Source organism: Ensifer sp. Root423 (genome assembly GCF_001426275.1).
GTDB lineage: Bacteria > Pseudomonadota > Alphaproteobacteria > Rhizobiales > Rhizobiaceae > Ensifer > Ensifer adhaerens.
Genome location: NZ_LMEG01000010.1, coordinates 1 through 55,089 on the forward strand (window position 1 = coordinate 1; position 55,089 = coordinate 55,089).

The 55,089-nt window shown below is 59.7% G+C and carries 53 protein-coding genes and 9 pseudogenes (1 of these 62 only partly in view); 27 read left to right on the forward strand and 35 right to left on the reverse strand.

Going from position 1 to position 55,089, the window contains the following annotated elements; genetic code table 11:
- Positions 1-36 precede the first annotated feature (36 nt).
- From ASD01_RS11395 to ASD01_RS11415, 5 genes and pseudogenes are all read right to left on the reverse strand, one after another.
- Positions 37-1,349: pseudogene (locus ASD01_RS11395) on the reverse strand (glucoamylase family protein).
- 2 nt (positions 1,350-1,351) lie between these two features.
- Complete coding sequence (locus ASD01_RS11400) at positions 1,352-5,200, reverse strand: GH36-type glycosyl hydrolase domain-containing protein (RefSeq protein ID WP_060644009.1); 3,849 nt, start codon at positions 5,198-5,200, stop codon at positions 1,352-1,354.
- On the reverse strand, positions 5,200-7,497 hold a 2,298-nt coding region (locus ASD01_RS11405), incomplete at its 5' end, for a phosphoketolase family protein (RefSeq protein ID WP_156623646.1). The genes ASD01_RS11405 and ASD01_RS11400, both read right to left, overlap by 1 nt.
- A 1-nt stretch (position 7,498) precedes the next feature.
- Positions 7,499-8,185 (reverse strand): annotated as a pseudogene (locus ASD01_RS35500) (phosphoketolase family protein); the annotation flags it as partial.
- A 166-nt stretch (positions 8,186-8,351) separates the two neighbouring features.
- The gene (locus ASD01_RS11415; protein WP_060644048.1) at positions 8,352-8,999 is read right to left on the reverse strand and encodes a CBS domain-containing protein; all 648 of its coding nucleotides are present in this window, start codon (positions 8,997-8,999) and stop codon (positions 8,352-8,354) included.
- Between the two features lie 550 nt (positions 9,000-9,549).
- Here ASD01_RS11415 and ASD01_RS11420 point away from each other — a divergent pair.
- The 4 genes from ASD01_RS11420 to ASD01_RS11435 all read left to right on the forward strand — a co-directional run bounded on the left by ASD01_RS11420 (position 9,550) and on the right by ASD01_RS11435 (position 10,862).
- Positions 9,550-9,759, forward strand: a complete 210-nt coding sequence (locus ASD01_RS11420; RefSeq protein WP_034806062.1) for a cold-shock protein — start codon at positions 9,550-9,552, stop codon at positions 9,757-9,759.
- 119 nt (positions 9,760-9,878) lie between these two features.
- The gene (locus ASD01_RS11425) at positions 9,879-10,103 is read left to right on the forward strand and encodes a hypothetical protein (RefSeq protein WP_034806064.1); all 225 of its coding nucleotides are present in this window, start codon (positions 9,879-9,881) and stop codon (positions 10,101-10,103) included.
- A gap of 29 nt (positions 10,104-10,132) precedes the next feature.
- On the forward strand, positions 10,133-10,513 hold the full coding sequence (locus ASD01_RS11430; protein ID WP_060528806.1) for a DUF6481 family protein: 381 nt from the start codon (positions 10,133-10,135) through the stop codon (positions 10,511-10,513).
- 73 nt (positions 10,514-10,586) lie between these two features.
- Entirely contained in the window at positions 10,587-10,862 is a 276-nt protein-coding gene (locus ASD01_RS11435) for a hypothetical protein (protein ID WP_034799791.1), read from the forward strand.
- 54 nt (positions 10,863-10,916) lie between these two features.
- Here the strand turns inward: ASD01_RS11435 and ASD01_RS36625 are convergent, their stop codons facing one another.
- From ASD01_RS36625 to ASD01_RS36635, 3 genes are read right to left on the reverse strand one after another with little or no spacing between them, the layout of a single operon-like run.
- Entirely contained in the window at positions 10,917-11,387 is a 471-nt protein-coding gene (locus ASD01_RS36625; protein ID WP_244495226.1) for a hypothetical protein, read from the reverse strand.
- Positions 11,372-11,794, reverse strand: coding sequence for a hypothetical protein (locus ASD01_RS36630; protein WP_244495227.1), 423 nt, complete (start codon positions 11,792-11,794; stop codon positions 11,372-11,374). The genes ASD01_RS36625 and ASD01_RS36630 overlap by 16 nt, the downstream gene beginning before the upstream one ends.
- Positions 11,791-12,066 (reverse strand): hypothetical protein, encoded by a 276-nt coding sequence (locus tag ASD01_RS36635; protein ID WP_244495228.1) that lies wholly within the window; start codon positions 12,064-12,066, stop codon positions 11,791-11,793. Before ASD01_RS36635 ends, ASD01_RS36630 begins: the two co-directional genes overlap by 4 nt.
- Before the next feature lie 683 nt (positions 12,067-12,749).
- On the opposite strand from ASD01_RS36635, the gene ASD01_RS11445 reads away from it, so the two are divergent.
- Entirely contained in the window at positions 12,750-13,004 is a 255-nt protein-coding gene (locus tag ASD01_RS11445; RefSeq protein ID WP_034799793.1) for a type II toxin-antitoxin system Phd/YefM family antitoxin, read from the forward strand.
- Positions 13,004-13,408 (forward strand): annotated as a pseudogene (locus ASD01_RS11450) (PIN domain-containing protein); the annotation flags it as partial. The gene ASD01_RS11445 and the pseudogene ASD01_RS11450, both read left to right, overlap by 1 nt.
- Positions 13,409-13,720: 312 nt before the next feature.
- On the opposite strand, the gene ASD01_RS11455 reads toward ASD01_RS11450, so the two are convergent.
- The gene (locus tag ASD01_RS11455) at positions 13,721-14,830 is read right to left on the reverse strand and encodes a flavin-containing monooxygenase (protein WP_034799795.1); all 1,110 of its coding nucleotides are present in this window, start codon (positions 14,828-14,830) and stop codon (positions 13,721-13,723) included.
- 439 nt (positions 14,831-15,269) lie between these two features.
- The gene (locus ASD01_RS11460; protein WP_335669425.1) at positions 15,270-16,211 is read right to left on the reverse strand and encodes a LysR substrate-binding domain-containing protein; all 942 of its coding nucleotides are present in this window, start codon (positions 16,209-16,211) and stop codon (positions 15,270-15,272) included.
- Positions 16,212-16,311: 100 nt separating this feature from the next.
- On the opposite strand from ASD01_RS11460, the gene ASD01_RS11465 reads away from it, so the two are divergent.
- From ASD01_RS11465 to ASD01_RS11475, 3 genes are read left to right on the forward strand one after another with little or no spacing between them, the layout of a single operon-like run.
- Positions 16,312-16,791, forward strand: coding sequence for a RidA family protein (locus tag ASD01_RS11465; RefSeq protein ID WP_060520498.1), 480 nt, complete (start codon positions 16,312-16,314; stop codon positions 16,789-16,791).
- Complete coding sequence (locus tag ASD01_RS11470; protein ID WP_244495229.1) at positions 16,785-17,981, forward strand: aminotransferase class V-fold PLP-dependent enzyme; 1,197 nt, start codon at positions 16,785-16,787, stop codon at positions 17,979-17,981. Before ASD01_RS11465 ends, ASD01_RS11470 begins: the two co-directional genes overlap by 7 nt.
- 15 nt (positions 17,982-17,996) lie before the next feature.
- The gene (locus tag ASD01_RS11475; RefSeq protein ID WP_034799800.1) at positions 17,997-18,779 is read left to right on the forward strand and encodes an SDR family oxidoreductase; all 783 of its coding nucleotides are present in this window, start codon (positions 17,997-17,999) and stop codon (positions 18,777-18,779) included.
- Positions 18,780-18,857: 78 nt separating this feature from the next.
- Here ASD01_RS11475 and ASD01_RS36640 read toward each other — a convergent pair.
- A pseudogene (locus tag ASD01_RS36640) lies at positions 18,858-19,376 on the reverse strand (NAD(P)H-dependent oxidoreductase); the annotation flags it as partial.
- Between the two features lie 112 nt (positions 19,377-19,488).
- Positions 19,489-19,983, reverse strand: a complete 495-nt coding sequence (locus ASD01_RS36645) for a DUF6438 domain-containing protein (RefSeq protein ID WP_244495230.1) — start codon at positions 19,981-19,983, stop codon at positions 19,489-19,491.
- A gap of 248 nt (positions 19,984-20,231) precedes the next feature.
- Between ASD01_RS36645 and ASD01_RS35510 the strand changes: the two genes are divergently transcribed.
- The 4 genes from ASD01_RS35510 to ASD01_RS11500 all read left to right on the forward strand — a co-directional run bounded on the left by ASD01_RS35510 (position 20,232) and on the right by ASD01_RS11500 (position 24,708).
- Positions 20,232-20,504, forward strand: coding sequence for a hypothetical protein (locus ASD01_RS35510; RefSeq protein ID WP_156623644.1), 273 nt, complete (start codon positions 20,232-20,234; stop codon positions 20,502-20,504).
- Positions 20,505-20,904: 400 nt separating this feature from the next.
- Positions 20,905-21,315 carry a hypothetical protein gene (locus ASD01_RS11490; protein ID WP_034799804.1) on the forward strand — a complete coding sequence of 137 codons (411 nt, stop codon included), beginning with the start codon at positions 20,905-20,907 and terminating at the stop codon, positions 21,313-21,315.
- A gap of 342 nt (positions 21,316-21,657) precedes the next feature.
- The gene (gene ligD / locus ASD01_RS11495; protein WP_034799806.1) at positions 21,658-24,300 is read left to right on the forward strand and encodes a DNA ligase D; all 2,643 of its coding nucleotides are present in this window, start codon (positions 21,658-21,660) and stop codon (positions 24,298-24,300) included.
- Between the two features lie 30 nt (positions 24,301-24,330).
- Positions 24,331-24,708 carry a DUF4112 domain-containing protein gene (locus tag ASD01_RS11500; protein ID WP_034799808.1) on the forward strand — a complete coding sequence of 126 codons (378 nt, stop codon included), beginning with the start codon at positions 24,331-24,333 and terminating at the stop codon, positions 24,706-24,708.
- A 6-nt stretch (positions 24,709-24,714) separates the two neighbouring features.
- On the opposite strand, the gene ligD (ASD01_RS11505) is transcribed toward ASD01_RS11500, so the two are convergent.
- The 3 genes from ligD (ASD01_RS11505) to ku (ASD01_RS11515) are packed head-to-tail and all read right to left on the reverse strand — an operon-like array spanning position 24,715 to position 27,558.
- Complete coding sequence (gene ligD, locus ASD01_RS11505) at positions 24,715-25,773, reverse strand: non-homologous end-joining DNA ligase (RefSeq protein ID WP_060644011.1); 1,059 nt, start codon at positions 25,771-25,773, stop codon at positions 24,715-24,717.
- A 55-nt stretch (positions 25,774-25,828) separates the two neighbouring features.
- Complete coding sequence (ku, locus tag ASD01_RS11510) at positions 25,829-26,641, reverse strand: non-homologous end joining protein Ku (RefSeq protein WP_034799812.1); 813 nt, start codon at positions 26,639-26,641, stop codon at positions 25,829-25,831.
- A gap of 11 nt (positions 26,642-26,652) precedes the next feature.
- Positions 26,653-27,558, reverse strand: a complete 906-nt coding sequence (gene ku / locus ASD01_RS11515) for a non-homologous end joining protein Ku (RefSeq protein WP_060644012.1) — start codon at positions 27,556-27,558, stop codon at positions 26,653-26,655.
- Between the two features lie 423 nt (positions 27,559-27,981).
- Between ku (ASD01_RS11515) and ASD01_RS11520 the strand changes: the two genes are divergently transcribed.
- Positions 27,982-28,857, forward strand: coding sequence for a hypothetical protein (locus tag ASD01_RS11520; RefSeq protein WP_034799908.1), 876 nt, complete (start codon positions 27,982-27,984; stop codon positions 28,855-28,857).
- 8 nt (positions 28,858-28,865) lie between these two features.
- Here ASD01_RS11520 and ASD01_RS34615 read toward each other — a convergent pair.
- The 4 genes and pseudogenes from ASD01_RS34615 to ASD01_RS11530 all read right to left on the reverse strand — a co-directional run.
- Positions 28,866-29,199 (reverse strand): annotated as a pseudogene (locus ASD01_RS34615) (exonuclease/endonuclease/phosphatase family protein); the annotation flags it as partial.
- Between the two features lie 18 nt (positions 29,200-29,217).
- Positions 29,218-29,396: pseudogene (locus ASD01_RS11525) on the reverse strand (transposase); the annotation flags it as partial.
- A gap of 372 nt (positions 29,397-29,768) precedes the next feature.
- Positions 29,769-29,858, reverse strand: a pseudogene (locus ASD01_RS37375) (helix-turn-helix domain-containing protein); the annotation flags it as partial.
- A gap of 96 nt (positions 29,859-29,954) precedes the next feature.
- Complete coding sequence (locus ASD01_RS11530) at positions 29,955-30,572, reverse strand: winged helix-turn-helix transcriptional regulator (RefSeq protein WP_234798859.1); 618 nt, start codon at positions 30,570-30,572, stop codon at positions 29,955-29,957.
- A 46-nt stretch (positions 30,573-30,618) separates the two neighbouring features.
- Here ASD01_RS11530 and ASD01_RS11535 point away from each other — a divergent pair, with 46 nt between their 5' ends.
- On the forward strand, positions 30,619-31,794 hold the full coding sequence (locus ASD01_RS11535) for an MFS transporter (protein ID WP_034799817.1): 1,176 nt from the start codon (positions 30,619-30,621) through the stop codon (positions 31,792-31,794).
- 380 nt (positions 31,795-32,174) lie between these two features.
- On the opposite strand, the gene ASD01_RS11540 is transcribed toward ASD01_RS11535, so the two are convergent.
- A complete protein-coding gene (locus ASD01_RS11540; protein WP_034799819.1) occupies positions 32,175-33,803 on the reverse strand; it encodes a GMC family oxidoreductase in 1,629 nt (542 codons plus the stop codon).
- A gap of 199 nt (positions 33,804-34,002) precedes the next feature.
- The gene (locus ASD01_RS11545) at positions 34,003-34,785 is read right to left on the reverse strand and encodes an alpha/beta fold hydrolase (protein WP_060528811.1); all 783 of its coding nucleotides are present in this window, start codon (positions 34,783-34,785) and stop codon (positions 34,003-34,005) included.
- Positions 34,786-34,927: 142 nt separating this feature from the next.
- Between ASD01_RS11545 and ASD01_RS11550 the strand changes: the two genes are divergently transcribed.
- A complete protein-coding gene (locus ASD01_RS11550) occupies positions 34,928-35,395 on the forward strand; it encodes a MarR family winged helix-turn-helix transcriptional regulator (protein ID WP_034799823.1) in 468 nt (155 codons plus the stop codon).
- Positions 35,396-35,414: 19 nt separating this feature from the next.
- Here the strand turns inward: ASD01_RS11550 and ASD01_RS11555 are convergent, their stop codons facing one another.
- Entirely contained in the window at positions 35,415-36,194 is a 780-nt protein-coding gene (locus ASD01_RS11555; RefSeq protein ID WP_034799824.1) for an SDR family oxidoreductase, read from the reverse strand.
- Entirely contained in the window at positions 36,194-36,514 is a 321-nt protein-coding gene (locus tag ASD01_RS11560) for a nuclear transport factor 2 family protein (RefSeq protein ID WP_034799826.1), read from the reverse strand. The genes ASD01_RS11555 and ASD01_RS11560 overlap by 1 nt, the downstream gene beginning before the upstream one ends.
- Before the next feature lie 95 nt (positions 36,515-36,609).
- Here ASD01_RS11560 and ASD01_RS11565 point away from each other — a divergent pair, with 95 nt between their 5' ends.
- Positions 36,610-37,509, forward strand: a complete 900-nt coding sequence (locus ASD01_RS11565) for a LysR family transcriptional regulator (protein WP_034799828.1) — start codon at positions 36,610-36,612, stop codon at positions 37,507-37,509.
- 245 nt (positions 37,510-37,754) lie between these two features.
- A pseudogene (locus ASD01_RS35515) lies at positions 37,755-37,901 on the forward strand (IS1595 family transposase); the annotation flags it as partial.
- 516 nt (positions 37,902-38,417) lie between these two features.
- Here the strand turns inward: ASD01_RS35515 and ASD01_RS11570 are convergent.
- Positions 38,418-39,395: a LysR family transcriptional regulator gene (locus ASD01_RS11570; RefSeq protein ID WP_034799910.1), complete on the reverse strand. Its 978-nt coding sequence runs from the start codon at positions 39,393-39,395 to the stop codon at positions 38,418-38,420.
- A 98-nt stretch (positions 39,396-39,493) separates the two neighbouring features.
- Here ASD01_RS11570 and ASD01_RS11575 point away from each other — a divergent pair, with 98 nt between their 5' ends.
- The 6 genes from ASD01_RS11575 (at position 39,494) to ASD01_RS37225 (ending at position 43,686) form a co-directional block, all read left to right on the forward strand.
- Complete coding sequence (locus tag ASD01_RS11575; protein ID WP_034799830.1) at positions 39,494-40,468, forward strand: MBL fold metallo-hydrolase; 975 nt, start codon at positions 39,494-39,496, stop codon at positions 40,466-40,468.
- 292 nt (positions 40,469-40,760) lie between these two features.
- On the forward strand, positions 40,761-41,690 hold the full coding sequence (locus ASD01_RS11580) for an AraC family transcriptional regulator (RefSeq protein ID WP_034799832.1): 930 nt from the start codon (positions 40,761-40,763) through the stop codon (positions 41,688-41,690).
- Between the two features lie 146 nt (positions 41,691-41,836).
- Entirely contained in the window at positions 41,837-42,586 is a 750-nt protein-coding gene (locus ASD01_RS11585) for an SDR family oxidoreductase (protein ID WP_034799834.1), read from the forward strand.
- Between the two features lie 56 nt (positions 42,587-42,642).
- Complete coding sequence (locus tag ASD01_RS11590; RefSeq protein WP_034799835.1) at positions 42,643-43,191, forward strand: flavin reductase family protein; 549 nt, start codon at positions 42,643-42,645, stop codon at positions 43,189-43,191.
- A 46-nt stretch (positions 43,192-43,237) separates the two neighbouring features.
- Positions 43,238-43,522 (forward strand): DUF1330 domain-containing protein, encoded by a 285-nt coding sequence (locus ASD01_RS11595; protein ID WP_034799837.1) that lies wholly within the window; start codon positions 43,238-43,240, stop codon positions 43,520-43,522.
- Positions 43,523-43,551: 29 nt separating this feature from the next.
- A complete protein-coding gene (locus ASD01_RS37225) occupies positions 43,552-43,686 on the forward strand; it encodes a hypothetical protein (protein WP_257785215.1) in 135 nt (44 codons plus the stop codon).
- A 57-nt stretch (positions 43,687-43,743) separates the two neighbouring features.
- Here the strand turns inward: ASD01_RS37225 and ASD01_RS11600 are convergent, their stop codons facing one another.
- Both ASD01_RS11600 and ASD01_RS11605 read right to left on the reverse strand, forming a co-directional pair.
- Positions 43,744-44,178, reverse strand: a complete 435-nt coding sequence (locus ASD01_RS11600; protein WP_034799839.1) for a DoxX family protein — start codon at positions 44,176-44,178, stop codon at positions 43,744-43,746.
- Between the two features lie 436 nt (positions 44,179-44,614).
- A complete protein-coding gene (locus ASD01_RS11605; RefSeq protein WP_034799841.1) occupies positions 44,615-45,433 on the reverse strand; it encodes an SDR family NAD(P)-dependent oxidoreductase in 819 nt (272 codons plus the stop codon).
- A gap of 41 nt (positions 45,434-45,474) precedes the next feature.
- Between ASD01_RS11605 and ASD01_RS11610 the strand changes: the two genes are divergently transcribed.
- Positions 45,475-46,098 (forward strand): TetR/AcrR family transcriptional regulator, encoded by a 624-nt coding sequence (locus ASD01_RS11610; RefSeq protein WP_244495231.1) that lies wholly within the window; start codon positions 45,475-45,477, stop codon positions 46,096-46,098.
- A gap of 70 nt (positions 46,099-46,168) precedes the next feature.
- Here the strand turns inward: ASD01_RS11610 and ASD01_RS11615 are convergent.
- From ASD01_RS11615 to ASD01_RS11625, 3 genes and pseudogenes are all read right to left on the reverse strand, one after another.
- Positions 46,169-47,205: pseudogene (locus tag ASD01_RS11615) on the reverse strand (LLM class flavin-dependent oxidoreductase).
- A gap of 222 nt (positions 47,206-47,427) precedes the next feature.
- Entirely contained in the window at positions 47,428-48,126 is a 699-nt protein-coding gene (locus tag ASD01_RS11620) for an NADPH-dependent F420 reductase (protein ID WP_156623645.1), read from the reverse strand.
- Entirely contained in the window at positions 48,054-48,950 is an 897-nt protein-coding gene (locus ASD01_RS11625; protein ID WP_060644014.1) for a pirin family protein, read from the reverse strand. Before ASD01_RS11625 ends, ASD01_RS11620 begins: the two co-directional genes overlap by 73 nt.
- 100 nt (positions 48,951-49,050) lie before the next feature.
- On the opposite strand from ASD01_RS11625, the gene ASD01_RS11630 reads away from it, so the two are divergent.
- A complete protein-coding gene (locus ASD01_RS11630) occupies positions 49,051-49,965 on the forward strand; it encodes a LysR family transcriptional regulator (protein ID WP_034799859.1) in 915 nt (304 codons plus the stop codon).
- Positions 49,966-50,366: 401 nt separating this feature from the next.
- Here ASD01_RS11630 and ASD01_RS11635 read toward each other — a convergent pair whose 3' ends face one another.
- The 6 genes from ASD01_RS11635 to wrbA all read right to left on the reverse strand — a co-directional run bounded on the left by ASD01_RS11635 (position 50,367) and on the right by wrbA (position 54,497).
- Complete coding sequence (locus tag ASD01_RS11635) at positions 50,367-50,615, reverse strand: hypothetical protein (RefSeq protein WP_034799861.1); 249 nt, start codon at positions 50,613-50,615, stop codon at positions 50,367-50,369.
- Between the two features lie 18 nt (positions 50,616-50,633).
- Positions 50,634-51,587 carry an alcohol dehydrogenase catalytic domain-containing protein gene (locus ASD01_RS11640; RefSeq protein ID WP_060608723.1) on the reverse strand — a complete coding sequence of 318 codons (954 nt, stop codon included), beginning with the start codon at positions 51,585-51,587 and terminating at the stop codon, positions 50,634-50,636.
- 188 nt (positions 51,588-51,775) lie between these two features.
- Entirely contained in the window at positions 51,776-52,546 is a 771-nt protein-coding gene (locus ASD01_RS11645) for an SDR family oxidoreductase (protein ID WP_034799866.1), read from the reverse strand.
- A 30-nt stretch (positions 52,547-52,576) separates the two neighbouring features.
- Positions 52,577-53,014 carry an ester cyclase gene (locus ASD01_RS11650; protein WP_034799869.1) on the reverse strand — a complete coding sequence of 146 codons (438 nt, stop codon included), beginning with the start codon at positions 53,012-53,014 and terminating at the stop codon, positions 52,577-52,579.
- A gap of 24 nt (positions 53,015-53,038) precedes the next feature.
- A complete protein-coding gene (locus ASD01_RS11655; protein WP_060644016.1) occupies positions 53,039-53,806 on the reverse strand; it encodes an SDR family NAD(P)-dependent oxidoreductase in 768 nt (255 codons plus the stop codon).
- A gap of 91 nt (positions 53,807-53,897) precedes the next feature.
- Positions 53,898-54,497, reverse strand: coding sequence for an NAD(P)H:quinone oxidoreductase (gene wrbA / locus ASD01_RS11660; protein WP_060644017.1), 600 nt, complete (start codon positions 54,495-54,497; stop codon positions 53,898-53,900).
- A 258-nt stretch (positions 54,498-54,755) separates the two neighbouring features.
- Between wrbA and ASD01_RS37230 the strand changes: the two genes are divergently transcribed.
- Positions 54,756-55,089, forward strand: partial view of a LysR family transcriptional regulator gene (locus tag ASD01_RS37230; RefSeq protein WP_210173930.1) — the 5' portion only. It continues 254 nt past the right edge of the window; the window shows 334 of its 588 coding nt (coding positions 1-334); the start codon lies at positions 54,756-54,758; its stop codon lies off the right edge, out of view.

Below are 55,089 nucleotides of genomic sequence, written 5' to 3' on the forward strand. Positions count from 1 at the left end.
ATGTCGATACCGGCATTTGGCAGCGATGCGGTACCCTCAGAGCCAGCCGCCGGAAAACCCCGCACGCCTCAGGCCGGTGACCACAGGGGCGCATCGGCGCATGATGTTCCACAGCAGGCCGGTCCTGTAGTTCTCGATCATCAGCACCACGGGGCCTTGGTCGATGCCGAAATGATAGGGGCTGACCCACCAGCCGGATTCGGTTCCTTCCGCCGGAAAGCTGCGGTTGAAGGAGGGCCTGAAGCCGTAAAGCCTGGTCATGCCGAGATTCATACGGGCACAATTCCAGACCGTCGGAATGACGATTTCCGGCGCGAAGGGCAGGGAGGCGACGACTGCCCAGGGCGACACGGTCCCATCGTCAGGACCGAAGGGGGCGCCGCGGGCGATGTAGTCGAAGAACTCCCGCTTGACACCGTTCACCGTGCGCTTGGTCCAGCCGGGACCGTCGCTTGCGGTGAAGCCCCAGCAATGCTCGCCGTAGCCGACGAAATTCAGCGGGTTGCGGATGGCATATTCCTGCTGGACGAAGGTCGCGTGGCGACTGTTCTGGAAATAGTCGCTGTTGTGCTCGCGCATGAATTCGTCGCGGATGCCGCGGAAATCGACCCACATATGCGAGAGTTGGTGGGTGAAGAGCGGTCCCGAATAGAGCAATTCGCGCCCGTAAAGGTTCCGCCAGTCGTAGCTTGCGGTGTAGGCCGCATAGGCTTCCGGCGGGAGTGGGTGGGTCGGTGAGCCGAGTCCGAGGATGTAGAGGAGCAGGCCCTCGTCGTAGCCGCGCCAGCGATAGGGGATGAAGCCGTTTTCCGGCCGCCAGCCGTGGGTGAGCGTCAGCCCGTGATCGCAGGCCCAGTTCCAGTCGGCCCGTTCATAGAGCGCGTTTGCCACCCTGCGGATTTCRACTTCTTCGGCGCCATCGCCGTCGAAATACGCGGCCACTGTCAGAGCRCCCGCGAAAAGAAAGGCGGAGTCGATCGTCGAAAGCTCGCACTCCCAAACGCGCCTKCCGGTYTCGATRTCGAGGAAGTGGTAGAAGAAGCCCTTGTAGCCGGAGGCGTCGGGTTCCGGTCCCTGCGGGCACTCCAGGAGAAACTGCAAGCGCCGACGCGCGATCTTTGCGGCAAACTTGCGGATGACGATGCCGCGCTCGACCAACACCGGGATCGTCGCGAGCGCCATGCCGACCGCGGCGATGCTTGCGGGCGCGTCTTCCTGCGTCTTGTCACGGACCAGGCCGTTGTCCGGGTTGGGAGATAGTAGAGCAGCGTCGTGAACTGCAACCGGGCAAGATCCTGCTCGGTCGGCATGCGGTTCAGTTCGGGATCTGTCGACAGCAATTCCGACATGGTTAGGCCACCACGAGAAGGACGTCGTGATCTCGTCCGTCATCCACGAGTGGAACACTTCGGTCAGCAACCTTCTTACCATCGAGGCTCAGTGCATAGTGGTCTTTTGCTCGTTTGGTATCTCGGCTCACCTTGATGCGGTAAGTCGACCTTCCATGGTGAAAATCCACGTCGAATGTTGACCACCCGACGGGAATGCATGGCTCGACAAAAAGCCGGCGGCCCTGACGTCGAATGCCGAGAATGGCCTCAAGGCCGACCCGGTACAGCCAGCCCGCAGATCCCGTATACCACGTCCAGCCACCGCGGCCGGTGTGAGGAGCGGCGCCATAAACGTCGGCACTGACAACGTAGGGCTCGACCATGTAGCGGTCGGTGTCTTCGGGTGACAGGGCATGGTTGATCGGATTGAGCATGCTCCAGAGTTGAAATGCCCGATCGCCATCCCCCAGCAATGCGGTCGCCAGCGCCACCCACGTGGCCGCGTGGGTGTACTGGCCGCCGTTCTCCCGAATTCCGGGCACATAGCCCTTTATGTAGCCGGGCTGCAGCGAGCCCTTGTCAAAGGGTGGGTCGAAAAGCTGTATCAAACCGTTATCGGTACGAACGAGCCGTTCCCAAACCGCGCGCATTGCCTGCGCGCTACGCTTGGCATCTGCAACACCCGAGATAACTGCCCAGGCCTGTGGGATCGCATCGATCTGGCACTCGTCATTCAACTGGGACCCGAGAGGCGTGCTATCGTCGAAGTAGGCGCGGCGATACCAGCCGCCATCCCAGGCGTGGGTCTCCAAGGACATGCGCAGGGTCTCGGCGCGCTCTTTGCACCATTTGGCTCGTTTCTCATCAGCCATCGCCGAAGCGATGGCTGCAAAAGATTGAAGGACCGTCAGAAAGAACCACCCGTTCCATACACTCTCGCCTTTGCCTTCCGCGCCGACTCGGTTCATGCCGTCGTTCCAGTCGCCCGTTCCCATAAGCGGAAGCCCGTGGCTGCCTAGCCTCAGACCTCGGTCCAGCGCTCGACAGCAGTGCTCATAGACGGTCCCGCTTTCCTGGCTGGCCGGAGGCACCTCGTAGCGCTCCTCCTCATCGTCCGTTAGAGGCGGCGAGACGAGGAAACGAACCTGCTCACTCAGGAGCCCATAGTCTCCGGAGACCGATACGTAGTGATGGACGACGTAGGGCAGAAAGTAGAGGTCGTCCGTCATGCGTGTGCGCACGCCGGCACCCGATGGCGGATGCCACCAGTGTTGAACGTCTCCCTCGGAAAACTGGCGCGAGGCGGCTCGAAGAATGTGCGCTCGCGCCTCATCGGGTGCGCAATGGACGAGGGTTGCCACGTCCTGGAGTTGGTCGCGAAATCCGTAGGCGCCACCGGACTGGTAAAACCCTGTTCGCGCCCAGATACGGCAAGCCAACACCTGATAGAGCAACCAGCGGTTCATCATCAGGTTGAAGGCTATGTCTGGCGTTCGAACCGTGACGGAGTTCAGCAGCTGATCCCAATATTGTGAAACGGCTGCCAGCGCCTTCCTGGCCGCCTTCGGTTCGGCATGTTCGCGCACGAGCCTGTGCGTTTCCGCGCGGTTTTCGGCCTGCCCGAGCACGAATACCAGCTCGACGGTCTCGGACGGTGGGACTGAAACGCTGACCATGAGGGCCGCGCAGGGGTCGAGCAGAGAGCCGGTTTGCCCCCCGAGATCGAAGCCTTCCAATCCCACCGGCTGAGCGATGGAACCGTTTCTGCCGAGGAACGCGCGCCGATTACATGTGAACGACCGGACAGGCGCGCTTGAAGCGGCGAATGCGAGCGTGCCGGAAAAATCGCCCTTCCAGATGTTCCGGGCAACGACGGCACCAATCTCGCTGTCAAATTCGCATTCGACCCGGGACTGCGCGCTTTCGCGCAGTGTGCCGAGGACCCATTCAACGAAATAGGTGGCGGTAAGGCGGCGAAGTCGTTTTCCGTCGTTGCGAATGGCAAGACGGATGACCTTGATCGCTCCCGCGGCCGGGACGTGCACGGTCATTTCATGGTGTAGTGGCCCGCGACTGCTTTCATAACACGTGTAACCTTGGCCATGCCTCGTTCTTGTGGTCGATGCCTGGCCGAGCGGCAAAGGTGTCGGCGTCCACAGCTCGGCGGTCTGTTCATCTCGCAGGTAGACAACTTCACTCGGCGGGTCCGAAACCGGGTCGTTTGACCAAGGCGTGAGCCTGTTCAATTGGCTGTTGCCCGCCCAGGTGTAGCCAAGGCCGCTATCGCTTGTCAGGCAGCCAAACGCGCTATTGGCAAGGACGTTGCACCACGGTGTTGGCGTCGCGTCGCCTGCGATCACATATTCGCGCCCGTCTTTGGTAAACCCGCCGCGGCCATTCCAAAAAAGCAGGTTAGCTCGTGGTGCCTCGTGACGCTTTTCGTGCGAGACAGAGACATTCGTCATGGTCTTGTTCGTGGAAAAAGTGGTGGTCGATCTCGCCGAAAGTTGATCCGCAAGGGATCCTTGGCTGCAACAAAGGACGAGGCGCGCGGCGGCCGTGATCGCATTTTCTGCATCGGACGAGACACTCGCCCTGGGTGGGAAATGAATCCCCCCGGCTTTGCCGAGGGTTTGCTCCACATGGACCGCCGCATCGGCGCTCAGCTTTAAGCTTCCACTGGCCTGCCTTTCATCAAGGACTGCGAGATCGAAAGGAAATCCGCGACTGGCAAGGAATGCGTGGGCATTGATGACATTGTCGACGAGGGATTCCTTGTCTGTTTTGTCGATACGCAGCAGAAGAATTGGGACGGCTCCCGACAGTCCCGCCGATCCCAAGTCGTCGCGGTTCAGTCGTCTTGTGTCGGGTGTGCTGCCTTCCCTTAAGCCGGCAACACCGAATGCCAGATATGCTAGGAGCCGGTCGTAGACGGCCAAGTCTTGAAGAGACGGGGACCAAGGCGGGTCTTCAGTGTGTTTCTCCCTCTCTTGTAACGCTTGACGCGCGGCGTCGATATGAGTGAAGCGGCTGGCTATTGCGGTAGCGCCTGCCTCACTGTCCGCTGCGCCTGTCACGAACGCGATCAGTTCCGTTCCGGAGGGTTCCAGATCGACTGTGCGGCGCATGCTGAAGATAGGGTCGAGCACGGGACCCGTCGTCCCAGATAAGCGGCTCCCCGGCCCCAGAGCGCCAGGATTTGAAGGCGTCCGCCGTCGGCCAAGAAATCTGTAGCGGTCCGTTTCATATTCCACCGCATGGACTTGGCGGCTTGACGCAGACACATGTACCGCCCAGATGGGGCGCTCCGATGCGCTGCGCGGCCTGCGCCGTGCGAACAATGCGCTTGTTTCGGTATCGAACCAGGTTTCGATGAAAAGCTTGGCAAATGCCGGATGTGCGCTATCGGCGCTTCGGCCATTCAGGCAGACTTCGCAATAGCTTGTCAGTTCAAGCTTTCGCGCTTTCTCACCTTTGTTGCTGAGTTTCAGCAAGCGCACTTCAGCATCGCAGTCCTGTGCAACCGACACCGCACATTGAATTTCGATGTCTCCGAGCAAACAGCGATACTCGGCACGATCTCCGTGAAACGTGTGTTCGTAGATCGCCTCCGGATGGCAAATCGGCTGCCGGCCAATCGTCCAGACCTCGCCGCTCTCAAGGTCGCGGACGTAGCAGAACTGGCCCCAGCAATCGCGCGTGACGTCCTCACGCCAACGCGTGATGTCGAGGCCGCGCCAGGTTTCATACCCGGCGCCGGCCTCTGTCAGAAGGACGTTGTAGTGCCCATTCGAAAGCAGGGTCGTGTCAGGAGGCACGCCTGCCAGACGTGCCGTACTGATGTCGATCGTGTCAACTGGCCGGACCATCAGTAGACATTGTCCCCTTCGGTCGATGTCCCAGCCTTGGCAGGCTGCGCCCCGTTAACGCCCCATTTCCAGCCGCTGATCGAGGGCATGTCGTCGCCATGCTTCTCGATATACTCCCGGTGCTCGATCAGCTTGGCCTGGATCGCCTGCTTGAAGTAGGCCGCCCGCGCGCCGAGCTGCGGCAGGCGATCGATGGCATCGCCGGCCAGGTGGAAGCGGTCGAGTTCGTTCAGCACCACCATGTCGAACGGTGTCGTGGTCGTGCCTTCTTCCTTGTAGCCGCGAACATGCAGGTTGCCGTGATTGGTGCGGCGATAGGTGAGGCGATGGATCAGCCACGGGTAGCCGTGGAACGCAAAGATGATCGGCTTGTCCCTKGTGAAGATGCCATCAAAGTCGCTGTCCGAAAGGCCATGCGGGTGTTCTTCCGCCGGTTGCAGTTTCATCAGGTTGACGACGTTGACGACCCGGACCTTCACTTCAGGCAGATGCTCGCGCAGCAGCTGGACGGCGGCGAGGGTTTCCAGCGTCGGAGTGTCGCCGCAGCAGGCCATGACGACGTCCGGCTCACTGTTGGCGTCGTTGCTGGCCCAGTCCCAGATGCTCACACCCATGCTGCAATGGCGCACGGCCTGTTCCATCGTCAGCCATTGTGGGCCCGGCTGCTTGCCGGCGACGACGACGTTGACGTAGTTGCGGCTGCGCAGGCAATGGTCGGTGACCGACAGCAGCGTATTGGCATCCGGCGGCAGGTAGACGCGGACGACCTCAGCCTTCTTGTTGACGACATGATCAATGAAGCCCGGATCCTGATGGCTGAAACCGTTGTGATCYTGCCGCCAGACATGGGAGCTCAGGAAATAATTGAGCGACGCGACCGGCCGGCGCCAGGGGATCTCATTGCAGACCTTCAGCCACTTGGCGTGCTGGTTGAACATGGAATCGATGATGTGGATGAAGGCTTCGTAGCAGGAGAAGAAGCCRTGGCGCCCGGTCAAGAGATAGCCTTCAAGCCAACCCTGGCATTGRTGCTCGCTCAAGACTTCCATGATGCGGCCATCCGGTGAGAGGTGATCGTCCTCGGGATAGATCTCGGCCATGTAGCAGCGGTCGGTGACCTCGAGCACATCCTGCCATCGGTTGGAGTTGTTTTCGTCCGGGCTGAACAGCCGGAAGTTCTTCGCGTCCATGTTGTTCTTCATCACGTCGCGCAGGAACTTGCCCATCACGCGCGCCGCTTCCACGGTCGTGGCACCCGGGCTCGGAACGTCGACGGCGTAGTCCCGGAAGCCCGGCATTTTCAGGTCGCGCAACAGCAGGCCGCCGTTTGCATGCGGATTGTCGCTCATGCGGCGATGTCCGGATGGGGCGAGCGCCGCGATCTCGGRCTTCAGCCGGCCCTCGTCACTGAAGAGTTCTTCCGGGCGATAGCTCTTCATCCATTGTTCGAGGATGCGGATGTGCTCGGGCTTGTCCATCTCGCCCATCGGCACCTGGTGCGCGCGCCAGTAGTCCTCGCATTTCTTGCCGTCGATTTCCGGCGGGCAGGTCCAGCCCTTTGGCGTGCGGAAGATGATCATCGGCCAGGCCGGGCGCTTCAGATTGCCCCTGATGCGGGCATCGTCCCAAATCTGCCGGATTTCGGCCGTCGCCGTATCGAGCACGTCTGCCAGTTGCTGGTGGACCTTTGCCGGATCATGCCCTTCGACGAAATAGGGTTTGTAGCCCATGCCCTCGAAGAACTTCTTCAGCTCGTCGTGCGGAATGCGGGCGAGGAAGCAGGGATTGGCGATCTTGTAGCCGTTCAGGTGCAGGATCGGCAGAACACAGCCGTCGCGGGCAGGGTTGAGGAACTTGTTGCTCTGCCAGCCSGTCGCAAGCGGCCCGGTCTCGGCCTCGCCATCGCCGACGATGCARGCAACGACCAGATTGGGATTGTCGAAGGCGGCRCCATAGGCGTGGCTGAGCGCATAACCAAGCTCGCCGCCCTCATGGATGCTGCCGGGCGTTTCCGGCGCCACATGGCTCGGGATGCCGCCGGGAAAGCTGAACTGCTTGAACAGCCGCTGCATGCCTTCGGCGTCTTCGGCGATGTTCGGATARAACTCCGTRTAGGTCCCTTCCAGATAGGCATGCGCCACCAGAGACGGCCCGCCATGGCCGGGACCGATGATRTAGATCATGTCGAGGTCGTCRCGTTTGATGACGCGATTGAGATGCACGTAGAGCATGTTGAGGCCCGGCGACGTGCCCCAATGGCCGAGCAGGCGCGGCTTGATGTGCTCGCGCTTCAGCGGNGAGGAAGCAGGGATTGGCGATCTTGTAGCCGTTCAGGTGCAGGATCGGCAGAACACAGCCGTCGCGGGCAGGGTTGAGGAACTTGTTGCTCTGCCAGCCSGTCGCAAGCGGCCCGGTCTCGGCCTCGCCATCGCCGACGATGCARGCAACGACCAGATTGGGATTGTCGAAGGCGGCRCCATAGGCGTGGCTGAGCGCATAACCAAGCTCGCCGCCCTCATGGATGCTGCCGGGCGTTTCCGGCGCCACATGGCTCGGGATGCCGCCGGGAAAGCTGAACTGCTTGAACAGCCGCTGCATGCCTTCGGCGTCTTCGGCGATGTTCGGATARAACTCCGTRTAGGTCCCTTCCARATAGGCATGCGCCACCAGAGACGGCCCGCCATGGCCGGGACCGATGATRTAGATCATGTCGAGGTCGTCRCGTTTGATGACGCGATTGAGATGCACGTAGAGCATGTTGAGGCCCGGCGACGTGCCCCAATGGCCGAGCAGGCGCGGCTTGATGTGCTCGCGCTTCAGCGGYTCGCGCAGAAGCGGATTGTCGAGCAGATAGATCTGCCCGACCGACAGATAGTTCGAAGCGCGCCAATAGGCGTCCATCAGGCGGAGTTCGTCGGCCGAYAACGGTGCTGCTGATTTTCCGGATGCCGTCTCTTTCATCGATGCTGTTTCAGGCGAAACCATCTGAGCCTCCCGATCGATAAGACATGTGCTTGAAACCTTTGCCGGTCTGCTGTCGCTCGCCGCAGTCATCCGTCCGTTGCAAGGCCGCCATTTCGGCAACGACACGGCCTATTTGTGCAGTTCACAGTCTGCGGGTGGAGGAGACGCGCCGCCGCAGAGTCTCGGATCAGGGCTGTTGCAGATCCGATTCAGCGTAATGCTCGACCACACCCCGGACGCCGCGAACGCTTTCGGCAAGAATCCGCGCGGCCCTTCTGCAATCCTTCGTATCGACATGGCCCCAGAGATGCACGATGCCATCGGACACCGCGACCTTTATGTCCAGGCCTTCAAGCCCGGTGTTTTCGTTAAGGCGGACGAGAATGCTGCGCTGGATGGCTTCGTCGCCAGCCGCTGTCTCGTCCTGACTGGCTGTGACGATTGCCTGCAAAAGGTCTGCGCGGCTGACGACCCCGACAAGGCGGCCATCCTTCAAGACAGGAATGCGCTTGATGCTGCGTTCCTGCATCAGCACTGCGACGCGCTCGACGGACGCGTTCTCGTCGATCGTGACAGGATCGGCGGTCATGGCGTCACCAACCCTCCAGGAGGACCGGCGCACATAGGCGCTGGCCCGTTCATCCTCGGCCTCGGTCGGATCGGCAACCGGCATGCCGCCGCCAAGTTCGGTCCGGCGAATGAGATCGCCTTCACTGATGACACCCACCAGGGCTCCATCATCGTCGACCACGGGAAGGCCGCTGATACGATTGTCGAGCATGATCCGGGCTGCCTGTTCTCGATTAGGGGCCGACACGCCCGATCCCGCGCGGATCCCTCTCTCGGGTTTATGTGAGCGTATGGTGGCAAACGGATCGCCACCCGCAGATCGGCCCAATGCGGCTATCGGGAGGGGGGCGAGCACGCCCGGCCGTACCGACAAGGGTGGCGAGCGGCGGGATGACCATCGAGGCCGAGGCGATCGCCGAGAGAGTGCCAGAACGACAGGCCGAGTTTCCGGTACGTTTTCATCAGCCCAGGCACGGTGTCGCGTGCTATAACACGCTTGATGCGTTGGCGTGCCATCAATTATTGTCCCACCGTGACCGCAGACGCTGTCGCACGGCCGGTGCAAGCGCGCCTTCGCTCGCGCCACGATGACATGAGTACAATCACAGGGTGAATACTGCATCTTAGAAAACTAATCGTTGACGCGCCAATCCAAGTCACTTATAGATGCGGCATCGATCTTTTGCTTGCCGAGCTTTGTCTACCGCGCGATTGGCACCGCGCTTTAAGCGAACTTCCCTTTCAAAAACAGTCGGTTTCCACCTGCTTAGCATAGGCTGAGCGGTCCCTCACTCTATGCTTTGAAAGGGTTCATCATGACCACAGGCACAGTAAAATGGTTCAACTCCACCAAGGGCTTCGGCTTCATCCAGCCTGATAACGGTGGCGCAGACGCGTTCGTGCACATCTCCGCCGTCGAGCGCGCTGGAATGCGCGAACTCGTCGAAGGGCAAAAGATCGGCTTCGAGCTCGAGCGCGACAATAAGTCGGGCAAGATGTCTGCTACCAATCTGCAGTCTGCCTAAAATTGAGATTTGCTTCCCTTTGACCACGGATGTACTGGCATTGCCGGAAGCAGTTTCAACAAGGCCGGGCGTTTCGCCTGGCCTTTTTTGTTCGCCACGCCGAACTAGTTGAGGTTCCAATGATAGAAGCACATAGCAAATCCCGTCAGCAGGCGGAGATCGCCTTCATGAAAGTCCAGACGCAGTTCTTCTCCAAAAACAACGCGATGGAAGAGGTGGAATCCGTTGCTCAGGCCCGGGATGCCAAGACTCTCCGGCTTCGAGAGGAACGCCTTGCAAAGGAGTTGGCCGACCGCTTGTCGGCGACACGCAACCTTATCGCCAAACGCGCCAACACACGCTGATCTCTGACGCACTTACTATTGGGATACGAATGAAGAACGCCGGAAAAAACGAAATCTCCGACCGCCGAGCCGCATCGGCAGACGCCAAAGCTGCTCTCTTGAACGCCTACCGAGCGGCAAGGACTGCAGCAGAACCAGGGAGGATGGCAAGGCAGGCCGAGCGCGAAGCCCTTTCCACCGCTCGTGAAGAGCGGCGCGTTGAACGCGAGCGTCTGAAGCTTGAGGAACAAAAGCGTATCGAGACCGAGGCGACAGAGCGGCAGGCAGCCGTTGAGGCGGCAGCAGCCGCCGAAACCGAAGCGCGGGCGATCGCCGAAAACGCGCGTATAGCGCGGGTGATCGAAGATGAGGCGGTGCGAAAGGCCAACCGCGACAGGCGCTATGCCAATCGCAAGGCAAGACAAGGATAATTTTTCCGTTGCGCCGTTACCCGACAGCATGGCGATGTCATGCTCGGGACACTCAATACGAAAGGGAACGCCGATGGCACCGGATGCGAATGAACTCCAGGCGATCAACACGTCGTGGCAAATCGCAATCCAAGAAATCCTGCGCATGGTTATACGGGACATGTACCATGCCGGCGGCGAGGCAAATTTCAAGGCGCACATCAAACGCATCGAAGAGGCCGCCGTCGACAGCATCTACACCGATCTAAGGCTTCGAGGAACCAATGAGTGGACCGAGGTGCTCGTCAAGGAACGGGCGAGCAATTTCGTAACCACCTTGCTGACATCCTTTACGTACGACCGAGCCTGACTGGATGCATACGCTCGCCGCGATCAGCGATGTCACGTTGCTTCATCAACCCGACTAGTCGCCAGGCTGGGCGGCCCTCACCGTCATCTCATCCCAAAGCAATGATGCTGTCCGTGCGAACGCGCTGTAACCGGCTTCAAACGGATGGCCGTCTCTTTCAGGATAAAGGCGCTGCCCAGCTAGGATCGCATCCTGCAGGGCATCGGCGGTTGCGGCAAGCGCGCTGCGATACGGCAAACCGAGCTCCTCTGCGGTCTCGCGGATCTTTTTCTCAAGCGCAACCTGACGTTCAACGCTGAGGACAAATTCCGGCGCAGCTGACGCCAGCCGGTCATGGCGACGCAGGCATTCGAAGATCACGCGCTCTTTCGATGGAATGAGCAGAATGCCCACCCGCCCCGGCCGCTGCTGTGCCCAATCGGCCGCAAACCGCTGGAAGTCGCTGAACATTGCTGCGGTTTCGGGTGACGCCAGATCCGCCATGCGGCCGTGGTCGTCGACATAGCGCTTCAGGACGGAAGGCATCCGTCCGGAAATGTGTAGTATTCGGATGTTTCATCATCGCCCGGTTTGAACAGTCGGGCGTAAAGAGTCTTTAGTCGTTCCCCGATCTCATGGTGATAGACACTCAGGATCGCGACATTCTCGACAAGCTTCGTCTTGAGGCTCGCGGATTGCTCGGCACACTGCCAATAACCTCCCGCGTCACCGAACAGGGCCTGCAGATGAAGCCGCCTCTGCTCTGAGAGCCAGAAGTCGGAACGGGCATTCTTGATATCACAGGCGGAAAAGACGACTGCGAAGTCGTTGGCAGGGAATACGGCGACAATGTTGCCTTTCGCGCCCGCGGCCAAAGCATCGTGCACGATGGCGTGATAGGTGTAGATACCGTAGCTCCCGACGCCGAGGTTGTACGTGCGTTCGCCCGTCATTGCCGCGAAAGCAGCGGCCAGGAATGCGCGCTATCAACGTTGTTGCCATAGGTCATCGAATCGCCGATCGCCGCGACCTGAAAGTCATGACCTGCTCCAGGTGGATCCCGGAAGCCGGCCTTGCCTACGTCGCCGAGTGCCGGATCGAGGCGATAGCCATATTTCTCGTCGATGCTCCGATGCGTCCGTGTGCCGATCGGAAACGGCGTAAACATGCGCAGTATTGCTTCCCCGGCACCGGGCGCCACGGTGAACGAGATCAACAGCAGCATCATATTCTTCAGCATGTCCCCTCCCTCATACCGGATGCGAAACCGACCCGGCCTAGGTGCCGGTCGCAGCCGCGCAGTCCCCCACATGCCTGCCGCGCGGCGGTCCGAGCGATCCCGTCAGGTTGCGGTGGCTTCCAGCGAATGTCGGAAAGGTCGACGAGAGGAAAGTCAGCCGGAAAAATTCCCCACCGACAGCGTAGGCAAGCCATAAACGTCCATTGAAGGAATGCGAGTTATGTCGCCTCCAACAAGTACAAATACAAGCACATGAATATGCGCAATAACTAATATTAATCTATCATGCGTGTGACCGTCCCGCCATTAGCCCGGATGGAGGATGAACCGTGCGAGCCGTGTTCGGTCAGGCAAGAGCAAGGCTCGGGCTCGCGTTGCCTGCCCCGACCGACGCCGGCGACCCAGGTGCGAAGGGCCTGGGTTGACAAACCCTAGTTGCTGCGCTGTTCCCGTTCCGGGCCAAAATGATTGCGTAACGTGCACCATTCATTTCCGACAAAAGGAAGATCTGGCCAAAATTGCTCAGCAAGTTCAGTGTCGCATGCAAGTCCTGCGAGTGAGCTCGCGTGGCGTTGCGGGCAGAGCTCTATCGATCGCGCTTTTCCCCGTTAAATCGCGAGCGACAGGAATTATATAGCTAGACAGTCCAGCCAACTTGGAGTGGAGCTATGGAATGGCAACTGCAGGACGCCAAGGACCAATTCTCGAAGGTGGTGCAGAAGGCCCGCCACGAGGGACCGCAGATTGTCACGCTGCGCGGGGAGCGCACCGCCGTTGTACTGTCCGCTCATGACTACGACGCCCTACGGGCTGGCCGGCCGGAGTTGGTCAATGACCTGCTTGGCGGTCCCGCTTGGGACGACCAACTCGCTGATGCGGTGAATGTACGCATCAAGACGCCAAGCCGCGATGTGGCATTCTGATGTACCTGGTTGACACAAACATTGTGTCAGAGGCGCGACGTGGCACGTCGCAGGCGGTGTCCTGGCTGCGCTCTGTCGATCCGCTCAGCATCCACCTGAGCGCGCTCACCCTCGGCCAAATCATGCGCGGCATTGCCCTGAAACAGATGTCGGATCCGAAGACTGCAGCGCACCTCACCGAATGGCTGCGCAAGCTGCGCCACGACCATGGCGACCGCATTTTGCCTATAACAGACCAAATCGCGGTCGAATGGGGCCGCATCGCGGCAATCCGCCCCCGCGGTGATATTGACGGGTTGATCGCCGCGACCGCGATCGTCCGCGATCTCATCCTTGTCACGCGCAACTTCAAGGATTTCGAAGACACAGATGCCTCCGTAATCAGTCCTTGGGAAACGTCGGCGTCGCCCGGCGCGACGGACACCCTTCTCGAGGATAGTTTTTCGGACCAACTGTTCGCCGGGGCTTGGATCTTGCGGTATGCAATTGATTGATCTTCCGCAGTGAGCGGAGGCTCAATCACGGTCGTTATTGCGAGGCGCTCGCGTTGCATGGCGATGCCGAGCCGAGCCTAGCCTTGGACTTTCCCATTGCGAGAACCTTATTGTAGGTCGGCGGCGATGACAAGCTGATCGGCGTCCGGGTAGCGACCACCCCTATGCTCCATGTTTGGGGCGCGCGCGGACGAAGCACCCATCGCTGAAACTTTGACGCAATCACTTTGTGCTGCTCCGCCGCTCGATATCCGCGCTCACCGCGGCCGCCTCTCGACCGATCTCCCTGAGCAAGCCGGTGACCGGATTGTGGAAACCGACGAGATAAAGGCCGGGCGCGGCGGCTTGGCGAGTGACGCCGCTCTTGCCGGGCCGCAATGCCGCCGGCAGGAACTTCTCGAAACTCGGCCGGTAGCCGGTCGCGAGGATGACGCTGTCGAACTCCGCATGCCTGCCGGAAACGAAAGTGGCACCGCGCTCGGTGAAACGCTTGATGTCTGATGCCACTTTGATGTCGCCGGATTTGATCGCTCTCACCGTGCCGACATCGATGACCGGGATGCGTCCGGCGTTGATCTGCTCAAGAATGCCCTGCTTCGGCCTGGCGATGCCGTATTTTTCGAGCTTACCTAGCGCGAGGTCGAGGATGGTGGGGAACAACCGGTCGTTCACAGCTCGCGGCAGCGGTTGGGTTGCCATGGCGATGATCTGGATCGGCACGCCGAACAGCTGGCGCGGCACGATGTGGATGCCATTTCGTACCGACAGCGTCGGGCGGGCGCCACACTCGGCAAGGTCGAGCGCAATCTCAGCGCCGGTGTTACCCATACCGACAACCAGAACCGACTGGCCGGCGAAGGGCGCGGCTTCAGTGTAGTCAGCGCTGTGCAGCCGCCTGCCCTTGAAGGCCTCGATTTCGGGCAGGCTGGGAACGAAGGGCTCAGCATTGTTGCCGCTCGCGATCACGACGTGGCCTGCGCAGAAGGTCTCCGTTCCGGTCTCGACCAGGTAGCCGCCGTCCTTGCGGCGGATGGACTTGACCGTCTCGCCGAAGCGCGGTCGTAGCTCGAAACGCTCGGCATAAGCGTCGAGATAGGCGACCATCTTCTCGCGCGGCACATAGCGCGGATAGTCCTTGGGGAATGGCATGTGCGGCAGCGCGGAGAACGCCTTCACCGTATGAAGGTGCAGCCGCCGGTAGTGGCGTCGCCAGGCAGGGGCGATCTCATACGCCATTTCAAGGATGACGAAATCCAGCCCCGCCCGTCTTAGGCAGGCGCCGACCGCAAGGCCGGCCGGCCCGGCTCCGACAATGACGACATGGGTATCCACTCGATGGTCGCTCCCAGAATGGAGCCTAATTCGACAGGGGTCGGCGGACAAGTGGGCGGGGCGCTGTCTCCCCTTGTACTCCGCCTGCATCGCCCGGGTTGCGCTTCCATGCCTTCGGCGAGAATGTTTTTTGGGGCGGAAGCGGCCTAGCGGTCGTTGCAGCCCCAATTAGACGGATTTCATTTTCCACGCCAAAGAAAAAGTGAGGAGAGACCGAAAGCCTCACGATCTGATCGCACAATGTATCGACTGGAAGGTGCCTCACTGGGGTAGAGCCGGGTCTGCCACTCTATGGGGAACAAGTGCTACTTCCTCGGTGTTGAGGTTCTAGTCAGCCTGCATGTCATCCAACATTCGGGTTTTGTGAAGAGATACTTGGTGGAGCGCGTCCAGAGGTATCCGCCGGTAAATCTTACCGTTGGGACGACGATTGCATCGATCAAAAAATGGGGCCGGACGTTCTCTGCGCCGATAGGGTCATCTCACTTTTCAACCAGGCGACAAACGCCTCTATCGCCTCGAGTTTCTTCGAGAGCGGGTCGAAGGCTGCCCAGTATGCAGCTTTCTGTGAGCTCAACGAAGCCGAAAAGGGCCTAACCAGGCGCCCCGCCCGAATATGCTCCCGAACAAGAAGGCCTCGCCCCATGGCGACACCCTGACCATCAAGAGCAGCTTGCAATACAATGTTGTAGTCAGTCAGCCGGGTCTGTTTGGCCCTCTCAAGCGGAAATCCGGCTGCCTCCGACCACAGCTGCCACTCGAGGCCGCTCTTGGCCTGTAATATCTCTTGGTTGAGTAGGTCTAGCGCGGATTGAAACTGGGATCCGTCTCCGTATAGCGCCGGGCTCAACACCGGAGACAAATCTTCGTTTGCGAGGTGCACGCAGGACTGTTTGCTCCCGCCAAAATCGCCAAATCGGATCGCGATATCCGCTTCGCCTCGCCCGACATCGACAATGCGCAGGGTCGGATCCAATTCGAGTTCGATCGCCGGGTAGCTCTTGAGGAAACTGCCAAGTCTGTTGACCAGCCAGTTGGCGGCGAAAGAGGGAAGCAGGCTCACACGCAAGCTGGTCTGCCCGGATCGCGAGCGCACCCTCGCGGTGCCCTCCGACAGCACAGTGAAGGCCTCGTCGACGGTGGCAAGAAACATTGTGCCCGCCTCGGTCAGCTCAATGCTTTTACTCTTGCGACGAAAGAGTGGAGTACCGAGAGCACTCTCGAGCTGCTTGATGTGGTGGCTCACCGCGCTTTGCGTAATGAGCAGTTCCTCGCCGGCCAATCGAAAGCTCCCTCGGTTTGCTACCACCTGGAAGACCCTGGCCGCGGAAAGGGGTGGGAGGAACGGGGAACTGCGCAATGCCGATGCCTCGCGGATCAATGACGGCTGATATTAACGAATTCGATCGCAGGGCGCAAAGCTTTGAATTGGCGGGCTCCTCGGATTTCTTTCATGAAGCAAGAAAGAAAAGGAGAAAACGATGACGATTTCCATCCGTGACCAACTGGTTACTCTTGGCCTGGAACTTCCCGCGCCGACGTCTCCGGCTGCGAATTACATTTCGGTGGTCCACACGAGCAACCTGTTGTTCATTTCCGGTCAGATCAGCAAGGCGCCGGCCGGTGAGATCATTGCAGGCACCCTGGGTGCGGACATATCTCACGAGCAGGGGGTGCAAGCGGCGCGCATCGCAGCCCTTAATCTTCTCGGACAGATCGCTTCCAATACAGACGGCTCGCTTTCGTCTGTCCGCCGCATCGTGAAGCTTGGCGTATTCGTCGCGGCAACGAGCGAGTTCAAGGATCACTCGAAGGTTGCAAACGGTGCCTCCGATCTGATGGTTGCGGTGTTCGGCGAAGCCGGGCAGCACACGAGGGCCGCCATTGGTGTCAGTTCGCTTCCCTCGGGGGCAGCCGTCGAGATCGATGCGGTTGTTGAACTGGAGGAGACCAGGTGCTGACCGACGCAATAATCGACGGCCTGCGCAACGACACACCCGGCTGCGCCCAGCGAAGTCACTTCAATCACGCCGGAGCTTCGCTCCCACCGAGGCGGGTCACCGAAGCGATTGTCGGACACTTGATGCTGGAATCGACGCGAGGTCCGATGGAAGCTGCCGCACTGGTTGCGGACGAGTTTGCGATACTTCGTACCAATGCTGCCAAGTTCATCGGCGCCGACGAAGGCGAGGTTGCCTTCGGTGGATCGGGGTCTGCCCTTTGGGGGAGCGTGTTTGCCGCGTTGCCACAGCTGAGGTCGGGCGAGCGCATTCTCATTGGGCGACAGGAATGGGGCGGTAATGTCGCATCGATGCAGCGTGCGGCAAGCCATGCCGGGGCAAGTATCGAGACCATTCCCTGCGCGGAAGACGGCAGTGTCGATCCGAACGCTCTTTCCGCAATGATCGACGACAAGGTGCGCATGATCTCGCTAACATGGCTTCCCGCCAACGGGGGATTGATAAACGACGCCGAAGCCATCGGGCGGGTCGCCAACGCGGCTCGCATCCCATACTTCGTGGATGCCGGGCAGGCACTTGGTCAGCTTCCTATCGATGTGTCGAGGATAGGTTGCGATGTGCTCAAGGCGGCCGGCAGGAAATACGTTAGAGGGCCGCGCGGAACGGCTCTCGTCTACGTTCGCTCCAATTTTCTTGAGAAGCTCGATCCCAGTTTCGTTGACGTGAGCTCCGGCCCTCTCGTGAATGGAAAAGTCGAGCTGAGGAAAGATGCTCGTCTATTCGAAACGTCCGAAGCGCCTATATCACTGCTCCTGGGGCTCGGCGAAGCACTCGCGCTGGCTTCGGAGTTGGGTGTCGAGGCGATCCAAGCCCGCATAGCCCGACTGGCAACCCGGCTTCGGGACGGGTTGAAACGTATTCCGGCGGTTGAGGTGCGCGATCTCGGGGAGAAACAGTCGGGCCTTGTTTCTTTCACGGTGGAGGGAATTTCGGCATCGGTTGTGAGACGCAGACTAGCAGAGAAGAGTATCTCAATCGGGGCGAACGGCGTACCCTACACGCCCTTCGACATGACGGCGCGCGGACTGCAGGAAATAGCTCGAGCCTCGGTCAGTTATTTCAATACGGCGGGAGAGGTGGATGGCCTGATCCATGCGGTTGAGCACATCGCAAAAGATGCGATCCAATAGAAGGACGGAACCACGATGGATTTGGGAATAAGTGGCAAGCGCGCGATCGTCTGCGCGAGCTCGAAAGGGCTGGGCAGAGGCGTGGCGCAGAAGCTCGCAGAGGCGGGCGTGATCGTTACCCTGAACGGTCGTAACCGGGACGCGCTGGAGGCCACCGCGAGGGAGCTTCGCGAGCTGACAAGTGCCGAAGTCTATGCCGTGGTAGCAGACGTGACGACCGTAGAAGGTCGGCAAGAGCTTCTCGAAGCGGAACCGAAAGCCGACATCCTCGTCACCAACGCAGGGGGACCGCCGCCTGGGTTATGGACTGATTGGGAGACGAATGAATGGTTGAACGCACTGAACGCTAACATGCTGACCCCGATCTTGCTGATGAAAGCGGTTCTGCCCGGTATGATCGATAGGAGCTGGGGGCGCGTCGTCAACATCACCTCCGCCTCGGTAAAGTCACCGATCCCGGAGTTGGGCCTGTCCAACGCATCCCGCAGCGGACTGACCGGTTTTGTGGCAGGGACGGCAAGGCAAGTCGCGAAACATGGCGTAACGATCAACAACCTCCTACCGGGGTCACATGAGACTGATCGTGTAGCCGTGCTTCTCCAGCGACGGGCAGAAGTGAAGGGCATCTCAATCGACCAGGCGCGGCAGGAGGCGCATGCGGAGAATCCGACCGGGCGCTTCGGCACGATTGAGGAGTTCGGCGCTGCCGCGGCATTTCTTTGCAGCCAGTACGCAGGCTATATTGTCGGCCAGAACATTCTGCTCGACGGTGGCGCTTTCAGGTCGACGCTTGCTTAAGTTCCAACGTCTCACGGCATCGCGGACCTCATTTCCGTGTCAGAGGGTATTCGAATATTATCGAATACCCTTTGATGATCAGATCGACTTGAGTTTGACGCGCTGTTCCGGCTTCTCCGCGTCTTCCTTGCGCTCGCTGTATCGGTCGACGAGATAGGCCGACGCGTCAGCAGCGTGAATTTCATCAGCTCCTCGCAGAGGTCGACAACGCGGTCGTAGTGGGACGATGGCTTCATACGCCCATTTCCGTCGTACTCCTGATAGGCCTTGGCGACTGACGTTTGGGGATCGTGATCATGCGCATCCAGCAGCCGGGCAGCCGGAGGGTATTGATGGCATCGAAGGACTGAGAACCACCCGACTTGCATGACCGCAAGGGACTTCCCCTGCGTCGCACAGATCGAGCCGACGGACAGCGGGATCCAGTCGATCTGCGCCTTCATGATCCTGGGGCGCTCCGGGCTGCCCCAGACCTGGCCCTCCGACCATGCCGAAAGTTCCCGGCGTTCCTGGACCTTCGGATGGCGCACGGGTGCATCATCCGGAAGCGGTAAGCCGGAGGGATCAGATGAAGCACACCTCAGCCCCGAAATGCTCCCAAGTACCCCCAGTGCGCTAAGGAGGCGGAAGGCGACGGCTCTTGCTTTTCAACCCACAAGCGTCCCAGCGATTAACTCTAAGGCCCTGGTCGTAAGTCGCCCTCAGAGCCTCACTTTGCTGGACGATCCCAGGCTCCATCCTCAAGACGGCGATCCTCGATCAGTTTCCCCACCTGAAGCAAATCGGGCGCATCCGCAAGCGTCCGCGCCAAAGCATCGTTCCGCGGATCCCTGCAGCCGAAATTGAAGACAAGCTGGTCAGAACGTCCGACCTCGATCCACGTCACCGAGACTGAAGCATGATCCGTGGCAAACTGTCTGCACCGCGCATGCCCCACGGTAATGGTCTCCGTTCCTTGTGGCCGATGCGGTGCGAGTGCCGACTGAAAGGTGGACCATTCCTTTGGCGTGATCGAGAAAGGCTGTTCGCCATGAACGCTTGTAAAGCGCCGGCCCTCGAACATACCCCCGCTGGCGCTCACCTGGAAACGGTAAACTGGGCACTCGCCGAGACATGGTTTGCGTTCGACAATGATGCTCGGCGTCTGGCTTTGCTCCACCAGCAGCGCTGCCGCAGCCATTATAATCTTCGCAACCAGAATCATATCGTGCACCCTTTCAGGACCCTGGGCCGGTCGTCAGGTCCGCTCAACACGTGTGTCACGGGTCAGCATCTTTTGCGTGTTAAGAAGTCAACCTCAACCAATACGCAGTCCCAGTCAACGCCCTTTTGTGGCTGACAATCTTGACCTGTATCCGGGCGGGTCACGCGTCTGCCCTTAGCGAGGGGCCGGTCGGTTGGAACAAAACTCCCAAGGTACTGTTTACCTACAAATATGCAGGAGGATCAAACATGGCCGATATCGGGCTGCCTATTCCGAAGGCGATCGTCGATCCCACTAAAGATTTCGTGGGCATTCCGGCACAGCAGAGAAACACTGCTAAGGAAATCAATCGACTTAGAAAGCAGGTGCGTCGCTTGCAGACGCGTGTTGAGAACATGGGCATAGTGGCAATTCGTCCGAGGCGAAGGACGTATCGACTGGTAGGCGCGGCTGTAACCATTGCCTTTGCGGGGCTTTCATGGGCCCTTTGGAGATCACGCGATACGGCGACTTTTCGTTAATATCGGTCGCGCTTCCGTTTCGCGATCCCGGCAACTTCTGACCTCTCGCTTCAAGGCCGGTTTTTCAAGCCAGGATCGCCCCCCGTCGGGAAGCGGCGACCGAGGACGCGCCAATCAGCTCCATTCCGGGGAATATCGATGGAACTCGGCCGGGGTCCGCGGGGATAATCGGGGCTCGCAGATCCCCAAGAGTCTCGCCGTCGCATGCGAAACGAATGTAGGCTGGCTTGGCGAAGGCGAACAGCTTTCCTCCCAATTCAGCGGTCGACAGCGGTGAGCAAGGTTACCGCGCGACGTTTGGAAGCCGACGGGTTGACGGCTCAGTGGATCGGTCGTCCAAACCCTCTGTTAAATCTCTGCCGCTAGTCTGTTTCAAAAGGGGATACGGAAAGGCATTTTGATGAGAGGCGCGGCGCCGGTGATGTATCAGCACTTCCTGAACAAGCAAGAGTCCTTCATGTACGATCGGGAAACCAACTTCCCAATGGAGGACACGCGGAACGATGCGCGCATCGAATACACTGAGAAGGGCATGACGCAACTGAGCTCTCGTCGCTGCGAAATCATCAAGCTTTCGAAAAGCGGCGCCCTGATCAGCATCCTCACGCAGTACACGCTGCCACAGAATTTCTACCTGGACATCCCGAGCGCCCGCATCCAGATGGTCGGCTGCCTGACAAAGCGGGTGCATGGTAACAACATTATCGAAGCGCGGTTCCTGCGCATGCTGACGGACCGCGACCTCAACCGCATCTTCGTCTACAGCACCCATCCGAACCACCGTAATCGCACGCTCGACATTTACCGCTAGAAAGAATCGTCGGCGCCGCCGCCAACGGAGCGCCTGCGGTAGCGACCACCAGGCCGATCCCAAAAGGGAGCGGCGATGTCCCTCAAGGCGCCGAGTGACTAGGCAGATCCCATCAAGCACCTTGACGGTCTGCGAGCCCATTGACGGACAAGGCAGCTCGGTAGGTTGCTTGGCAATGGCATCGGCTGTGCCTAACCACCGCGCCGCCGGCAGAGGATATTCTTCACACGAAACACCTGCCATCGGACAGGCGGGACCTGTCCTTGGAGGAACAACAATCCGGCGCGGGGGTTTTCGACTCCAGTGTAAGGAATTTCCTGATGGGATGGATTGAGGTCGATCATGGCGGCTGACAAGCTCTCAACCTACAAGAAGAAACGGGACTTCAAGCAGACAAAGGAACCGAGCGGCGCGGCCGCTGTCAAGCCGGCCAATCGGCTTCGCTTCATCATCCAGAAACACGACGCGACGCGCCTTCATTACGATCTTCGCCTCGAACTCGACGGCGTGTTCAAGTCCTGGGCTGTGACGAAGGGGCCGTCACTTGATCCGCATGACAAGCGGCTGGCGGTCGAGGTGGAGGATCATCCGCTCGGCTATGGGGATTTCGAGGGCACCATCCCGAAAGGCCAGTATGGCGGTGGCACGGTCATGCTGTGGGACCGGGGCTATTGGGAGCCGGAAGGAAACAAGTCGCCGGAGGAAGCCCTGAAGAAGGGCGATTTGAAATTCGTGCTGCAGGGTAAGCGCCTAAATGGCAGCTTCGTGCTCGTGCGGATGCGCAACGACCGCGACGGCGGTAAGCGCACCAATTGGCTGCTGATCAAGCATCATGACGATCATTCCGTTGAAGAGAACGGCGCTGCCATCCTAGATGAGAACATGACCTCGGTGGCTTCCGGACGAACCATGGAGCAGATCGCAAGCGGCAAGGGGCGCAAGCCCAAGCCGTTCATGATGGCGAGCGGTGAGGTCGAGGCCGACGCAGTCTGGGATAGCAAGCAAGGGCGCGCAGCCGGTAAACGCAAAGAGAGGGGTCGGACGGATGTGGCGGCGTCGACCGGGGTTGACTTGCCCGACTTCATTGCTCCGCAACTCTGCGAAACCGTGGAGCGCCCGCCGGTCGGGAAGAACTGGCTGCATGAGATCAAGTTCGATGGATACCGCATCCAAATGCGGGTCGCTGACGGTGAGGTCATGCTGAAGACCCGCAAAGGGCTGGACTGGACGGCCAAATATCCGGAGATAGCGAGAGCTTCCTCCCAACTGCCCGACTGCATTATCGACGGCGAGATCTGCGCGCTCGACGACAATGGCGCTCCGGATTTCGCGGCGCTTCAGGCCGCCTTGTCGGAAGGCACCACCGGCAACCTGGTCTATTTCGCGTTCGACCTCCTGTTCGACGGCGGCGAGGATTTGCGGCCGAGGCCGCTTACCGATCGAAAGGCGCGTTTGCAGGAGCTGCTAGCAGATGCGACCGACAATCCTCGTCTTCGCTTCGTCGAGCATTTCGAGACGGGCGGCGATGCGGTCCTGCGTTCTGCGTGCAAGCTTTCCCTCGAGGGCATTGTCTCGAAGCATGCCGATGCGCCCTACCAGTCCGGCCGTACCGACACCTGGGCGAAATCGAAATGCCGCGCCGGGCATGAAGTGGTTATCGGCGGATACGCCAAGACGAATGGCAAGTTCCGGTCGCTACTTGCCGGCGTCAATCGCGGTGAGCATTTCGTTTATGTCGGCCGCGTCGGCACAGGCTACAGCGCCAAGAAGGTCGAAACACTGCTGCCAAAGTTGAAGGCTGTGGAAACGACGAAGTCGCCGTTCACGGGGATCGGCGCGCCGAAGAACGAAAAGGAAGTCGTCTGGGTGAGACCCGAGTTGGTCGCCGAGATCGAATTCGCTGGCTGGACCGCAGACGGGCAAGTCCGCCAGGCCGCCTTCAAGGGCCTGCGGGAGGACAAGCCGGCCGATGAGGTGGAGGCGGAAAAGCCTGCATCCCCCGCGACGACCAAAACGCCCAAGCCCGCGCCGATGGTGAACAATGTCCCGCGCCGCAAGGGCGCGAAGGCCGAGGTCATGGGCGTGCTCATCTCCAATCCGGACAAACCGTTATGGCCGGACGCCGACGACGGCAAGGCCGTCACCAAAGAAGAGCTGGCCCGGTATCACGAAGCGGTCGGCTCTTGGCTGATCGAACATGTCAGGGGCCGGCCGTGTTCGATCATCCGCGCGCCTGACGGCATTGGCGGCGAACAGTTTTTCCAACGCCACGCCATGCCGGGTACGTCAAACCTGCTGGAGCTGGTCAAGGTGTTCGGCGACAAGAAGCCGTATTTGCAAGTCGACCGTGTCGAAGGCCTCGTCGCCGTCGCCCAGATCGGCGGCATCGAACTACATCCATGGAACTGCGAACCAGGAAATCCGGAGGTGCCGGGCCGGCTGGTCTTCGACCTCGACCCCGGTCCGGATGTGCCGTTCGCGGCTGTGGTTGCGGCCGCCCGTGAAATGCGGGACCGGCTTGATGATCTCGGACTTGTCAGCTTCTGCAAGACGACTGGCGGCAAGGGACTGCATGTGGTGACGCCGCTGGCCGTGAACGCGCGTACGCCGCTTTCATGGGCGCAGGCGAAGGGCTTCGCCCGTGACGTCTGCCAGGAGATGGCCCGCGATAATCCAGACCTTTATCTCATCAAGATGACGAAAAGCCTGCGGGAAGGCCGCATCTTCCTCGACTATCTGCGCAACGACCGCATGGCGACGGCGGTGGCCCCGCTGTCGCCACGGGCGCGTCCGGGCGCCACGGTGTCGATGCCGCTAACCTGGACGCAGGTCAAATCCGATCTCGATCCGAAGCGGTTCACCGTGCGGACCGTACCGGCGCTGCTAACGAAGACGATTGCGTGGGAGGACTATTGCGACGGACAGCGCGAGCTCGAACAGGCCATCAAGCGGCTCGGCAAGCAAAGGCTGCGGCATGAGCGTTGAACGGCAGGGCGCCAAGACCACATAGGACGCATGAAAAATCACACTGTCCCCATCGAGCACCTGACCCGCCTTCGGCGCATCCGCGGCCTGGTACGGTTGATGGACACGGCGCTCCGCATTCCCGGCACGCGCGTATCGGTGGGCGCGGACTCGGTTCTTGGTCTCATCCCAGGCGTGGGCGATTTCGCAGCGGCGGCTATCAGCCTCGTCATCGTAAACGAGGCGCGCCGTCTCGGCGTGCCGAATGACACGCTGGTGAAGATGCTTGTCAATGTCGGCTTCGACACGGTCGCAGGAAGCGTGCCGGTGCTCGGCGATGTCTTCGATATCTATTTCAAGTCCAACCGCCGCAATCTGCAACTCGTGCTGGACCACTTGGGCCTCGACCACGCTGACCTCGATCGGTAACGCCGGTCAGCTGCGGTCTCCAAGCGTGGCGATATCGAACACCGCGGCATTGTCCTGGATTTCGCGCAAGCCTTTATAGGAGGCGTGGCGCAGATTTCCCTCGACCGTCCAGCCGCGGAACTCGATCTCGGCGATCAGCGTCGGCAGCGCGAACACGTAATTCTTGCCCTTGACTGGCACGACCGGTTTCTTCGTCTTCAGCTTGTCCAATGTTTTGCGCAGGTATTCGGCATCCTTCGCCTTGAACCCGGTCCCGACAGAACCCACCGACACCCAGCTATCGCCCCGCCGGGCGGCAAGCAGAAGGCTGCCGATCCCGCTACGCGCTGCAGCGGACTGCTCATAGCCGACGATCATGAAGCTCTCACTTTGAACGCATTTGACCTTGATCCAGTCGCCTGTTCGTCCCGACCTGTATGGCCGCTCGCGGTGCTTGGCAACAATGCCTTCGAGCCCCATCGAACATGCATTTGCCAGCAGCTCGACGCCATCACCGTGCGCTTCTTCCGACAGCTGCACCGCGCCGCTTGCGCCGTCGAGGAAATCCGTAAGCAGATGCCGGCGAACCGAAAGCTCCGTCTTCGTCAGATCGTGGCCATCAAAATAGAGAAGATCGAATGCGGCAAAGACCGCCTCCGTCGAGGCGCGCTTGCCGCCGCGGCCCCCGAGCGAGCGTTGCAGCGCCCCGAAGTCCGCATGGCCCTCCTTGTTGAGGACCACGGCCTCGCCATCGAGGATGGCGGTCCCGACGTCGAGCCTCTTCGCGGCTTCCGCGATCCGTGGAAAGCGATCGGTCCAGTCGTGGCCGCCGCGCGTGATGATCCTAACACCCTTCGGTTCGATGTGGATGGCGAGGCGATACCCGTCCCATTTGATTTCGTAGAGCCATTCCGGTCCTTCCGGCGGCGTCGGCCGCAGAAGCGCCAGGCACGGCTCGATGCGGCCGGGCATCGGATCGAAGGGCAGAGTGGGCTGGTCGCGATTGCGTCGGCGGACCGGCCGCGACTGGAGCGCAGTACCGGAGTCATCGAGCAAGGGTATGGCCGATCGGCGCTTCGCTTTCATGGCGATCCATCATGCGCAAGAGAGAATACGAACATAAGTGCCTTCCGTGAAGTTTTCAGGATGAGCGCTTTCCTTTTCCGCTCGCCGCCAAACTCTGGCGAAGAGCGTCCATGATGTCGATGACGTTGCTGCCAGCCGCGCCGGTCTCTTCCTTGGCCTTGCCCTTCTTCAAGGGCCTCAGCCCCTTCTTCTTTTTCGCGATAATGTCGAGGAGAGCGTCCTGCACGGGGTCGGAAACCATGTCCGGGGACCAGGTCTTGGTGTGCTGCTTGATGAATTTCTCGACAAGGGGAATAAGATCAGGGTCCGACGCATCGTCGATATCCTCGAAATAGGACTCTTCCGGCCGGACCTCGTCGCCGAAGCGTAGTGTCCAGAGCACGATACCTTCGCCGCGTGGTTCGAGCACGACTGCCCGCTCGCGCCGGCCGATGACGAGTTTCGAAATGCCGAGCACCTTGTCGGACGCCATGGCGTCGCGAATGACCGCGAAGGCCTCATGGCCGACGGGATCGTCGGGCACAAGATAGTGCGGCTTTTCGAGATAGATCCACTCGATGCTGTCGCTCGGGACGAACTTGTCGATGTCAATGGTTTTGACGGTGTCGAGCGCGACGGCATCCAGTTCGTCGTCCGTGAGGAGCACAAAGTCGTTCTCGCCGCGGGGATAGCCCTTTATCTCGTCCTCATCCTTCAGCGGTTTGCGCGTGACCGCGTCGACAAATTGGGAGACGACGCGATTTCCGGTCTCTTTGTTGAGCGTGTGAAACCTGACTTTTTCGCTCTCCGACGTTGCTGGCGACATCGAGACCGGGCAGGTGACGAGCGAGAGCTTCAGATAGCCTTTCCAGTATGGGCGCGGCGCCATGATCGTGCTCCTCAGCCGGCTTTACGCTGTCCGGACGTCGAGCCGCGCGATTTCGAGGCCGCGGCGCGCGACGCCGGCTTGCGCCCGGCGCCCTTGTTGGCATTGGCGGCGGGTCGCGTCAGTTGATCGCCGCCGGCCTTCAGCATCTTCGCGCTTTCGCGTAGGGCGGCCAGGAGGTCGTCCGGTTTGGAGACCTTGACCTCCTTTCGCTTCGGCAAGGCCTTGCCTTCAATTTTCGCCTTCACCAGCTCAGCGACCGCCGTGTCGTAACGATCGTCGAACGCGGCCGGGTCGAAGGTTCCTTTCTTTGTAGCGATGATGTGCTTAGCAAGATCCAGCATCTCACCTTTGATCCGCAGCTTCGGCACCTCCTCAAACGCCTTCTGTGATGAGCGGACTTCGTAGTCATACTGCATCGTGGTGGCGATCAGGCCTTTGCCGTGGGTGCGGATCAAGAGTGTGCGTATGCGACGAAACAGGACCGTGCGCGCGATCGCAGCGACCTGCGACTTCTCCATTGCATCGCGCAGCGCGGTAAAGGCGTCTGACGAAACCCGGTCGGTCGGCACGAGATAGTAGGGTTTGTCGAAATAGACGTCGTCAACGTCGGAGCAGGGAATGAAGGCTTCGATCTGCAGGGTCTTGTCGCTGTCCGGAACGGTAGCGGCCACCTCCTCCGGATCGATCATGATGTAGTGGCCGTTTTCGATCTCGAAGCCCTTTGTCTGATCCTCCCGCTCGACCTCCTTGCCGGTGTCGCTATCGACGAAGACACGGTTAACGCGATTGCCGGTGCGGCGGTTGATGGTGTGAAACGCGATGCGTGCCGAGGTGCTGGCGGCCGTGTAGAGGCCGACTGCGCAACTGACCTCGCCGAATTTGATGAAGCCCTTCCACTGGGCACGATGACCGGCCATCTTTTAAACTCCCGACTCGACGCAACCAAAGCGAGTCAAGCGAATCACGAGCGAATTTGTTCCGACTCGAAAGGAATCGAAAATCAATAACTTAGGCATGCGTTGGCGCCCTTTTTAACCAGTCTCGACCATGCCGCTGATTCGCTGCATCTTTTCGGGGCGGCGTGCGTTCTTCCGAAGCCACAACTGGAAGGGAGATGTCATGACGAAACGTGAATTCGTCGATAGCAGAACCGATAGGCGCTATATTCGGCGCCGCGGGAAACGCCAGTTCAAGGAAAGTATCGATGTGAACCGGGTCCCCGTTCGCCGATCAGCGCACAAAGGCGAAGACTGAGGCAAAGCCCGGCAAGGCGGTCTCGGAGATTGGCATAGGAAGCATTGGCGCGCGGGCCGCCCTCTGTCGTAGCGACGGGTGATGCGATGGCCGACGATGTCGAGATTGATCATGAGGACAAAGGGGCTGGCGAGTGCGTGTCGGTCGCATTTCCGTTCGACCGTATGACCGTGCAGCGGTTTCGCGAGGCTTTTCCACGCGCCCGCTGGAGCGACCGGCGAAAGGCCTGGATCGTCCCCGGCACGACCGCGCGCCGGCGCATCGATCGCTGGCTGGCCAGGGAAGAATTCCGCGTCGATCCACACGCAGAGGGAAAGGGCAGGGATGCTTATGCGTTCGAGCCGATCCTCAGCCCCTACCTCAACGTCGACAAGGACGGGTTTCGCATCCGGACGCCTTTTTCACGCAAACTGGTCGACGAAATCCGCCAGGTTCCATTTGCCCGTTGGGATGGCGAGCATAAGGTGTGGCGGGTGCCATTCGCTTCCTATGATGATCTTGTCGATCGCTGGGGGGCTATCGAGGCGGAAGCGCAGCGAAATGAGCCTGAAGAAAAACGCAAGCGCGCCGAGGCGCGCAAGGGAACCTACGAGGAAAGACTGTCCCGCCGCCGGGCGGTCGAGCGCAAGCGCCGGCGCATCCCACTTGCCGTCGATGATTTGCCCCCGATAGGTCGGCCGCTTGCGACGCCGCTCTACGGGATCGTCGTAGTTGGAGACATAACCGGCGAGCTGGTCGATTGCCATGAGGTTGCCGACCTTTATCCACACATCGCCGGGGATCACGTTTGGGGCCTATGGCGGACGCCTTCGCTGGAGGAGCTGGTGCAGACCTGGCCCTCGAAAAGGGCGCCGGAAGAGCGTGAGCGCCGGCGCGGCTGGTGGCTGCCGACTCTTGAGGAACTGCGCGAGGCGCGGCTGACCGCCAAGGCGCGCGAACGCAGGGCCAGACAAAAGGCTTAGGCCTGACTTCAATCCGATGGTGGTTCGATCTCGATGATGACCGACCCATGGCCGGTGGTGTGCTCCAAGCCACGAGGGCTACGTGGGACACTCGCCTTGCTGAGCCAGGGCGCGAGCGCCGGGCTGAGGAGAATATGGTCGATACGCAGGCCCGCATCGCGCTCACAGGCGCTGCGCCAGTATTTCCAGAAGGTGTAGATGCGTTCCTTCGGATGAATATGGCGGATGGCGTCGGTCCAGCCTTGGGCGAGGAGATCGGCATAAGGCTTTCCGGACTTCCGGCCGGAACAGCGCGTCGTCGCGCCAGCGTGACGGTGCGTAGACGTCCAATACCGTCGGCATGGTCGGTTTGCCACGGACCTCCAGCGTCTTCAGCCGCTTGGCTTCGGACAGCTCCATGCCGCCGACTTGGCTTTCCACTTATAGATGCTGGCATCGCTGACGCCGTGCCTGCGGCAAAGCTCCGCGACCGGCGTGCCCGCCTCGTGCTCCTTCAGAATCCCGATGTTCTGTTCGTCTGTGAAACGATTGCGCTCCATTCCCTGGTCCTCTCAATGGGCCAGAGCTTACTTCAAAATGGATTATTTCAACGGGGCAAGGTCACCTCTCGTGCATCCACCGCGCGTCTTCGTTCGCCCGGATGCCGGGCGCCACCGACGGCGGGTTCAGTGATGCTGACATCATCGCGCTGGTGCTCGATCCGCGCTCCGTGAGCCTGATCGATCTCTCATATCAGACGATGTTCGTGCTCTTGACGATCATTCTTGCGATCGCTGTTTGGCGCTCGCGCCGGCTTTGTTCCCAAACATGCTCAGGTTCGAAGATGCGGGCGCGATCGATCGCATCAAGGAGGTCACCCGCCTGGAGGACAGGGCGCGGGACCGTTTCAACTGCGGAAGCTGTGGGATTCCTTAAGCAGCGACGTCGCCGATCAGCGAACCAGCCGGAATGTTCCATTCCTTGCTGAGCTTTCGAATCTGATCCAGATTGATTTCCCGCTGGCGGTCTTCGTTAAAGCACGCGCCACTAACGCACGCCATGTTATTATTGGCACATCAAAACATTGGCCACCAAAATCACGGGGAGGGGTTGCCCGCTCACGAGGTGCTTTTTGAGTCAAGTTCCACCGATTTGTCGGCGGTGGACGCTCCATCGGCCACTCCGAGAATAGCGAGATTTCGGTCCGCTATTCGTTTTGCGGTAGACGGCCCTCCGCCTGGACCCATCTCGAGGCGGACGTCACGAAAACTAATTATGCGCCCGGTTGACGAGATCGGGCCCACAGGTCCAAGCAAACTATCTGTCTCGTGTTCAACCATTCGGATCGGCGGCCCCTTTTCTCCAACGGCCCATTTGTCGCCCCACTGTTGCAACGAAACCAGCACCGGAAAAAGCTCCTCGCCCTTGGCGGTGAGGCGATACCCCTCCCGTCGCCCATGTTCTTCAAGTGAAACTCTTTCGACGACACCGTTCGCGATGAGCCGCCTCAAGCGCGTCGTCAGTATATTCCGGGCGATGCCCAGGCGTTCCTGAAATTGATCGAAACGCGTGGTTCCAAAGAAGCACTCCCGGATAATCAATAGGCTCCACCACTCGCCTACTTCATCGAGGGCGCGGGCAATCGAGCAGTTCATTTCACTGAAGGCTTTGCGTTGCATTCCAGCAATATAGCCAGAACAGTTGCGTCGTGCAACTTTTCTGGTAAGTTTTAACATGAAACTTTTGCGCAGCGGCTGATGCCGCGGATTAAGGACCACCACAATGGATCGTCGTTTGCTCGTGCTTGCCGTCGGCATGTTCGCCATTGGTACAGACAGTTTCGTAATCGCCGGAATTCTTCCTGAGGTGACGCAATCCCTCGGCGTCTCAATCGCAGTCGCTGGGCAAATGGTCACCGTCTATGCGTTGAGTTTCGCCGTGCTTTCGCCGGTCATCGCCGCGGCGGCGGCTCACTGGCCGCGAAAGCGACTTCTCCTCGCCGGCTTGGCGGTGTTCGTCATCGGTAATCTCGTCACAGCCATTGCACCGACCATCGAATGGGTGTTGGCGAGCCGTTTCGTGGCGGGGCTCGGCGCAGCGATGTTCAGCCCAACGGCGACGGCGACAGCCGCCTCACTTGTGCCGGCGGAGAAACGCGCGCGTGCACTAGCAATCGTGGTGGCCGGGTTGTCCGGTGCGACCGCCCTGGGATCTCCGCTTGGAACATTTATTGGCGGGCTGGGTGATTGGCGCGCCACCATGTGGTTTGTCACTGTCGTTGGGGCCGTCGCTACTATTGGCGTCTACGTGCTGTTGCCGGCTGTCCCCCCCTTGCCGGCAGTATCGTTGCGCGCGCGCCTTGGTCCACTCAAAGACATTCGCGTGGCGCTCACCCTTTTGACCACACTAGTGGCGTATTCAGGATTCTTTGCGGTTTACACGTATCTCGGAGTGACCTTCGATCGCGCGACCGGTGGAAGGCCCGAGGTCTTGGCCGCACTTCTGCTCCTTTGGGGTATCGCAGCCACCGCTGGCAACCTGGCAGCCGGATACTTTACCGATCGGTTCGGCAATCGGATGATTGTCAACGGCTCGCTTGCGATCGCCGTGGCGAACTTCGCATTGATGCCGTGGAGCAGTGCGGACCTTTGGAGTTCTGCCCTGGCTCTGGTTGTCTGGGGCATTTGCGGTTGGGGCTTGTTGGTTCCCCAACAGCACCGGTTGATCAGTTTGTCTCCCGCATCGGCGTCGCTCTTGCTGGGTCTGAATTCGGCTGCCCTTTATGTCGGCGTATCGGCTGCCGGTCTCATTGGGGCGGCTGGCATCACGGTGCTTGAACGCCATCAACTCGGCCTAATAGGCGGTCTCTTCGTCGGTGTGGCCTTTGTCATAGCGCAGGTGGCGAATTGGCAGATACGAAAAGGTTCTGAGATAGAGCTCGGTCTGGCGACACCGTGAACAGGCGCGCCACAGGCATGCGCGCGATAGAGGCGTGTGTGAGTGATGCGTGGCGAGATGATATGTCTGGGTGAATCCATCAGGCATCGCATGGTCTGATCGTGAGAAAGGTAAGGCGTTGCTTTCGCCGAGCTCCGGGCCCGGGGCTGCCTTGGTTGATTATGCAATGGTTGACTGGCTGTTTTCGGGGCGAAGCTCTATCGACCTCGACGACTGGCGTTGGCGCCCGACGCTGCCGATGCAGAGCACAACTCTGTAAGCGCTCGTCTATTGAGCTGCTCGTGGAAGGTCTTGAAATACGCCGAACGGTTGACCGAAGAGGGGCGCAAAGAGCTCGGCACGCCAGTGTGTGCGGACCGCCGAGCTCTTGTAAAGCATCTTCAGGCGAATGGAGCGACACCACTCAAGTCAGCAAGACCATGCGTCTTCCTGATCAAATCGCCTGCGCGCTCTCCGATGACGACACACGGTGCCATCGTGTTTCCCGTGGTGATACGCGGCATGATCGAGGCATCTGCGATACGAAGACTTTCAATACCGTAGACCTTGAGCTCGTTATTGACCACGGACATGCTGTCGCGTCCCATTTTGGCCGTGCAGGACTGGTGCCAGTAAGTGACAGCGGACTTTCGGATGAAATCGATCATCCCTGCCCGGTCGCGTGTGCCTGGAGCTGCCTCGCTCGTGACCAGCGGCGTGAAGGCGTCGCCATTTCCGAGTTCGCGACACAGCTCAACCGCCGCCAAGGCGGCAGCCATGTCTTCCGGCTGACTGAGAGAATTTGGTTCAATCAGGATAGGGTTGTTTGTATTGGGGCCGGAGAGCCTCAGCCGGCCACGGCTTTTCGGCTGCGCAAGCCCTGAAAACATCGTCCAGCCATGTGCCGGGGTTTCCAGACCTGTTTCTGTCGGCGAAGGAACGGCGAACTCCAACTGGCACTGCAGAATGTCCGGTTGAGAGAGGCGGGAGTCGCTTTTCCAATAGAGTTTTGCTTCGCAGCCTCCCCCGCCGACGCCTTCCGGCTTTCTATATGCCCAGGTGCAGCCGAACGCGAGATGATCTTGATGATTTCGACCCACACCCGGGAGATGCTGCACGACAGATATCCCGTGAGCTTTCAGTTCGTCCTTCGGGCCAATGCCTGACTGCATCAGCACCTTTGGCGTATTGATCGCACCCAGCGACAATACCGTTTCGCATCGCGCAGTGAACGCACGCCGCTGTCCGTTGACGAGAGCCTCAACGCCTGTCGCCCGTTTGCCATCGAAGATGAGGCGCGTGACCAACGCCTCGGTTACGACCGTAAGGTTCGGTAGCGACATGAGCGGACGAACATAAGATCCGAATACGGACTCCCGCTTGCCATCCCGGATGCGCAGTTCTGCGATCGATGCACCTCCGGGACTTTCCATCAGTTCGCCGTTCGGAGTGTCGAAAACCGGAATGCCCATCGCCGATGCAGCGTTCAACAGAGCCTCTGCGATTGGTTGTGGCGAACGTGGCTGGGCGACATACACCGGTCCTCCAGCCCCGCGGCGTAGCGCATCCGGTGTGCCGCGCCAGTCTTCAATCCGCCGATAGTAGCCGAGAACCGATTCATAACCCCAGGCTTCATCGCCCGCTTCAGCCGCGAAATGATTCCAGTCTTCCTTGTGGCCTCGCGCCCAGACCATAACATTGATGCTCGAACCACCACCCAGTCCCTTCCCCATGCTGAGAGGAAGCCGCCTCCCGTAGAGCTCAGGCGCCGGCTCTCCAACGAAACCCCAGTCACGGTTCGTACCGAGATTGAGTGGCCATTGCGACGGGTTTACAACGGACTCGGCCGTATCGTCTCCCCCAGCCTCAAGAAGCAAGACGCTGGCGTTTCCGCATTCTGCCAGTCGGGCGGCAACGACGGAACCACTGGATCCGGCTCCACATACTATGAAGTCAAAATCGGCTGGGACCTCAGGATGTCGTGGCGCCGGATTTTCACGTCGGTTTATGTCATGCGTATTCTGATCCACGGGGTTACCTTTGTGAATTGGTGGGCTGAAATTGCAAGTTGGCCGCGAGCGCTATTGGCATCCGAGATGCAATCGATCTCAATCGGAGATCGACGTTTTTACATACGGCCTGTAAGTGTGATGGGAGGTGAGGACATTCCAGCATCCGATCATCGGAACAGGAATGCCTGTCCCGATGATAAAGCTCGAACGACCATACTTACTGCGCCGAAACAGTTTTCGCCGCTTCGTCGATGGTGTCCGCGACCACCGTTGGCTGCGTCATGAACAGAGCGTGGCTTGCTGCGACCTTGGTGATCTTGGCTTTAATCCGCTCTGCCATATGGACCAGCATGGCTTGGTCAAATGCTTTGTCCTCTGTGGCGATGACGGCCCAGCTTGGCTTGGTTCGCCAAGCAGCATTCTCCAGCTTCGTGGCAAACGCCGACATGTTGATTGGGACCTGCGAATCCCGCATGAACGCGACGTCGGTGTCGCTGGCGTCATGTGCAAATCCAGCCTTGAATTTCCCAGGGTTAACGTACCCAAATCCATCTTTCGTGGTTTCGATGACGAATTCAGATGCCGGGGCAAAACCTTCATACTGCTGGGCCGTCGTCTCGCCTGCGTCCGGTGAGAGCGCGGAGACGTAAACCAGTCCCGCGGCCTTTGTATCAATGCCGGCTTCCGTAATGACTGTTCCACCCCATGAATGGCCTACCAGAATGGCCGGTCCATCTTGCCGCTCAAGTGCACGCTTGGTGGCGGCAACGTCGTCTTCGAGGGAGGTCAACGGATTCTGGACGATGGTGACACGATATCCACGCTTCGTGAGATTGTCGTAGACGGCCCTCCAGCCGGAACCATCGGCGAAAGCACCGTGAACGAGTACGACGTTCTTCACGGCCTGGTTAGCAGGGATCGTGTCCGCAGCGTTCGCAGGCACTGGGGCGGATATTGCGGCTACGGCTGCGACGGTGGCCAATACGGTCCTGGTGGTCATGGCTCTCTCCTCTTGATGCATGCGATAACTCTTATCGCGATAAATAATGCCTGTCAGTTTTCATTCTTCGTGTCAACAAAATTTATCGCAATATTGTTTTTTGCAGTACTTTTTGCTAATTCTGCGCCGACAGGAGCTCAAAATGACGAAACGACATAACGACCCGCCGCCGCTCAGCGATCAGCTCTGCTACGCAATCTACACCGCTGGCATCGCTATCCAGCGTGCCTACAAGCAAGTGCTTGACGAGTTGGGTTTGACCTATCCGCAGTACCTCGTGCTCAACGTTCTCTGGCGCGAAGACGAGCAGACGGTTGGTGCCATCGCCCATACCCTCGCTCTGGAATCCAGCACGCTTACGCCGCTTCTAAAGCGGCTGGAAGCATCAGGCTTGCTGCGACGGACACGAAATCTGAGCAATGAGCGGCAGGTTGTCGTTGCATTGACGAACGAGGGACGCACGTTGCAGCACCGGGCCGGCTGCCTCAGCGACACATTGCTCGCAGCCTCTACACAGACGCCCCAGGAGTTGGCATCCTTGAATCGCGATGTCCGGCATCTCCGCGACGCCATCTATTCACAGATCGGCGGATGGGACGCGCCCGCTTGATCTGCGAAGGCGTCTCGATCTAGGCTGTCGGCACAGTTCCTCCATCGATGGTGTATTCGGTACCTGTGATCGATGCAGCGCGGTCCGATGCCAGGAAGGCAATCAGATTTGCCACTTCCGTCGGTTTGGCAGGGCGCCCGAGAGGTATGCCGCCCAAACTATCCATGATGATCTTCTTGCCACCCTCAAGATCCGTACCCGCCTTGTACGCCAAGCGCTGGGCCAAGTGAACGGACGCTTCCGTTTCGATCCAACCCGGAGACACTCGCACGACGCGGACGCCCTTGGGCGATACCTCCTTGGACATGGCCTTGCTATAAGTCGAGAGTGCCGCCTTTGCTGCGGCATAAGCCGTGGTCGCTTCCGGGAGAGGTAGCAATCTTTGGATGGACGTGACATGCACAACCACACCGGTTCCCCGTTCGACCATGTCTGGAACCAGTTCGCGATCCAGTCGAACAGCGGGAAAAAGATTGAGAGACATTTCGTTGTACCACTCGGCATCAGTTAGCGCCCCAAAGCCACCGCCAGCTGCTGCGGAACCACCCAGCATATGAACGATGATATCGACGTTGCCGAGACGTTGACGCGTAACGTCCGCGACGGCCGCGCACCCCTCTTCAGTCGTGAGCTCGGCCTCGACAAACAATTCTTCCGGCAGGTTCTCAGGACGCGTCCGCGCGGTCGTCAACACCTGCGCGCCGAGGTCCCGAAACAGGCTGACGGTCGCAGCCCCGGCGCCCTTGGTTCCAGCAGTAATGAGGGCTCGCTTGCCTCTCAGGTTGAGAAAGTCTGTCATCACCGGATCTCCAGCCAGGCGATCTTGCCGTCCTTGATGGTGAAGGCATATGAGAGCGTCACCGGACTGCCGGGAAACTGGCCGCCAACTTTGGCGGGGACGAGCACTTTGTTGCCGTCAACGGTGGATTCGAACGGTTCAGAAACGTACTGCGTCGCCTCCTTCGCAGCCACCCACCATTCACGGATAGCGACCACGCCTTGATGGCGCGATCCCTCATCTTCGACAACGGCTTCGATCGCAAAGGTCTCCGACAGCGCATCCGCGTTGCTGCCGCTGTCAGCGTCAAAGTACATGTTCACGATATCGGGCATATCCATTGTGGTTCTCCTCATTGGCTAACCCGATAGTAGCGCTCGACCATTGCGTAAATAAGTGGGATAAACCGGCATGCAGCAATGAACAGATCGGGACAATGGAACAAGCCAACCTGAAGGAACTTGAAGCGGTAATCGCTATTGCCCGGCGCGGCACATTCCGCGCAGCGGCCATTGATCTTGGCATGTCTACGACAGCGTTGAGCCACACAATAGGCAGGCTTGAGGCGGAGCTTGGGGTGCGATTATTCAACCGCACCACACGCAGCGTGTCGCTGACGGATGCCGGCAGGCTCTTTGTGCAGCAGGTGGCGCCCTCGCTTCAAGATCTCTATGCCGCCTTGGATTCGGTGCGGGCGCAACGTGAGACACCTTCCGGAACAATACGGATCAACGCGGCGCCCTTCGCGGCGCGCGCAATCATCTCGCCGCTCGTGCTTGAGTTCCTGCGCCGCTATCCCGACATGAATGTCGATATTGTAACTGAAGGAAAGATGGTCGATATCGTCAAGGACGGGTTTGATCTGGGAGTCAGGGTTGCGGGCCTCGTTCCCAGCGACATGATTGCAGTTTCGCTCGGCCGGCCTCAGCGACATGCTGTGGTTGGGTCTCCTGAATACTTCGAGAGGCATGGGAAGCCGGTGGTCCCTCCCGACCTCCTCAGCCATCGATGCATTCGCGTTCGCCTCCCCGATGGCTCCCTGTTTCGGTGGCGTTTCGAGAAGGACGGGGAGCAGGTGCAAATCGATGCACGCGGCCCGATATCGCTGGACGAGGCTAGCCTCACGAGAACCGCTGTCCTGGAAAGCGCCGGTATAGCCTACATCTTCGAGCAAGACATTTTCCCGGACATTGAGGCGGGGCGCGTCGTCCGTGTACTGGAAGACTGGACGCCACCGTATCCGGGGCTTTGCCTTTACTACCCTGGGCGCCGACATCTGTCAGCCGGGGTTAGGGCGTTCTTGGAACTTGCGCGTGAGCTCGCGAGAGTGAGCTAATTGAACCGCCAGTGGAAGAGCTTTGCTTGTCTCTTCAACGCTCCAAGCGGACAGATTTGCAAGGCGTGAATGACCGGTTCGCGGCCAGTAGGTCACTGATCTGCCATTCCGCAAGGAATGAGCGGAAGGCAGACCCTCGGCTTCTAGGATCTCGTTCGATTAGCCTGGACAACCGAAATGGCGCGCAAAACCGCGTCCCTGCGTAACGAATTGATTGTCCGCTTCGGGCTACTAAAAGCGCGTCCAGGGAACGCATGAAAACCATGTGGTAAGTGCCGCCAGCGCTGCAATTGCTGCAGATCTTTCGCGCCGCGACGGGCCGTCCACATATGCGCAGAAGTCCGGATGGTGGGATCATCGTCAAATCAGCGGTCGCGGTCTTTGGTTTATAGGGACCTTGTATCGAAGGAAGGTGCCGCGCTTTCGCAGTCCACGCCTCTGCGCCGCCGCGCGCAGTCACGGACATCGTTTAATCGCGACCGTCTGCGAGCGAGATCACTACCGTCATCAGCTCCGCTCACGTGAGCGACAAAATCACCCAGATCAGAACGGTGGCTGAGATGATCAGCAGCACGATTGCTGCGGCGCGTATTACCTTTCCCATCATTGTCATCCTCCCGCCAGAACCGCGCTGGCGCCATGAGATAAATTGGCAGAACCGCAAACTTGCTCCGTGGCTGCGGCTCTGAGTGCCAGCGGGGATGTGCGTGAACGAACGATGGCGACCAACCAAAAATTGCAGCGTTTTGGTTAATTTAGCGTTGCCTCACGTATATTGGTTTTCTATTGGAAAGATTTGGAGCCGTTGCTGCGTCTTTCCGGCAAGTCGCCAGTCGCTTGAACGCTCAAGCCGCGCTTGGAAAAGGGTTAGACACACCCGTACCGGACTTCGCCACCGTGATCAGTGGTCAGGCGAACACCAGACTCGAACCTGGTTCTTGTTCGGCGATCGCTTCGGTAAGGCCTGTGCGGGCAAAACTCTCGCGTATCTGCTGGCGAAGCCAGCCATTCGCTGGATCAGTGTCGGCATGTTTCGCCCAAACCATGTTCACCGCAGGGAAAGTGAGTGACACCGGCAGTGGGCTGACCTCCAAGCCCAACAGAGGCCCGTAGCGTTCCGCGATCCTTGTCGGGACGGTGGCGATTACGGGGCTGAGTTGCGCGGCCGAAAGAACAGACATGTACCCGGGGGCTGCAGCAACGACATTGATATCGACGCCGGCGATTTCCAGGGCATCTTTGATGCACCCCTGCAGCGTCTCGTTCTGGGATATGGTGGAATGCTCAGCTGAAAGATACTCAGTAAGGCCAACGGGGTTGCTGAGGGTCATGAGATCCGCATTGAAACAGCACGACACCCCGGTGTCATACAGCTTCTCGGACGACCGGCGGCTGGTGACGGTGTAGGTGCACCCAACCGCGAGATCGATCGATCCATCCTCCAAGGAAGGCTCGACCGCCTCATGCGGAAACACTCGCGCTAGGAGTTTGATCCCTGGAGCCAGGCGCCGCAGCCTGGCGGTCAAATCTGGAATGAGCAGCAGCTCAATTTCCGGGGACATGGCGATCCGGAACACGCGCTCTTCCGTAGAGGGATTGAATTCCGCGCCTCCCGTCAACGCCAGTTGCGCCTGCCTTAACGCCTTTCTTATCGGAACCGCCAGGCTTTGCGCTCGCGCAGTCGGCTGCATGGTTGGGCCAACGCGTATAAAGAGCTCATCCTGCAACAGCACGCGCAGCGTCGAAAGAGAATGGCTCATCGCCGGCTGCTGGATTTTCAGACGCCGTGCGGCCTTGGTCACGCTCCCCTCAGCCATCAATGCGTCAAAGGCGACAAGAAGGTTGAGATCGAAAGAGCGAAGATTGAAATGATCGATAGTTGTCATGACCTGCATCGATTTGCGCGTTGATGTCACGGTACATATTTACTCTCCAGGTCAGTTCAAGGCCGCTTTTGCCACCTCGCGTACATCCGGAGCCTTTCATGCAAACTCGTCGTTCTTTTCTCATCAATACAGCCGTATTTGGCGCGGCAGCCGGGACCGTGGTCGGTCTCCCTGCCACCAGCTTCGCCAAGGCCCCGATGATCGGCGCGCAGGCGGCGGGATTTTATCGGATAAAGCTCGGCAACTACGAGATCACGGCGCTTTCCGACGGAACGGTAAAACTGCCGATGTCGAAGATCTACCAGAACATGTCCCAGAACGAGATCGACACCTATTTGACCGACCGGTTTCAATCGGGCGCGGCAGAAGTTTCCGTGAATGCCTATCTGATCAACACCGGCGAGCGCCTCGTGCTGGTGGATGCCGGCACAGGCGACCTAATGGGTCCCGCGCTGGGCAAGCTCGTATCGAATATCGAAGCATCGGGCTACAAGCCCTCTGAAATCGACGACGTCATTTTAACTCACATCCACGCCGACCATTCAGGCGGACTGGTTTCGGGCGGTGACCGCGTCTACAAAAACGCCATTCTGCACGTCAACCGACGGGAAGCGGAATTCTGGCTGAAGGCAGATGCTAAAGCGAAAGCCGATCAGGTACTTGGGCCTCAGATCGCCCAGGCCGAAAGGTGCCTCGGACCCTATGTCGATGCCGAGAAGCTCGAAACGTTCGATGACAATGGCGCACCCATTTCTGGTTTTGCATCTGTTCTGCTTGCGGGCCATACGCCCGGTCACAGTGGTATCATTGTCGAGAGCGAGGGGGAAAAGATCGTGTTTTGGGGCGATGTCGCCCATGGCGACGTGCTGCAATATGACCATCCGGATGTCACGGTCGCATTTGATGTCGACCAGAACGCCGCCGCAGCAACCCGCGCGACGGCTTTTGCTGAGGCGGCAGACGGGCGCTATCTGGTCGCCGGTGCGCATCATGCTTTTCCTGGGATCGGGCATGTTCGCCGCGATGCGGACAATTACGACTGGGTGCCGTTGGTATACCGGGCGGTTTACTGAACCCTCGACCGAACGCATGGAATGGTTCGCCATCCGCAGCGATCACTGTCGATCTCCCAGGCGAGAAGTGGCCGGATATTGCGCGCCTCGATGCCCGCAGAACGGCCGTTTTTGGCTTGCCCGCTAAAGCAATTTAGCCATCGGATCATCAAGAGGTGACGACGGGGCGATCCGGATGTGATTAAACGGAGCCTGGCGCGCGCACACTCGCCTGGAGGTCGTCAATTTGGAAGAGCCGGAAGAAATCTCTCGCGAGGTCCTTTCGAAAGGAGGGTCATCGAAGGGGCCTTCCTTGCAGGGCGCGCAAGACCGGGAAGAGGCGGCTGCTCCACCTGAGCGGACCTCGCCGCTCGGCCTCGAGCAATACATCGCGGGCAGGACGCTTGTCAGTGGCGATGGCCCGGCGTGGAACGACCTGTTCGTTCAGGTGTATTCCCGCCGCGACAAGCAGGAAGCGTTTCTTGTCCCAGCTGTTGCGGAACCGCTGATCGTCTGGGTTATGTCGGGCGAAGCGAATGTCGAAGAGCGCGAACTCGGCGGCGATTGGGTATCCAATATCGTGTCGGTCGGAGACTTCTTCCTGACCCGTTCCCCGACGCCTTACGAAATGCGCTGGCGTTCGACTGGGACGGCGCCCTTTCAGGTGATGCATCTGTATTTGTCGGTTCCTCTGTTTGAGCGCGTCGCCAAAGAGGTGCTTGGCGGCGATGGGCCGCCCGTGCTGCTCGACGTCTCCGGCGGGAAAGATGAGCAGCTCTCGCATCTATTGGCCTTGATCCATCAGGAACTTGCCGCTGAAGGCAAAGGCAGCCAATTGTTCGTGCAAGGATTGGCTCAAAGTCTCACGGTGCACCTGATCCGCAACTACGTAACGGAGGATCGGCAAGACAATCGGCAGACGGCTCTGCCAGGCTTTAAGCTTCGGCGCGCCATGGCTTATCTCGAAGCGCACCTGGCTGACCCGTTCAACCTGGCGCAGCTCGCCGTTACGGTAGGCATGAGCGAGTTTCATTTCAGCCGACTGTTTAAGAAAGCAACCGGCCTTTCGCCCTCCCGCTACTTCATTCGCCAGCGCGTCGCCAAGGCACAGCAGCTGCTCCAGGAAACTGAGACGAGCATCATCGAGATTGGCCTGTCGGTTGGCTATTCGAGCCCGAGTCACTTTGCGCAGGTCTTCCGCCGCGAGACAGGTCTGCCGCCGAGCCACTATCGTCGAGGATGATTTTTCATCCGTCTGCGATTTGAGCAAGATCGCGACAGGTCGCGCAAGGCCCCGTGAGAAGGGCCGGCGTGAAACGCTTAGGTTCCTCCTTGTCGAAACGAAACGCCCACCGCGGTGGTGGGCTTCAAAGACAAGGAGTGAAGACAATGGCCAACCTCAACGGAAAGATCGCATTGGTAACTGGCGCGTCGAGTGGCATTGGCGCCGCTACCGCCGTGAAGCTCGCCGAAGCCGGCGCGAAAGTCGGCATCGCCGCTCGCCGGACCGAAAAACTCGAAGACCTGAAGCAGCGGATTGAAGCGAAGGGCGGCGAGGCTCTGGTGATCGAGATGGATGTCGTTGATCCGAGCGCGATCGAAACCGGCGTCAAAAAGCTTGTCGAAACCTACGGCTCGATCGATATCCTGGTCAACAATGCCGGCCTGATGCCACTCTCGGACATCGACCAGTTCAAGGTCGACGAATGGCACCGGATGGTGGACGTGAACGTAAAGGGCGTGCTCAACACGACGGCTGCCGTTCTGCCCCAGATGATCAAGCAGCATTCGGGCCACATCTTCAACATGTCCTCGATCGCGGGCCGCAAGGTCTTCAAGGGTCTTTCGGTCTACTGCGCCACGAAACACGCGGTCACGGCCTTCTCCGACGGACTGCGCATGGAAGTTGGCCAGAAGCACAACATCCGCGTGACCTGCATTCAGCCAGGCGCTGTTGCCACCGAGCTCTACGACCACATCACCGATCCGGGCTACCGCAAGCAGATGGATGAGCTGGCCAGCCAGATGACTTTCCTTCAGGGCGAGGACATTGGCGACACCATCGTCTTCGCCGCCCAGGCTCCGGCGCATGTCGACGTCGCTGAGCTGTTTGTCCTGCCGGTTGAGCAGGGCTGGTAAGCGACTGTCCTAACGGGCCCTGCCCAAGGGTGGGGCCCTCTTCACGGGAGAGTAGGATGAAAGAGGTATCCGCACTACAAACCTACCGTGTGCTGGAGCCAGGCCCGATCGTTATGGTAACGACCAGCGATCGGGGAAAGCCAAACGTCATGACGATGGGCTTTCATATGATGATCCAGCACGCGCCGCCGCTGATCGGCTGCATCATCGGGCCGTGGGACCATAGCTTCGAGACAATTCTGGCGACGGGCGAGTGTGTCATCGCCGTTCCGGGTCTCGACCTCGCCGAGACGGTTGTCGATGTGGGGAACTGCTCGGGCGACAGCGTTGACAAGTTTCAGCGTTTTGGACTGCGCACCGAAAAGGCGAAGGAGGTGTCCGCGCCTCTTATCGCCGACTGCCTGGTGAACATCGAATGCGTGGTGGTCGATCGGCGCAACGTCGAGCCGTACAACCTGTTCATCCTGGAAGCCAAGCGCCTATGGGTGAACGAAACCCGCAAGGAGCGTCGAACACTTCACCACCGGGGCGACGGCACCTTCACCGTCGACGGCGGAACGCTCGATCTCAAGGACCGTATGGTCAAGTGGCGCCATCTGCCCTGAGGGCGTCGGCCGCCTCATTCGAAACCGAAATTAGAGGAGAAACCCTATGTCTGCCTATCTCGTCGTCGACCTCGATATTCACGATATGAATTCGATCGAAGACTATCGTTCCAAGGCATTGCCGCTTGTTGCCAAAGCAGGCGGCCGCCTGATCGCTCTCGACGCCACGCCACTTGCACTCGAAGACTGGGAAGCCACCAACATGCTGATCATTGAATTCCCGGACAAAGAAGCGATCAGCCAGTTGTTCGCATCGCAAGAATATCAACCACTTGCAGCCCAGCGCCAGGCTGCTGCCAAATCGAGGATCATCGCGATCGCGGGCGCCTGAAGTCTGTCAACTCGGTAAGGACTATCAAAATGGCCGAACTGACCAATGTGGCCTTCTTCAAGGCAAAGCCCGATATTTCCTTGCGATGGTGCCTGACCTTTGTGTCACCGATGTTGAGATCCGAGGGTTTCAGCAGCGCTCGGCGCTATCTGCATAGCTGCTGACCATCGAACGAAAAGAGCCCGGGGGAAGGCCCGGGCTCTTTTGCGGCTTATGCGAGGTTAGCGGCGAGCGTCGAGGCTGAGGCGACCCGCGCCGAACGCGACGACCTGCAGCAGACCACCGGCCATGGCGATATTCTTGAAGAAGTGGATGAACTGGTTCAGGTCGCTGAGGTTGTTGTGGAACGTCACCGCGGTGACAATGCTGAACAGAGCCAGGACCAGGGCAACGATGCGGGTCTGGAAGCCGAGGATCAGCGCCCCGCCGCCGACGATCTCCGTCACGACTGCCGCGCCATAGGACAGCGAGGGGAAGGGCAGGCCGACCATATTGATATAGCCGATCGTTCCGGCCGGGTCCGAGATCTTGCTGATGCCGGAAAGTAGGAAGATGGCGGCAAGAAGAACACGGCCGGCGAGCGGGGCCACGCCATTAATGAGGAGCGACTTGGAAAGAGTTTCAGCGCGCTCAGCGATTGCATCGGAATAAGACATCGACGTTTCTCCTGTGTTGGGGCGCAGCCGCCGTGGCTGCGTCGTGAGGAGAAACTGCCATCTTGAGATCGGACGAAAAAGCCGGATATTCTCGCGCATTATCGTCGATAATCTCGAACGATGCCGCAGAAAAACCCGCGCTGGGAAGGCGCGCGTCCGATCGGAGGGTCCTGAAGTTCAGTTTCGTTGTCGTGCTGAGATAATGAAGATCAATATTTTGAGTTTCGTCACGGGTAAGCTCCTCGGTTTAGGAAGCGGTCAGCAAGTGTGCTGCCCATGGCGAGAGATTCTCCTTGTGCGCGCGCCCGCGATAGAATGGAGTCCGGGTAGATTGCCTGATTCTACGCGTACCCGGACCAGAAGCGGAGCCGCGGTGAGGCGGCTCCGTGCAGGGCAAAGTGGAAGGCAGTTGCCTGATCCTCAGCACAAGGTCAGGCTATAATTCGGAGGAGCCGCCCGAAGCAACCTGGTAGCGTGATGCCGGCTTCCCGCTTTGCGTCGCTGCAAAAAGCTTGTTTCGTGCTACATCGAAAGAAGCCCAAAGCTCAAGGTCCTCTACCGACGGCATTGTCACGAGTTCACCTTTGTCGAGGCCCAAAAGGGCCGCGTCAACGAGGTCTGTGGTCGTCATGACCACGTCTGGATCAAATGCTGAAAGAGGGATGCCCGCATGGTCGTAGAACTCCGTTGCGGTCCCGGCAGGCAGCACCACCTGCACCTTCACCGCGGTTCCGGCCAATTCTTCCTGAAGGCCCCGGCTGAAGCTTAGGACAAATGCTTTCGTCGCGCTGTAGAGCGATGTTATCGGCAGGGAATGTAACGCCATCACCGAAGCGATATTGATGATCGCGCCGCTGTCGCGGGCGATAAAGTTGGGAAGGGCTGCACGTGTCAACCGCGTCAAAGCGGTCACGTTCAGCGCGATCATGGAGATCGAATCTTCATGCGAAATGTCCGTTGTTGTTCCGAGCTTTCCATTTCCCGCGTTGTTCACGAGCAGTGTGATGCGACTGTCTGAACGCAGGGTATTCTCGACCTTTGTGATACCGGATTCCGTTGTGAGATCGGCCTCGAGAACCTCCACGTTTGAACCATGTCGACAGGAAAGGTCAGTTGCGAGTTTGTCGAGCCGATCCAGTCGTCGGGCGACCAGAATGAGATCATATCCCCGGTGTGCAAGGCGGTCGGCATACCCAGCGCCGATGCCGGAGGACGCACCGGTGACGAGAGCCACTGGCTTTTCATGGTTGGTCATATATCGCTCCATGTTTTATAATGATCGTTAAACAACACAGCTTGACGATCGCTGTCAAACATTATTTAATGACCGTTATGAAACCTAAGAAATCACCCGGTGGCGGTCGCCCTAGAGAATTTGATCGTGACGCGGCATTGGAGACCGCGATGCGGCTGTTTTGGCGACACGGCTATGAAGGTGTCTCGTTCCAACAACTCACCGCTGCCATGGGAGTTGCGGCACCCAGCCTTTACGCTGCGTTCGGAAACAAGAGCGCGCTTTATCTCGAAGCCGTCGACAGATATCGAAGCCTGCGAGGCGCCACGGATCTCTCCTTCATGGATGTATACGAGACTGCTGACGATGCAGTGCTTGCTCTCCTTATCGCAACGGCACACGGCCTGAGCGATCCGTCCACCGAAGCGGGCTGCATGCTCAACATGGGCATGCTGACAAGTCATCCGGATCACGCCGAGATTGCAGCGCAGCTTTCCGAACGTCGAACGGCCTTCACAGCGTTGCTCGCAGGAAAGCTGCAGCGCTGGCTCGATGAGGAAGCCGCCGCTGACAGGGCAGTTTATCTTTCCGCGGTTATTCAAGGCATGGCAGTACAGGCCCGCGACGGGGCCGGTCGCGAACGGCTGGAAGGGCTTGCCAGATTGGCTGCCAAAGCCATCAGTTGATCCCCGCCAAGGAGCAGCATGCGGCGACGCCTGGCGGTTTATCAGGTGTCACCAATCCCGTCGGGATAGCTCACGCCGCTTCTTTGCTGGCGAGTTGCGCCTTGACGGCGGGGATCACTTCTTCGCCGTACAGTCGGATGCTTTGCATGAGATATGTGTGAGGAAGCGTTCCCGCGCTGTATTTAAGCTGGAACCGTTCAGCCCCCAAAGTATGGAGAACGGGAGCCAGCTTTGCCGCCACCGTCTCCGCTGATCCGACATAGAGCGAACCGTTCTCGATCTCTGCGACATATTCGTCCATGGTAATTGGGCCCCAACCGCGTTCTTTTCCTATTCTGTCGCGCATCGCTCGATAGTGCGGCCAGAACTCGTCCCTTGCTTGCTCGTCGCTGTCGGCGATGTACCCAGGCGAATGGATGCCAAAGGGCAGCGGTTCAAAGCCGAGCTTTCGTGTCGCCTCGTGGTAGAGATCGACATAGGGTTTGAAGCGATATGGGCTTCCACCGATGATGGCGAGCATCAGAGGCAGCCGGTACTGCGCAGCGCGTATCACGGAGTTGGGACTGCCGCCGACGCCAATCCATGTCTTCAGTCGACCGGTTTCCACGTGCGGGAACACGCTCTGCTCGCTCAATGGCGGCCGGGTGGTCCCGGACCAGCTTACCGGCCTCTGCTCCAGCAGGTCGGAAAACAGGTCCAGCTTTTCCTGAAAGAGAGTTTCGTAGTCGCTGAGTGAAAAACCGAACAGCGGAAAGGACTCGGTAAAGGAACCGCGGCCGAGGATCGCTTCGGCACGACCGTTCGAAACAGCATCGAGGGTGGAAAAGCGCTGGAAGACCCTGATGGGGTCATCCGAACTCAGCACCGTCACGGCGGAACCCAGCTTTATGCGGGAGGTCACGCAAGCACGATTTCGGGGGCGGACACGGCAAAATCTTCACGGTGGTGCTCGCCAATACCAAAGAAGTCGATGCCGAGCTGATCGGCAAGAATGGCCTCCTCGACAAGATTGCGGATGACTTGCGCGTGATGTTCCGGCTGGTCGGCGTTATCAAGGGTAACGTCCCCGAAGGTGTCCAGACCGAACTCGATGTTCGTGGTTTTCATTTTGTTTCCTTTCGACGCCTGTCCAGTCGCGCCGGATTGAAGGTCACGACCTCGCTTTGGAACATAAGAATTCCAATCTCCAGGTCGATCGGCCTAATCTCCGATCATGAGGCTGGAAATGATCGAAAAGCTCTACATGAGAGTTGCGCGGTTCGGTCTCGGCCTGGCTTTCGGAGCCTGAGTGCGGGGGAGAGCCGCCCGACGGGCGGGCGGCTCCATTCTTCAATCCTTCAGCAGGGTCAACGCGACGAGCGGCTGTCCGAAATGCTGCAGAGAGCCAGAAGTTTTGAAGCTGCCGAGATCGGAAGGCGCAAAACCAAGGCGAGCGATCAGGTCAGCGACCTTCGTGCGCGCTTCCGGAAGGTTCCCGGAAAGGAACAACACGCGTCTACCGCTTTCCTTGACCGGATCCGCAGCCAGAACAGCGGCCGGGAGCGTGTTGAACGCCTTCACGAGCTCAGCACCAGGGAACAGTTCGGCGACAATTTCCGACGACAGGCGGCCGCCGAGATCGCGCGGCTTGAACGCAGGAAAATCGATAGCGTTCGTCGCATCGACGATGGTGCGGCCTTCCCAGTCCGATTTTCTCTTAGCGACTTGCGGTACAGCATCATATGGCACTGCCAAAATAATGACGTCGGAATGAAGAGCTTGCTCCAGTTCCGCAGCCTTCACCGTGCTACCAAACTTGTCGGTGATCGTCTGTAGCGAAGCCGGACCGCGTGTATTGGCGATAACGGCATCGATGCCTGCGGCGTGGAAACGTTCTGCCAGTGCAGAGCCGATCGCGCCAGAACCAATGATTGCATATGTCGTCATGGTCGTTCTCCTTTGATAGGCTGAATTTGTCAGTTGAAGTTGTCGGGGAGGGGAATGAACTCGTCGTCTCCCGGCACGCCGGGGAATTGCCGTTCGCGCCATAGATTGGCGGCATGGCGGATGCGCTCTTGATCGGTGGCTACGAAATTCCAGCGGATGAAACGCTTTTCCGGAAGCGGTTCTCCTCCAAACGCAAGGAACCGGGATGGTTGCCTCGCCTTCACTACGATTTCTGCGCCGGGCTTGAACACGATCAGACGGTCAGGCCCGTGGGTCCCGTCCTGACCGGTGATCTCGATTGCACCGTCGACGACGAAGATCGCTCGCTCGATATGCTCGCCATCGATCCTATACCGGGCGCCTGCCTGAAGCTGAATGTCGGCGGAAAACAGATCAGAGAAGGTGGCGGTGGGTGCGCGCCGGCCGTGCAGGGTGCCGGCGAGAAGCTTCATGTTGATGCCCTCGCCACTGACCGTCGGCAATTCGTTGACGCTTAGGTGCTGGAAACGTGGTGTCGTCTCTTCGGACTGTTTCGGAAGAGCAATCCAGCTCTGCAGGCCTGCGAGCTTCCCTCCGTCCTTGCGAATGTGCTCCGGCGTGCGTTCAGAGTGAACAATGCCGGAGCCGGCCACCATCAGATTGACTTCGCCCGGGCTGATCGATTGTACGTAGCTTTCACTGTCACGATGCAGCAGTTCGCCTTCGAGAAGATAGGTGAGGGTCGATAGTCCAATGTGCGGATGGGGGCGGGTATCGATCCCCTCGCCGGCCCCAAAACGAACCGGTCCGAAACTGTCGAGAAATATGAACGGACCAACCATCTGGCGCATGGCCGAAGGAAGCGCGCGGCGGACAGAGAAACCTCCAAGGTCTCGGCTCGAAGGCAAGATCACCTGTTCGATATCAGCGTTCGACAAATAGGACATCGTCAGCTCCGACGGTTGAATTTCGATGAGCTGAAAATAAGTCCACTAGACGTTTCGGAAAACTCAGATAATTTCGGCGGAAACGATCGAGGAATTCGAAATGTCAGATCCCGGCCAGCCGACGCTGGATCAGCTAAAAGTGTTCATCACCGTGGTTGAAACCGGGAGTTTCGCGGCCGCATCCCGCAAGCTTAACCGAGCCACCTCGGTCATCAGCTACACGATCGCCAATCTTGAAGCGCAACTGGGCGTGACGCTGTTCGATCGGCTATCGACGAAGAAGCCGCAGCTAACCTTGGAGGGCAGGACAGTCCTTGCTGAGGCGAAGAGCGTTGCTCATGGCATCGATAACCTCCGTGCCAAGGTGAAGAGCATGCTTCGCGGCGTAGAGCCGGAGGTTCACCTCGCACTTGATGTCATGCTGCCCGCCGCGCGCGTCATGGATGCGCTGAAGGCGTTTCGGAAGGAGTTCCCGAGCGTATCGCTTCGCTTGTATGTTGAGGCGCTCGGAGCGGTCACCCAGATGGTGCTGAACCGAAACGCCGGGATCGGCATTAGCGGCCCGCTCGATGTCGAAATCGCCGGGCTTGAACGCATCGGCGTGGGGTTCGTCAAACTGATACCGGTGGCCTCGCGTGACCATCCGCTGGCGGGCGGTTCACATCCGCCCGGAGCCGCACGAAGACACATTCAGTTGGTCCTGACCGACAGGTCTCCGCTCACTCAGGGACATGAGTTTGCTGTTGTCGGAAATCACACGTGGCGTCTGGCCGACCTGGGCGCAAAGCATATGCTTCTCAAAGAGGGCATTGGTTGGGGCAACATGCCCGAGCCGATGGTACGTGATGACATCGTGGCGGGTCGTTTGGTGCAGCTTGACCTTCCCGATTGCAAAGGCGGCCCCTATCGCCTTCAGGCAGTGTATCGCACTGATGCGCCCCCTGGCCCTGCGGCCAGTTTCCTGGTTGACCATTTCCGAAGTCAGGATGTGGATGAGCCCATCGCCGCTGCTTAGCAGACGCGTTGACCCCCTCTTCCGGCTTCGACCGCTTGGCGTGGGCACGAGCGTACTGTCATTCTCGATATGGGGAACGACGTCCTCAATGAGCAGAAGAGATGCCTGGTTCGCAATTGAACGGGCTGGGCAGTCGACAAGTTCAAATGTTTCGGCCTGACGCCGAAGCCCGGCCGTGCCGCTGATCGAGGAGTGCCTTGCCAGCATGGAATGCGCAGTCGATGCCCGTGAAGCCCATAACCTATTCATTCTGGATACTGAGCGGTTATGGATCGAGACTGAGCGCAAGGCGTAGCTTGCATCACCGCGGCAACCGTGCCTTTGCAGCCGAAGGCAGGTGCTCGGTCTAGAGGGCGCATGGTAAAATGGCGTCACGTTCCGAGGCGACGCCATCGCTGTCTTTAGCAGTCGCCGGGCAGGAAAGCGGCCCGGCAATCATCGAGTTCAAGCGCATTCTCGTGGATAACGGCGACCTTTGAGGGGGCATTGGCACTGCCGGTCCACCGATCGAAGTTGGTCGCTAGCAACAGCAGCAGGACGACAGCCATCGCCACAGCTTCCACCAGCGACGGGCTGAGGCGCCGGCGGTGGGCCTCCTCGATCGTCTCGAGATTCCGGAAGGCGGGATGAAGTTTGTCACAATCGGACATGACGGTTTCCTCCGAGCATCAAGGGATAAGCACCATCGGACCGCTGCTGCGGCGTTCGAGAATGTCGGCATGGGCGCGCTGCGCTTCGGAGAGCGGATATTTCCGCGCGCTGATCTTACCGAACACACCGGTGCGCCAGGCATCGAACACCTCGTCGGCAGCGGATTGCAGGTTGGCCTTCGTCACATGCTGCCCGGTGCTGCCGCGCACGAGGCGAATGCCGCGACGGCTGAGTTCCGCCTCGTCGATGGCGGCGCCACCGGATGCGGCGCCGATCACGGCGATCGTCCCGCCGTCACGGATGGAGCCGAGCGTCGATGCGAAAGTCGTTGCTCCCACCAATTCATAAACGACATCGACGCCATTGGGAGCGAGGCTGCGGATGTGGTCGTTAAGCGCGAGTGTTTCATATGCAAACGCATGGTCGACCGCCTGCTCCAGATCGGCGAGCTTGCGGCTCGAACCGGTTCCGATGACCGCTATGCCGCGCGCCCTCAGCCAGCGGGCAAGCAGATTGCCGACGCCGCCCGTCGCGCCCTGAACGAGCACGCGGGCGTCTTTGTCGGGCTTCGCCATGGCATTGATCGCCATCCACGCGGTGAGGCCCTTCGTAAGGATTGTCGCTGCCTTCTCTGCGGAGATGTCGTCGGGCACCTTCACGAGGACGTCTTCGCTGACAATGCGCTGGGTGGCATAGCTGCCGGGGGCGAAGAAGTAGGCGACCCGGTCGCCAGCGGCGAAGCGGGTCACGCCCGGTCCGACCGCTTCCACAGTGCCGGCACCCTCCACGCCGGCGACGGCAGGCAGGGCGACCTTGAACGTTCCATCCCGGAACATGGTATCGACGAAGTTCACGCCGATGGCTTCCTGTTTGATCAGAACCTCGCCGACGCCCGGGGCGCGGGCATTTTCCTGCTCGATGCGCAGGACGGACGGGCCGCCCCACTGGCTGTATTTGACGACGTAGGACATGGTCTTCTCCATTAGGCAGGCATGACCTGCCGCCAAGCGGATTCAAATGATGAGGGTTTGCCGTCGCCTGAGACGGCCGGCCTCGGGGTTCTAGCCCTCGAATGCCGAGCTGGCCCAAGCCTGGCACCGGACGGCAATGTCCTGATGAACCAGCACGTTCGGCGTTTTATCGCCGATTCCCTTATGGGTCAGAGGACGGCCAGCAGGCCGCCATCTACGAGGAGGGCGATGCCCGAGACGTAGCTGGAGAGGTCCGAGCCGAGATAGGCCACAGCGTCGCCCACTTCGGAGGGCTGGCCGAGGCGGCGCAGCGGGGTGCGCTTGCGAAAGCCTTCTGAAGCCTCGGCAATGCCGGGGCTAGTGCGCAAAAGCTCGGTGTCGATCGTGCCAGGTGCGACCGCGTTGACGCGGATACCGTCCGGGCCGAGCGCGTCGGCAAGCGATTTTGCCATCAGCACGACGCCGCCCTTGCTGGTGGAATAGGCCACGGTGATTCCGGCGCCGGATATGCCGCCCATGCTGGCCATCAGCACAATGCTGCCGCCCTTGCCGTTCGCCTTCATTTGCCTGGCAGCGGCCTGCGCGCCGAACAGCGGGCCGTCGAGATTGATCGACAGCAGGCGGTGGTAGTCGTCTTCCGGCACGTCGGCGCCATCGGTGCGGAGCGTAATGCCCGCATTGGCGACCATGACGTCGACGCCGCCGAACTCGGCCGAGGCTTCGACGAGCGCATCGTTGTCGGCGCGTTTGCTGACGTCGGTCTTGACGAAGCGGGCGGCCGAGCCGATCGCCTCGATCTCCTCGACCGTAGGCCGGCCGCCTTCGCGCGGGGCCTCGGTGATGTCGGCGACGATCACGGCCTTCGCCCCGTGTTCGGCGGCGCGGATGGCGATGGCGCGGCCGATGCCGCTTGACGCGCCGGTCACGATGACCACCTTGTTCTTCAGAATGTCACTCATGGCACTGTTCCTTCAGAAAAATGGGATGGCTCAGCCCTTCGGCTGAAGCTGGAGGCCGAGCTGGCCGACGAGCGAATAGAGATTGGCGACGCCCCAGTGTTCGGTGATCTTGCCGTCGACGACGCGCATGGCATCCACCGTCTCGAACTGGATCGTCTTGCCGGTTGGTTCAATGCCGAGGAAGGTTCCCTTGTGGGTGCCGTAGTAGGTCTTGAAGGTTGTCACGAGATTGCCGTCGGCCGTTTGCCAGTGGATGACCGCATGGAAATCCGGAAAAGCCTTGCGCAGGCCGGCATAGAGGCCGCGCACGCCTTCCTTGTCCGGCACCATGTTTGGCTGCGGCGTGTGATCGAGAAAATCCTCCGAAAAGACTTCGTCGAAGATGGCGAAATTGCCCTTTCCTTGCACCTCTTCGGTGTTCCGGCGGACCACTGCGATCGCCGCTTCGCTTTCTGCACTTCTGGTCATGGTCTTATCCTTCGATGTCAGGGGTCAAAGTTCGAAGCCGCCGATGGTCATGCCGCCATCGACGACGATCATCTGGCCGAAGACGTAGCTTGCGGCCGGGGAGCTCAGCCACACGGCCACTTCGGCGAGCTCGCGCGGCTGTCCGCCCCGCTTGGCGGGGATGGCTTTCCGTGCAAGATCGGCGAAAGCCGGGTTCTGGGCGCTGTTGGACACGACCATCGGCGTTTCGGTCCAGCCGGGCGCGAGTGCATTGACGCGGATATTGCGGCTGGCGTTTTCCATCGCCACGACGCGGGTGAGGCCGTGGATGCCGTGTTTGGAGGCGGCATAGGCGCTCATGCCGCCAGGTCCGGTCAGCGCGGCAACGGAGGCGGTGTTGGTGATCGCGCCGGCGCCGGTCTTGGCGATCAGCGGAAGCTCATATTTCATGCCGAGGAAGACACTGCGCAGATTGACGGTCAGCACCCGGTCGAAATCCTCGATCGGGTAGTCCTCGATGCGGTAGGTGCCGCCGGTGATGCCGGCATTGTTGAATGCTGCATCCAGCCGTCCCGCATCCTTTTCGATGCGCGCAAGGAAGGCCCTCACCTGCTCTTCGCTCGAAACGTCGACACCGAAGATCTCGATTTTCCCGGCTGCGGAGATGTCCCTGGTCTCCTCAAGGCCGTCCAAGTTGAGGTCGGCCGCGAAAACATGGGCGCCGCGCTCGACAAACAGCCGTGCCGCCTCCCGGCCGATCCCCGAGCCTGCGCCGGTGACCAGTACCACTTTGCCGTCGAAATCCGCAGACATGGCTTCGCTCCTCGCCCGCCCGTGCGGGACGATGTTTCCGGTTGATTGTTGGGGGAGTGGGGCCGGAGACGTGAACCTCCGGCAGATCGGCTTAGCTGAAGACCTTGATAGCCGCGGCCGCCACCAGTTCGCCCTGGTGACGGGCGCCGGCGAGGTCGATCTCGGTCGGCCGGCGCGATCCGTCGCCGCCGGCCACCGTGGTTGCACCATACGGGGCACCGCCGACGATCTCCTCGGCACTCATCTGGCCCTGGTGGCTATAGGGAAGGCCGACGATCATCATGCCGAAGTGCAGGAGATTGGTAATGATCGAGAACAGGGTGGTCTCCTGCCCGCCGTGCTGGGTGGCGCTGGAGGAGAAGGCGCCGCCGATTTTGCCGTTCAGGGCGCCGCGCGCCCAGAGGCCGCCGGCTTGATCAAGGAAGGCTGCCATCTGTGAAGAGATGCGACCGAAACGGGTGCCGGTGCCGACGACGATGGCGTCGTAATCCGCAAGTTCCGCGACGGTGGCGATCGGTGCTGTCTGGTCGAGCTTGAAATGGTTGTTGCGGGCAATCTCCTCCGGAACAGTCTCGGGGACCCGCTTGACATCGACCTGAGCGCCAGCCTTGCGGGCGCCGTCTGCGATGGCATAGGCCATCGCCTCGATATGTCCGTAGGTCGAATAATAAAGGACCAGTACCTTCGCCATTTTTGTTCTCCTTTGATTTGAGGCAGTCGCCCTTGCGGCTTGGCAAAAAACTCGCATCGAACCGCTTGGGGGAATAGTCGAATAAAATGATTGGTTACGGTCGAAAAAATCGAACGATATAGCGATGGCTGCATTTGTTCGGACGTTCTATTTAATCGACCATAACCCTCGAATCTTTGCCGCTGTTGCCGATTTTTTAGAGGTATAGCTTTCTCGACGACGCAAGAAGCGGTGCGATCGAGGGAGCCGGTCATGGATTTGCGCAGACTTCGCCACTTTGTTGCCGTGGCTGAGGAACTTCATTTCGGTAGGGCCGCCGAGCGGGCGCATGTCGTTCAATCGGCCATCAGCCAACAGCTAAAGCTTTTGGAGGACGAACTCGGTTTCACCCTCATCCGGCGTTCGCGCCAGGATGTTAGCCTGACTTTGCTGGGCGAGGTTTTTCTACCCGCGGCGCGCGAAATCCTGCAACGAACGGAGGAGGCGGTGCGGCGGCTGAAGGCATCAGCGAGCGGCATTGTCGGACGCCTGTCCATCGGCTTTGTCGATAACGTCCTATGGACGCTGCTGTCGCCCATCCGGGATTTTCGTG

What these genes read in the sequence shown, in the direction of transcription:
- ASD01_RS11400 (WP_060644009.1), bottom strand. Translation starts at nt 5,200, where the DNA reads ATGGTCCGGCCAGTTGACACGATCGACATCAGTACGGCACGTCTGGCA.
- ASD01_RS11420 (WP_034806062.1), top strand. Translation starts at nt 9,550, where the DNA reads ATGACCACAGGCACAGTAAAATGGTTCAACTCCACCAAGGGCTTCGGC.
- ASD01_RS11425 (WP_034806064.1), top strand. Translation starts at nt 9,879, where the DNA reads ATGATAGAAGCACATAGCAAATCCCGTCAGCAGGCGGAGATCGCCTTC.
- ASD01_RS11430 (WP_060528806.1), top strand. Translation starts at nt 10,133, where the DNA reads ATGAAGAACGCCGGAAAAAACGAAATCTCCGACCGCCGAGCCGCATCG.
- ASD01_RS11435 (WP_034799791.1), top strand. Translation starts at nt 10,587, where the DNA reads ATGGCACCGGATGCGAATGAACTCCAGGCGATCAACACGTCGTGGCAA.
- ASD01_RS36625 (WP_244495226.1), bottom strand. Translation starts at nt 11,387, where the DNA reads ATGCCTTCCGTCCTGAAGCGCTATGTCGACGACCACGGCCGCATGGCG.
- ASD01_RS36630 (WP_244495227.1), bottom strand. Translation starts at nt 11,794, where the DNA reads ATGACGGGCGAACGCACGTACAACCTCGGCGTCGGGAGCTACGGTATC.
- ASD01_RS36635 (WP_244495228.1), bottom strand. Translation starts at nt 12,066, where the DNA reads ATGCTGCTGTTGATCTCGTTCACCGTGGCGCCCGGTGCCGGGGAAGCA.
- ASD01_RS11445 (WP_034799793.1), top strand. Translation starts at nt 12,750, where the DNA reads ATGGAATGGCAACTGCAGGACGCCAAGGACCAATTCTCGAAGGTGGTG.
- ASD01_RS11465 (WP_060520498.1), top strand. Translation starts at nt 16,312, where the DNA reads ATGACGATTTCCATCCGTGACCAACTGGTTACTCTTGGCCTGGAACTT.
- ASD01_RS11475 (WP_034799800.1), top strand. Translation starts at nt 17,997, where the DNA reads ATGGATTTGGGAATAAGTGGCAAGCGCGCGATCGTCTGCGCGAGCTCG.
- ASD01_RS36645 (WP_244495230.1), bottom strand. Translation starts at nt 19,983, where the DNA reads ATGATTCTGGTTGCGAAGATTATAATGGCTGCGGCAGCGCTGCTGGTG.
- ASD01_RS35510 (WP_156623644.1), top strand. Translation starts at nt 20,232, where the DNA reads ATGGCCGATATCGGGCTGCCTATTCCGAAGGCGATCGTCGATCCCACT.
- ASD01_RS11490 (WP_034799804.1), top strand. Translation starts at nt 20,905, where the DNA reads ATGAGAGGCGCGGCGCCGGTGATGTATCAGCACTTCCTGAACAAGCAA.
- ligD (WP_034799806.1), top strand. Translation starts at nt 21,658, where the DNA reads ATGGCGGCTGACAAGCTCTCAACCTACAAGAAGAAACGGGACTTCAAG.
- ASD01_RS11500 (WP_034799808.1), top strand. Translation starts at nt 24,331, where the DNA reads ATGAAAAATCACACTGTCCCCATCGAGCACCTGACCCGCCTTCGGCGC.
- ligD (WP_060644011.1), bottom strand. Translation starts at nt 25,773, where the DNA reads ATGAAAGCGAAGCGCCGATCGGCCATACCCTTGCTCGATGACTCCGGT.
- ku (WP_034799812.1), bottom strand. Translation starts at nt 26,641, where the DNA reads ATGGCGCCGCGCCCATACTGGAAAGGCTATCTGAAGCTCTCGCTCGTC.
- ku (WP_060644012.1), bottom strand. Translation starts at nt 27,558, where the DNA reads ATGGCCGGTCATCGTGCCCAGTGGAAGGGCTTCATCAAATTCGGCGAG.
- ASD01_RS11520 (WP_034799908.1), top strand. Translation starts at nt 27,982, where the DNA reads ATGGCCGACGATGTCGAGATTGATCATGAGGACAAAGGGGCTGGCGAG.
- ASD01_RS11530 (WP_234798859.1), bottom strand. Translation starts at nt 30,572, where the DNA reads ATGTTAAAACTTACCAGAAAAGTTGCACGACGCAACTGTTCTGGCTAT.
- ASD01_RS11535 (WP_034799817.1), top strand. Translation starts at nt 30,619, where the DNA reads ATGGATCGTCGTTTGCTCGTGCTTGCCGTCGGCATGTTCGCCATTGGT.
- ASD01_RS11545 (WP_060528811.1), bottom strand. Translation starts at nt 34,785, where the DNA reads ATGACCACCAGGACCGTATTGGCCACCGTCGCAGCCGTAGCCGCAATA.
- ASD01_RS11550 (WP_034799823.1), top strand. Translation starts at nt 34,928, where the DNA reads ATGACGAAACGACATAACGACCCGCCGCCGCTCAGCGATCAGCTCTGC.
- ASD01_RS11555 (WP_034799824.1), bottom strand. Translation starts at nt 36,194, where the DNA reads ATGACAGACTTTCTCAACCTGAGAGGCAAGCGAGCCCTCATTACTGCT.
- ASD01_RS11560 (WP_034799826.1), bottom strand. Translation starts at nt 36,514, where the DNA reads ATGGATATGCCCGATATCGTGAACATGTACTTTGACGCTGACAGCGGC.
- ASD01_RS11565 (WP_034799828.1), top strand. Translation starts at nt 36,610, where the DNA reads ATGGAACAAGCCAACCTGAAGGAACTTGAAGCGGTAATCGCTATTGCC.
- ASD01_RS11570 (WP_034799910.1), bottom strand. Translation starts at nt 39,395, where the DNA reads ATGACAACTATCGATCATTTCAATCTTCGCTCTTTCGATCTCAACCTT.
- ASD01_RS11575 (WP_034799830.1), top strand. Translation starts at nt 39,494, where the DNA reads ATGCAAACTCGTCGTTCTTTTCTCATCAATACAGCCGTATTTGGCGCG.
- ASD01_RS11585 (WP_034799834.1), top strand. Translation starts at nt 41,837, where the DNA reads ATGGCCAACCTCAACGGAAAGATCGCATTGGTAACTGGCGCGTCGAGT.
- ASD01_RS11590 (WP_034799835.1), top strand. Translation starts at nt 42,643, where the DNA reads ATGAAAGAGGTATCCGCACTACAAACCTACCGTGTGCTGGAGCCAGGC.
- ASD01_RS11595 (WP_034799837.1), top strand. Translation starts at nt 43,238, where the DNA reads ATGTCTGCCTATCTCGTCGTCGACCTCGATATTCACGATATGAATTCG.
- ASD01_RS37225 (WP_257785215.1), top strand. Translation starts at nt 43,552, where the DNA reads ATGGCCGAACTGACCAATGTGGCCTTCTTCAAGGCAAAGCCCGATATT.
- ASD01_RS11600 (WP_034799839.1), bottom strand. Translation starts at nt 44,178, where the DNA reads ATGTCTTATTCCGATGCAATCGCTGAGCGCGCTGAAACTCTTTCCAAG.
- ASD01_RS11605 (WP_034799841.1), bottom strand. Translation starts at nt 45,433, where the DNA reads ATGACCAACCATGAAAAGCCAGTGGCTCTCGTCACCGGTGCGTCCTCC.
- ASD01_RS11620 (WP_156623645.1), bottom strand. Translation starts at nt 48,126, where the DNA reads ATGGCGCGAACGGCAATTCCCCGGCGTGCCGGGAGACGACGAGTTCAT.
- ASD01_RS11625 (WP_060644014.1), bottom strand. Translation starts at nt 48,950, where the DNA reads ATGTCCTATTTGTCGAACGCTGATATCGAACAGGTGATCTTGCCTTCG.
- ASD01_RS11630 (WP_034799859.1), top strand. Translation starts at nt 49,051, where the DNA reads ATGTCAGATCCCGGCCAGCCGACGCTGGATCAGCTAAAAGTGTTCATC.
- ASD01_RS11635 (WP_034799861.1), bottom strand. Translation starts at nt 50,615, where the DNA reads ATGTCCGATTGTGACAAACTTCATCCCGCCTTCCGGAATCTCGAGACG.
- ASD01_RS11640 (WP_060608723.1), bottom strand. Translation starts at nt 51,587, where the DNA reads ATGTCCTACGTCGTCAAATACAGCCAGTGGGGCGGCCCGTCCGTCCTG.
- ASD01_RS11645 (WP_034799866.1), bottom strand. Translation starts at nt 52,546, where the DNA reads ATGAGTGACATTCTGAAGAACAAGGTGGTCATCGTGACCGGCGCGTCA.
- ASD01_RS11650 (WP_034799869.1), bottom strand. Translation starts at nt 53,014, where the DNA reads ATGACCAGAAGTGCAGAAAGCGAAGCGGCGATCGCAGTGGTCCGCCGG.
- ASD01_RS11655 (WP_060644016.1), bottom strand. Translation starts at nt 53,806, where the DNA reads ATGTCTGCGGATTTCGACGGCAAAGTGGTACTGGTCACCGGCGCAGGC.
- wrbA (WP_060644017.1), bottom strand. Translation starts at nt 54,497, where the DNA reads ATGGCGAAGGTACTGGTCCTTTATTATTCGACCTACGGACATATCGAG.